This is a genomic window from Xenococcus sp. PCC 7305, from assembly GCF_000332055.1.
Lineage (GTDB): Bacteria > Cyanobacteriota > Cyanobacteriia > Cyanobacteriales > Xenococcaceae > Xenococcus.
Window position 1 is genome coordinate 57672 of sequence record NZ_ALVZ01000226.1, and the last position, 42455, is coordinate 100126.

Here is a 42455-nt window from a genome sequence, read left to right on the forward strand (position 1 = left end):
CCGCCCATAGAATGACCAATCATTCGCAGAGAAATCTTAGGGTAGTTCTTGATAGTTTCTAGGGTAATTTGTTCTAATTGCTTAATTAAGGGTTCGATACGCCAATAGGTTTTCAAGATCCCTAAACTCGGTGCAATTACCAATGCCTCTGTAGTTACCATTGCGCGGGCTAAGTTCCCAATATCATGACCGTCATCTGACCAACCATGTTGGGCTAATATAATACAATCTGGGTTGTTCATTCTTTATCTGACTAACAATTATGACTAAAATCTTTTTGGCGATCGCCGGATTCTTGGGAGCCTTATCAGTCGCATCAGGAGCTTTTGCCACCCATGCTCTCAAGGATAGTTTAACCGTCAAAGCTTTAGCAATTTGGGAAACAGCAACCAAATACCAGATGTATCATGTCCTAGCCCTGATGTTGGTCGCTTTATTATTAACCCGCACTGAAATTCCCGTTTCATCTTTAGTGATTGCGGGTTGGGCTTTTATTATCGGAATAGTGATATTTTCCGGCAGTCTCTATGCTCTTAGTCTCAGTAATATTAAATGGCTGGGTGCGATCACTCCCTTAGGTGGCTTAGCCTTTATTGTGGGCTGGCTCTCCATCGCGATCGCAGCCTGGGGTATTAAATAATTTGTATGTTATTTTCTATTGTGATTAGTCTAATCCGGAAACAAACATCCATAAGTTAGCATCTTAAAGATATAAGCCAACTGACTAAGTCCTGATTATCTCGCTTGGAATTATCCCACGAAGATGGAACAGGACGAATGAGGATAACTGATAACTGTTCACTGAATAACTGTTCACTGAAAAAATGCTGCTAAATGATCGCTATCGCATTCTAGACACCTTAGGGAGAGGAGGCTTTGGGGAGACTTATCTTGTAGAAGATAGACATTTGCCTTCGAAGAGAAAATGCGTTCTCAAACAACTTAATCCCATTGTCGAACAATCAGAAACTCCCTCTTGGATGAAAGAGAGATTTCAAAGGGAAGCAGCGATTCTCGAAGAGCTAGGTGACGAAAGTAAGCAAATTCCCCGTCTTTATGCCTACTTTGCCGAAGAAGGAAAGTTTTATTTAGTGCAAGAATGGATTGAAGGGGAAACCCTAGCCCAAAAACATCAAAGACAAGGCAATCTCAACTCTCAGCAAGTACAAGCAATTTTAGCTCAACTCTTGCCAGTTCTCGATTTTCTCCATCAGCGTCAGATTATCCATCGAGATCTTAAACCAGAAAACATCATCTTACGGCAGAGCGATCGCTTGCCTGTTTTGATTGATTTTGGTGCGGTCAAAGAGGCAATGTCAACCCAAGCTAATCACAGCAATAATAGCAGTCTATCGATTTCCATTGGCACCCCTGGTTATATGGCTTCAGAGCAGGCAGCAGGTCGTCCAGCCTATTCTAGTGATCTCTATAGTTTGGGATTGACCGCTATTTTTCTGCTCACAGGAAAATCACCTCAAGACTTAGAAACTGATCCAGAGACAGGAGAGATAATTTGGCAAGAATATGCAAAAAATCTTGATCCTAAATTGGTTTTAGTATTAGACAAAGCAATCCAGTTTCATCCTCGCGATCGCTTTAACTCCGCCGCCGCCATGTTATCTGCCCTCGACAACAGGCAGAAATCCCATCCCACAGTGCAGGTTGCCCCCGCAGTATCCCATCGTGAGCAGCATAGTTATGCTGGAACAGTTCACTATGAAAATCATACTGAGCAATCAAGAACAGGAAGTAATCGATTAGTCAAAATATTTCTCTTTTTACTAACATTAGCCGGATTAGGAATTGGAACTTTCGCCGTTGGCTTTACTCTCATTGCCAATCTGTTGCCCTCATTTCAAAAATCTTCACCTCAAGCTCAAGTAGAACCTGATGATTCTAGCCGTAGACCGATTCTATTTCCTTCGAGAAATGAGGAGAAAATAGAAATCAGTGAAGAGGAACCAGAAGTTCTAGAGGATAACGCTAAAACAGAATCGGAAATAAAAGAAAGGAAAATAGAAATAGAAAAAATTGCTAAAGCAAGAAAAGAAGAATCTATCGAGCAACCAAAAACTCCTGACGTTTTTGTGCAAACCCAACCCAACCCAGAATCGCCCTCTGCAACAGATAAGCCTATTTTAACCACAGGAGTCTCTGAAGCTCAATTAGTTAGCACTCTAGGAAAACCGACATCTCAAAGAACAGATTTTCGAGAAAACAGTAAAGTCCTGGAATATCGTGATTCTGAAACAGATAAACTTAATTCGCGCTATAAGGCTAATACATCAGGGAAGATTTATTACACAGAGGTCATTTTAGATTCCTCTAATAGTCTTGGTCAAATGCAGACAGCTTTAGACCAACTACTAGGAAACAATAATTCTGCATCTATCAAAGATAAACTCAGAGCAGTTTATAATCGCACATGGCAATCAAGTTTTTTTAAAGTGGGAAATCTAGAAGGGAAAATAGAACGAGATTCTAAAGATAGAATCAGCATCTCAGTTCAAGAATAAGGTTTTTTAACTCGATTGCTCCTGAAATAATTCAAAGACCTGACGGGAAAATAACTTTAATTTGTTTTCTATCTCGTCTTTGGGTTTATATTCCCCTAACAATTGCCAATTGTCTACGGTCGAGAACCGCCAGGCTTGGCCCACATGACTAAACCCCCCAGTTTCTAACCCAATTAATTTTTCTGTCTTGTCTAGCGGATCTGTATAGAAACGAATCTGTACCAAAATGCTATTGCATTGAATACGAGGACTCCAACCGGGAAAATGAAAGCCAATATCTATCGAATCAGGATCTACCAATTCTTGGGTGTCAGGGTCATTCTTCCAAGGCTTGAGGTCAACTTTGACATCAGGAAATTGGGTTTTAAAAAGATTGACCACCGAGGCAATTTTAGTTGTGACATCCAATCCTCTAGCTCTTTCTGATGCATTCAAGTTGACTACCCTCCCAATATAATATGAATATGTTTATATTATATTATGGTCAGTTAGATCAATAAAGTAGCTAAATATCCAAATGTTCTCAAAATTCCTCTTCTTTAAAAATGATTGAAGAGTCATTAAGATTGAGAGAAGAGCCATTCAGGAATTTTGTCTGCTGGTAAAGGCTTAGCAAATAAATATCCTTGCCCATATTCACAATCCAAATTTTCCAGAAGATATTGTTCTTCTTCTGTTTCAATGCCTTCGGCAATCACATCCATTCCCAGCTTATGAGCCAACAAAACAATCGTGCTGACAATTTCTAAATTTTTGGCACCTTTGCTCATATTGCTGACAAAAGAGCGGTCTACTTTTAAGGTGTCCATGGGAAATTGATGAAGATAACTAAAAGAAGAAAATCCTGTGCCAAAATCATCCATACTGAGACGCAGACCAAGAGCTTTGAGACGATTTAACATCACGATCGCATCTTGAACATTATCCATCACCATGCTTTCTGTGATTTCTAATTTAAGATTTTGATAATTTATATGGGTAATCTCCAGAATTTCCTCAATTTTTTCTACTAGATTAGGTTGATTGAACTGTCGTCCCGAAAGATTCACACTGATAAAGAGATTGGAATATTCAGGAAACTTTTGCTGCCAAGAATGCATTTGAGTGCAAGCCTCCTGGAAAATCCACTCTCCCAAAGGGATAATGGCTCCTGTCTCTTCGGCAATAGGAATAAATTCCCCAGGGGAAATAAAGCCTTTTGAGGGCGAAATCCAACGAACCAATGCTTCAAACCCAGCGACTTTATGGGTTTTTAGCGAGATAATTGGTTGATAGTACAATTGGAATTCCTTCTTGGCGATCGCACGATATAAATCGGTTTCCAATTCCAAGCGGATTAATGCTTGTTGATGCATTTTTTTCGCAAATATTTCATAGCGAATTTTTCCCGAAGCCTTCGCTTTATACATTGCTGTTCGAGCGGAACGGAGAATATTTTCAGCAACAAACTCTTGGCTAATATCATTAATGGCAATTCCAATTGTCACCGAATTAAGAATTTCTCGCTTCTGAAAACTAAAAGGAACAGTCAGGATTTCCTGCAATTTGCTGGCAAATTTAACCGCTATTGCCGGATCTTCATCAATTATCGTCGCGATCGCAAATTCATCGCCTCCCACTCTGGCTAATAACTCTTCTGAACTAAGATACTCCTGAAGATGTTGTGTCGTAGCTCGTAATAATTGATCTCCTGCTTGATATCCCAAACCATCATTGATTAGTTTAAAACGATCTAAATCTAAACAAAAAACCACAATCGACAGAGAAGAATTTGGTTGGAGATATTTGTGATTAAGTCTTTTTAATTGTTGAGTAAATAATGTTGAATTCGGTAAAGAAGTTAAGGAATCATACAATGTGTTGTAAAGCACCTTATAAGTCCAGATAAGACCCACTGTGAGAACCAAGCTCAACAGAGAAGGGACTAAGGGAATCCATCCCCCAACCAGAAAAATAGACATACAGGAGACATATAGTAAGCTACTGGTCACAATAGTTGTTAAACCAACAGATAATGGATGCCGCAACTTTATAGAGATTGCTAATCCCACCAAAGACCAAACCCAAATCCATAAAATTTCTACTCCTTCAGACCAAAACCAAATGGGGGTTGATTCCCCCAGGACTAAACTGATTAATTGACTGACCATCTGGGCATGGGCCAACACTCCAGGCATCGTAGCTTGCTCACCCTCATAAGGAGTATAAAAGAAATCTTTGATACTCGGAGCAGTAGTTCCAATAATTACGATCTTGTCTTTAACTAAATCAGAACTGAGTTTTCCTTCGAGTGCTTCTGTTAAGGTTACCCTTGGCGCAATTATTGGTGATTGATAATCAATGAGAATTTGCCATCCCAAAGCTTCCGTTGAATGCATTCGGTAGCCACCAGAATTAGAGTGCAAGCGAGGCAAAATAGTATTGCCAATAGATAAAGAATCAATAGATTCTGTAATTTCTAAATTCCCTGCCAACTCAGGTAAATCTTGAAGGTACTCTAAACTCAAACGGAAAGCAAAAGAATATAGTTGTTTTTCTCCCAAACGAGCATACATTAAATTTCTGCGTAAAATGGAATCTTGATCTAAAACTACATCGTTAAATCCCACTTTTGATGGAGGAACAACTGTCGGAGGAGGTACTTGATTTTCTTCATTTCCCAAATATTCAATTGCAATTAAATTGTCGGCTTGTAATTGCTGATGTAAGCTGGCTGTCCCTGGAGGATAGGTAATATCCCGATATAAATCAAATCCTATTACTTTAGGTTGGTATTTTTGAATTTCTGCCAATAATTTGGCAATCGTTTGATCGTCAATGGGCCAACGCCTTTGATTCTTAATATCGAGATCAGTAATTTCTACTAAAAGTAATCTCTTATCAAGTTGATCATTGCTCTTTATCCGAACCATTGCATCATAAGCAAATAATTCTAAACTCTGTAGCCCTCCCCATTGCTTAACTCCAATTATCATTGTTGTTACCAAGAAACTAGTTAAGAATATTGGTAGAGTATATTTTCGGGAAAGACCATTGTTTTTCGCTAAATCGTTATAGCTTTTATGGTAAAAAGATTTAGCTTTATTGATTATGTCAAATAACGCCATAATATACTCAATAATGATAGTAAGGTATGCTGTATAGATTTAGTGGCTGTAAAATTACGGATTAATTGATTTAAAAATAGTCAAGCTATTCAGTATTTTTTGGGGTAATGCATTTTATAACTGCAAAATATTTATTATATCTTCATCGCTAATTATTGGCTTATTAGTAGACATTTTTAAGCAAAAAACATAACATGAAGACATATAAATTAAACAACTAGTCATCAGAGACCATATCTTGAAAAAAATAAGGATTTTTTTGACTTCATGAACATGAAACATTATTAGTAATTTGAACTTGTAAACAATGTTAAACACAAAAAATAAAACTAGCAAAGTTATTGGGATATCTAGTTTTATAGCTATCTGGAGTTTGGTGAGTTTTACTGCGATCGCTCAAACCCCAGAGGTTACTAAATCTAATGAATCAAAAACTGCTGAAGTCCATGGCTTACCTAGTAATCGTGAAGCTGGAGGCAGTCGAGGTAATTGCGATATTACAGCCCAAAATAATCTTGATGACCCCATAGCTCTAATTCCAGACAGTTCGGTAAACATCACAGCATCCATTTCTCCCAAGCTATTTTTCTATGTCCCACAAACCAAAGAACAAAAGACTATAGAATTTGTGCTTCGAGATCAAAACGACCAACTAGTACATGAGGTATTCCTCCAAAAAACTAGTCAAGGAGGAATTATGAATGTGGAGATTCCTCAGGATGTCAGTGAGGGTTTGGGGCAATCTGATTCCAACTATCGCTGGTATTTATCTCTGATTTGCGACAATCAAAAACGTGCTCGCGATTTAGTCCTGGAAGGATGGATTAGCTATGTAGAACTAGATAATTCTGTTAAACAAAAACTAGAAGCCTCTACCTCAGCAGAACAAGCTGACTTTTATCAAAAAGAGGGGATTTGGTATGATGCCTTGTCAGCAGTCGCAGAGGATACAACTCAATTCGCGAATCCTGCTGCAACAGAAAAATGGTCACAAATGCTCGAATCTATTGGCTTGGAGAAATTGTCTGCACAACCTTTTATTGACGGCGAAATTATCAAGCAGTAACTAAGTAACTGGTCTGAAGTTGGTTCAACTTATTTACCTAATAGGGAAAGGAACAAAAACTTGGGTAACACCAACATTCTTTTCCAGCGCCAAGGTTCTTGATAAAGACGATAAGACCATTCCAAATTGTTATTTCTCAACCATAAAGGGGCGCGAGTCTTATTTCCCGCCCAAATATCAAAGCTACCACCAACACCAATCCAGATCGAATTGGGACATAAATGGCGATACTTCTGAATCCAAAGTTCTTGACGGGGAACGCCTAACCCAACAAATATCAATGGAGGTTGGGCTGCTTGTAGACTTTTGAGCCATTGTTGTTCTTGTTCTCCAGATAGATAACCATGTTGTTGCATGATTGAAAGTCTGGGGATTTTTTGTTGCCATGTTTCAGCAGCAAGCTCTGCTACTCCTGGTTTTCCACCGTAAAAACAAATCAACTCAGGGTTTGAATTCTTTTCCAATCGATTTAGAAGCGATTCTGCTAGTTCAATTCCTGGACAGCGATTTTGTTTAATCCCATGTAAACGCAGATACAAAACCACTCCTGCACCGTCGGGAACCACCAAATTAGCTTGGCGAATAATTGAGGCCAGATTAGAATCAGCTTCTGCCAGCATTGTCATTTCTGCATTAATCGTAACGACATGAGTGCCTATTTGCTGTTTTAATCTCTCTTCTAGCCAGTCTATATAGTCATCAAGCAAATGTACGGGCAAATTGAAAAGGGAAAATACTTGTGGTTCGGGGAGTTTATTGTTTAGTTGGAGCATTGTAACAAAAATTAATATATTATCCAGATATAAAGATTAACGGCTGGCAGAACTCTTGTTTGACAAGACAATAACAATTATTTTAGTTTCTCGGTTCTAATTGTACAGCTGTTCCTGTCGCTGTAATCAAAAAGAGAACTCCCTTTTCGTCCGGGTTAATAGTGCCAGTATCAACTTTGATGCCAATTACACCATTAGCTGCTAATTTTTGAGCCTGTTTCTCCAGCTTTTTGATAGCCTCTAATTGTCCTTTTTCAAAAACCTTTTCATAACTGCCTGTTCGCCCACCAATTACATCTCTAATTCCAGCAAATAAATCCCTAATAGCATTTGTGCCATAAACAACTTCAGCTGTCACAATACCTAAATATTCTTTGATCTCATAACCTTGAGCTGTGTCGGTAGTGGTAGTTAGCATTTAAAGTAAGATGTTACCTGATAACTTATCCTTTGATGAATATTATCATAGCCAACTAAATGTAAAAATTATGCGTTATTCCCTTCAAGAAAGATTCTTAGGAGCTTTTTTTGGCAGTGTTATTGGAGAACAATGGCAGCATCAAGATATTCAAGAAAAAATATCGACGGAGAAACTTAAGCCTGAGCAGACTCCTTGGCTCGCAGTTCATCAAAAACTTGTGGCTCAAATACCTTTATCTTGGGATCTCTCGTTATCTTGGGAAAATTGGGAACTTAATAGGGCAAAAAAACTCACAAGCTCAGAAATAGCTATAGCTCTTTTACCAATTATTCTCTACTATCATGACAATCTGACCCAATTAGAGTTTTTGCTACAGCAGGTCATTCAGGATTGGAAAATTCCCCTATCAAATATTCATGGCCTTTTATTGTGGAGTACGGGTATTTCTTTGGCCTTGAGGGAAAAGATAGCTCCAGAATATTTATGGAAACAGCTAAGTGTTAATAGCAAATTTTTTGCCAGTTCTGCTCCTTATAAGTTAGAAAACTTACAAACATTATTTGATAGGGGGTTAAGCATTACAGAAGTGACAGAAGAACTGTCTTTGGTTGTTTCTCAAGATATGTTACCTTTTCTATTGTCTTTATACTGCTTTTATCAGACTCCAGAAAATTTTCTTTTAGCAATCAAACAAGCATTCAGAGTTGATAATACGGTATCTGGTCTAATGGCTTTAACAGGTTGTCTGTCGGGAGCGCATAACAGCAGAATCGGCTTGCCTGTGAATTGGGAAAAATTGTGTCAACGGGAAAACGACTACCAAAAAATTTGGCAACTAGCTAGCCGGGTTTTTGCGACCTGGTCGGGAGTATATTTGCCAGGAAATAATGTTACGATCTCGGCTGTAGTGTCAACTCCCCAGACTTTCCAAACTCGTTCCAATTTGAAAATTATTTCCCAAAAAGAGTATGAATTACAATAGTTACAGTCTATTTCAGCTTTAAAGAGTATTCGCAAATGATTAAAAGCTGGCATTTATTAACTAAAAAAATCGACTTATGGCAACGCAAATGCAGACAGCGATTGAATTTTCTTTGGTTCACTAAAAATAATCGGCAAATTAGGAAAATCTCAGCAATTGTCAAGGATTTTAGTGGCTCCAATCTTCAATCTTCTAAACGGCAAAGTATTAAGTTGCATTATTCTCTGGCAATGCTAATCTTTGCCTTGGTGGCTTTGACTAGTGTGGTGGGTTATCGCTTCTACAATCAACCACAACTTACCGTCGGCAAAATCTCTCCCATCAAGATTGAAGCGCCTTGGGATGACGAATTTGAAGATACCAAAACGACTTTGGCAAGACGCAAAGAGGTGCAACGGGGGATTGTGCCAATACTTAGACAAGACAAAGAAATTACAGAACAGATTAGACTTCAACTTGCTAAGTATTTAGAGCGCATTGAACAGTTAAGAGTTCAGAACCAACCATTTCCTTTTTTTAATAGCAAGATTATTTCTTTGCCTAGTCAACAATATCTTCGCTCTTGTTCCTCGGCAGAATTCCAAGCTATTTTAAAGTCTCTTGAGCCTCGTCAAAATATTGCTTTTTCCCAGTTTCCCAACTTTTTAACGCTTAATGTTCAGCAGCAGCAGGCTCTAGAACAACTAAGAAGATATCAAAAAGCCGTTTCTAGACCGCAATTCAAGAAGTTAATTGCTCAAGTTGATGAGGTTCGTTCGCGTTATGTTCAAGGGCTTAAAAAGTTTCGAGCGAAACCAATCCCCAGCTTTGATGATCGCGACTTAGCGGCTTTTTTAACTCTCAGTAACCAAGAATGGGTGGTGACTAAAACTTCTATTGAGGGGGCGACAGAAAGAATTATTGCCCAAGGCATTGCTCCTGGTACTCCTCGATATTTGCTCTCCTCGGCAGTGGCACTACAGTTGGGAACCCAAATTCCTAAGTCGGTATCTCCGTTGGTTAACAGTTTATTATTGAATGTTTTACAACCAAATTTACAGGAAAATCGCGAAGCAACCCGGGAGTTGGCAGAAAAAGCAGCCCAGGAGATTGCTCCTGTTATGGTGGCTATTAAAAAAGGTCAAATAATTGTTGATGCTGGAGACAAGATTTCTCAAGCTGATTTTGTACTCCTTGATGGTTTTGGCTTAAGCCGTCGCGGGATTAATTGGTTGGGATTAAGGTTATCTGCAATCTTGGTGCTCTCGGTGATTGGGGTTTTTGTGCTAGTTCAAAGGCAAATTTATCCGGCGATTCGTCGTCGTGATTATTTGTTAGTCTGTTTGCTGAGCGTGAGCGCTCCCCTGCTCAGTATTTTTAATGTTGCTCATACTAATTTGGCGGCAATAGGTCTTTTCGTTAGTAGCTTTTATAATCCTTTGTTGGCAATTTGTCATGTTTCATTGTTGACGATTTTGGTTACCTGGAGCCAATCCGGTTGGGGTTGGGAATATTTGATTGCCGGTAGTGCGGGGGGTTTGTTGGCAGCGGCGATCGCAGGGACTGTGCGATCGCGAGAGGCGATGGCTCGTTTGGGCGTGGTTGTCGGTTTGACCCAAGGAGTTGTTTATTTACTAACAACTCTGATTCTCAGTGCTAGTGCGGCAACTATTTGGTTAGCAGTCTTACCTGGAGCAATTATTCATGGTTTATGGGGCGTTGCTTGGTGCATTGTTGCGATCGGCATCTCACCCTATCTAGAAAGATTTTTTGATCTCATTACCCCGATTCGTTTGGCAGAATTGTCCAATCCTAATTTACCTTTACTCAAGCGATTGGCAACAGAAGCTCCAGGGACTTTTCAACATACGATGTTTGTTTGCTGCCTAGCAGAATCCGCAGCAAGAAAGCTCAACTGTAATGTGGAGCTCGTCAGGGCCGGAACTTTGTACCATGATATTGGCAAGATGCATGATCCTTTAGGTTTTATCGAAAATCAGATGGGAGGCCCCAATAAACATGATGAAATCAATAATCCTTGGGTGAGCGCAGAAATTATCAAAAAACATGTCAGTGAAGGATTAGTTATGGCAAAAAAATATGGTTTGCCTCAAGCAATTCGGGATTTTATTCCTGAACATCAAGGTACTTTGTTGATTGCCTATTTTTATCATCATGCCAAACAAAATAATCAAATAGGAGACGAGCCAATTTTAGAAGCTGATTTTCGCTATGATGGCCCAATTCCTCAGTCTCGTGAAGCAGGGATTATGATGTTAGCCGATGGTTGTGAAGCTGCATTGCGATCGCTTAAGGATGCAACTCCTGAACAAGCTTTATCGACAATCAAGAAAATTTTTAAGGCTCGCTGGAAAGATGACCAACTAGTAGATAGTGGCTTGAGCTACGATGAATTGCGTATCATTGCTGATGTTTTTGTCCAAGTTTGGCAACAATTTAATCACAAGCGAATAGCTTACCCTAAAGGTGCGCTTAATAACTAACTTTGCTCAGGCTTCGCTCCTGAGGGCAGAAGAATATATTTCTACATGAAAATTAAAATCTTAAAACTAGATGAGTCTGCAACTATTCCCCACTATAGTCATCCAGGGGATGCCGGACTTGATTTGTTTGCGATCGCAGAACAAACCCTTGACCCTGGTGAAGCTAAACTCATTCCCACTGGCATCGCGATCGCATTACCTCCAGGGACCGAAGCTCAGATACGCCCCAGGAGTGGCCTGGCACTAAAACATTCGATTACTGTTTTGAATAGTCCAGGCACAATTGATGCTGGTTACCGGGGCGAAATCGGCATTATTTTAATTAATCACGGCAAAAATCCGTTTCATGTCCTGTCTGGAATGAAAATCGCCCAAATGGTAATTGCCCCAGTGCTCCAAGCAGAAATAGAAACAGTTGCGAACTTAACCACAACTTCGAGGGGAACAGGTGGTTTTGGCTCAACAGGATTTGCATAAGCTGATCTTTGGGATAAATGATTCCTTTAAAGACCAAAAATGCTTAAGATAAGAAAGTTAACATAATTAACACTTCTTGTATGGAGTAACGTTACAAAACGTAACTGCCGCTAAAAAAAATTTATAGAATGAATCAAATTGCAACTGTGACTAATCTTAAAACTGTTTCCGACACTAAAAGATCTTTTTATAATAACTACAATAAGCCTATTAACTCAGTTTATCGTCGCATAGTCGAAGAATTGTTGGTAGAAATGCATCTATTGTCAGTTAATGCCGATTTCAAAAGTGATCCAATTTTCTACTTGGGAGTAGTCAGTTGTTTTGAGCGTTTGATGCAAGGATATCAACCAGATCAGGATAAAGGTGCAATCTTTAATGCCCTTTGTCGAGCTGTGGATGGAGATCCCGAGTCCTATCGTGCTCAAGCAGGCAATCTCCTCGCGATCGCAAAAGAAAAATCGGGCGAGGAATTAATTGCTTGGTTGGGTGAGCCCACCGCGATCGCCGGGGCAGAAAATATTGCTGAGACTATAAAATCAATTGCAGCTAATGCTAATTTTAAATACAGCCGTCCTTTTGGTATTGGGTTATATACTCTCTTAGAAGAAGCTGATGCGAAATTGCTTGAAGATAGTGATAAGCGCAACGAGATCTTTGAGAACATTGCCAAAACTTTATCTTTGCCAGGCGACAAGATGAAAAAAGATCTTGAGCTATATCGTAGTAACCTTGAAAAAATGGAGCAGGTTCTCAAGGCAATTGAGGACGCTCTGCAAGCTAGCCGCAAACAGAGGGAAAAACGCGCTCAAGAAAAGAAGGACAAAGAAGAAGCTGCAAAAGCAGCCGCAGAGCAATCTGTTGTAGCCAAAGAATCAGAAGAATCAGTGAAAGCTGATGCAGGTAGTGAAGGAGCATCAGGAATCGAACTTGATAAATAAGTAAAAGGCAGAAGGCAGAAGGCAGAAGGCAGAAGGCAGAAATTCTCATGAATGAATCAAGCTTTGATTTTGTCTAGTCTTCTTCTTCTGCTGAGCGAATCAATCGCCGATAAACTCCTCCTTCCCGCCACAACTGATCATGAGTGCCGCGCTGGGCAATTTTGCCTTGTTCCAAAACAATAATCTCATCACAATCGCGAATTGTACTCAAGCGATGCGCTACCACAATACAACTACATTTTCGCGATCGCAAATTGGCCCCAATCACTTTTTCTGTTTGAGCATCTAAAGCAGAAGTTGCCTCGTCCATAACTAAAATTGTGGGATTTTTTACCAAGGCACGAGCAATTTCTAATCTTTGCCTTTGTCCTCCACTCAGATTAACTCCTCCTTCCAGCAATTCTGCTTCATATCCTCCTGGGATTTTAATCACAGTTTGATTAATCACCGCATCTCGACAGGCTGTTACAAGCTGCTCATCGGTTACAGAAGCATCCCATAGGGTGAGATTGTCTCGTACAGTTCCCCCAAATAGAAAAATATCCTGTTCAACGAGAGATAAAGAATTAGCCAGAATCTCTTGAGGAATCTCTCTTCGGGCAATGCCATCAAACAAAATCTCTCCAGCCCAAGGTTGATAAAGTCCAGAAATCAGTTTAGCCAAGGTCGATTTCCCCGACCCACTAGCACCGACTAAGGCTACTCTTTGTCCCGGTTGTAACGAAAGACTAAAGTTTTCAATTAAAGGTGGCTCGACATGAGAATAACCAAAAGTGATATTGTGTAACTCGACATAACCTTGCAACTGTGCCTTTTTTCCCCCATCTTCTGGTCTCCGTTTCTCGACTTCAGAATCAAGAGAATTACCCAAAACATCATCTAAACGATTTAAATCCCCTTCTAATTCCTGAAGAGTCGTCCCAAAATCTAGCAAGGTATTGACAGGTTGCTGAAAACTTAACATTAAACTTTGAAAGGCTACTAACATGCCTATACTGAGGTTGCCATCCATAACTCGCCAACCGCCAACTACTAGGATGAACATTGACGTCAAAGAAGTTAGCAATATAGGTGAAATTCCCAAGATCTGGTTTGTAACTTCTAACTCTTGTTGAGCAGTTACGGCCTTGGCATAATAACCAGACCAACGAGCGAAAAAATCTGATTCTAATGCCGATGCTTTTAGCGTTTCTATACTTTGAAGTGCGGCAATTCCAACCCCGTAAGTCTTTCCCCAATCTTGCACTAAGCGCATATTCGCATCTACTCGCTTGCGAGCTACCCACCGCAATGCCAGCCCATTGATTGCGGAAAAACAGATGCCAATTAAGGTCAACACCCCATCATAGGCAAACATAACTAAGGCATAAAATAAGATCATCACAGCATCAATGACCGTTGTGGCTAATTGCCCTGACAGTATCTGGGCAACTTTATTATTTAGACTGGCACGATTGCTGATTTCCCCAGCATATCTTTGAGCATAAAAACTGACAGGCAATCGCAGAATATGCCAGAGGAAGCGAGTAGACATGCCCACTGCTAGCTTAATTCTCAGCTTTCTTAAATAGCGCAGTCGCAATAATGTCAAAATGCTTTGGAAGATTGTAGTGATGATCATGCCTAAGATCAAAGGACGTAGCCATGCGGTGCGATTTTCTACCAGAATCTCGTCCACAAATATCTGGCTGAAAACTGGGATTGCTAAACCTGGCAACACAAGGAGAAATCCTGCCACAATACAGTATAAAATGGCCCCAGTCGAACCTCGCAAGCGTTCAATCAAAGCTAAGATGACATTCGGTTTGCGTCCTCCTCGTTTGAAATCATCTCCTGGTTTGATGAGCAGCACTACTCCAGTAAAGCTCGCATCAAATTCATCCCAGCTAACTTTCCGAGGGCCAGTAGCCGGATCATTGAGAAACACCCAATGTTTGCTAAATCCTTCCACTACGAGGAAGTGATTGAAGTTCCAAAAAACGATGAAGGGGCCAATTATTGCTTGGAGCTGTTCTAGACGTTCGGCCTTAAAGCCCTCTGCTATCATTCCATAGCGCCTGGCCGCCAAAATTATATTAGATGCTTTACTTCCATCACGGGATACCCCGCATTCAATACGCAGTTCAGCCAAGGGGACAATGCGATCGTAGTAGGCCATAATAATCGCTAAGGATGCAGCGCCACATTCAACTGCTTCCATTTGCAAGATTGTCGGGGTTTTGAAACGCATGAGCTGGGGGAGAGGTTTTGGGTTTTGGGTGTTAGTTAATTTGCGATCGCCTCTAATTGCGATCGCGATAATAGCTTTGTCGTCATAACTTGCCGACTACGCCACAAGAGTTTTTTCGAGAACAAGCAGTTTTACAAGATTGGCAATTTTCAGTTAACAGTAGTCAGGCAATCAACCTTATCAAATTATCGATTTCCAGAATAATTTAAAGGAGAAAAAAATGCTAACACCAACATGGATTAAATGGGAACCTATAGAAAATTTACCAAAGGAACTTTATCTTTATGAATTAAAGGATAATGCCAATGGTTTAACGATAAATTTAATAGAAGAACAAAACTATCCCACTCTTACAATTCATTTCAGTAACTACTATTCTTATAAAAATACTGATGAAGGATATTTGCTAATGGCAAATCATCAAATAGAAAAAGGAACTGGTAAGTGGAGTTTATATACTGTAGAGAATTCAATGTATTTGCAGTGGCTTCATCGTCAAAGTGTTGAATAGCCTCAACAAAAAAAACTTATGAACTACATTATTGGGACGCAAAATGAGGTTGTAGATATTTTAAGTTCGGAAATACCTCAAGTAAAAAGAAATTGATTGCTATATACTACCACAAATTCATTGGAGAAATAGAGTATAATGCCTGATCATAAATTAATCAAATGGGAACCTATAGAAGACCTCCCAGATAATTTTTATATTTATGAATTTACCGAAAAAAGTGATATTTTGACATTAATCTTTAAGAGCAAGGAAAAATCTTTTAACTTTAAAATTGTTTTTAATGGTTATTTTACTTATCGAAACACAAAATATAATAGTCTTTTAGAAAATAACCTTAATTTGCCAAGACAATGTGGTTTGTTTATTCTAGAAAATTCACCTTATTTGAAATGGTTCCATTATGTAAGTTTTGATACATGTAAAAACAACAAAATTAAGCACTATATAATTAAAGCAACTAATAATGTAGTAGAGATATTGGATTGCGATACTCCAACAATAGAATTAAAAGAAGATTAATATATTACATAAAAGTACTTGAAAAGTATGAAGAGCTACCATGCAATAAACAAATAATTAACAATAGCAATAATAATGAATAAAGGTAAATACACACTGCCATCGACTAATATTGATTTACTAAAATCTCTTATTGGCAAGAAAATTGTGAAAGTAAGACGACAAATCATCAAAAATGAAATGCGCCTAGAAAATTTTGAACAGGAAGCTGATGGGCCAGTTGAGTTGACTTTTGATGACGATAAAGTAATTAGTTTTATTGATTGGACTGAGCCTATTAGTGTTGGGGTTGCCGATGGAGAAATGACTATATATGGTGGTGGATATTTTCTAATGGAACTGACCAATAATTCCTTCTGGCAACAAAGAATTGGTCAGAAAATTGTACAAGTTACAATCCTTAAAATTTTAACTCCTTCTCCTAATTTTCCTGGTGAATTTGGCATTGAAATTGAATTTGAGAATAATAAGAAAGTAAGTATTGAATATATAGATGATTCAGAATGTCCAGATATAATTAAAGTACTTGAAAAGTATGACGAACTACCATGCAATAAACAAATACTTAACTAATGTAATAACAATAGAAAGAATAATGAATAAAGGTAAATACACACTGCCATCGACTAATATTGATTTACTAAAATCTCTTATTGGCAAGAAAATTGTGAAAGTAAGACGGCAAATTATCAAAAATGAAATGAACTTAGATAATTTTGAACAGGAAGCTGATGGGCCAGTTGAGTTAACTTTTGATGATCATAAAGTAATTAGCTTTATTGATTGGGCTGACCCGTCTAGTGTTGGTGTTGCTGATAGAGAAATGACTATATATGGTGGAGAATATTTGCTAATGGAACTGACTAATAATTCCTTCTGGCAACAAAGAATTGAACAAAAAATTGTGCAAGTGATAATTCTTAATGATCTAGGTACTTCTGTTGATTATCCTGGTGAGTTTGGCATTGAAATTGAATTCGAGAACAATAAGCAAGTATGCATTGAATATGCGGATGATGCAGTATATTCGGATGTTCTCAGAGTAAGTGAAAAATTTGAAAGAAGGCAATGCAAAAAACAAGTAATTCACAAATGAGCAAAATAACAACTAGAAATTATGAATCAAAAAATTATTTGTATTAATCTCAATAATTACTTACTAGGTCAGTTGTAAGAATTAGGAGGTAAGAAAAGATTATGAGCATGTCAATATCGATATCTTTACTCACCCAAGACAATAATTTTGTTAAAGCTTTTGCCTCTTTAATTCGGCGCCTAACCGCTAAATCTGATTATATAAAGATAAAACGTCTTCAAAAATATCAAATCACTGAGGGAGAAGAACTAGACTTAGAAACTTTGATATCAATTTTAGAATCACCTAATAGTGAATCTTTAATTTATTCTGAAGATGCCTTTCGTTTGAGCATTAGTTATACTCTCGCCTCAGGAGAAGGAGTTCCTTTAACTATTGAGTTCAATGGTAAAGGTTATGGGGATGGGCATAAAGCAAGAAATGACAGCAGTTTACGAGTAACCGCTCAAGATAGCAGTTTATGGCGATCATGAAAAAAAATTATTCGAGATATTCAAGTTAGTGATTTAGATATTCCCGAATATATTCGAGGTCTTCAAATTAGAGGTTTAGCTGTCCCCAAATATATCCGAACAGGATTAGCAGAGCAAGTTAATAGAGATTCGGAAATTCTCTTCCTCAAAGTTTGTGGATTGTGGGAAGAAGATCAGGAAAATTATATAGATCACGGGGCAATGTATTACGAAGCTGGTTGGCCTTGTCCATTAATGTCTCAAATGGTCTACCATAAAAACCCTCAAGAATTTGCCAGAGATTTTGAACGTATTTATGCTGACTATCACTGTGGAATCCCAATCCCGCTACTTCTACCTCCAGAAATGAATATTTGGCAACTATCTCTCCAAGAAATTGCCGAATTAAATGAGTATAAAGGATTTGCTAGGCGTTCAGGAAGAAAGTATCCAGCAGGCTATAAGTCTTTTTCCAAACCACAAGAATTTTTACCCAAACAAAAAGAAACAGATATCATGAATTTTCTCGAAGGATTGAACAAAGAAAAAGTACAAAAACTTTCAAAACTACCAGCTTCTAAAATTAAAGCAAAATTTGCTCAAATAGCAGAAAAAGAACTAGTAGAAGTTCGTTATCGTGACTATCAAGAAAGGGGAGCTGTTTTAATTACAGGCGCAAATTTAAGTGTATGGCGTGCTTATAGAGCTTTGAGTGAGTTAATCGCATAATTGTTTGGCTAATACTTTTATTTTCACTTTCCGCAGTTAATAAATCAAGCAAACTATATTTGATAACTGCAAACATGCCTTATTTCACATCAAAAAACTAACAAAATACTAACGAAAAAATCATGAACGAAACAATTTTTGGCACGAATCTCAACGACCAATTACGAGGTGACATACTCGATAATATCTCTGAATGGGTAGTATGGACACGATGGAGGTAGTGGTTTTGACTCATTTGCGATTACTCCAGGCAGTCGTTTTAGAGGTCTAGCCAGTACTAATCATTTATTCGTGATTCAAGACTTTAATCTCAATCAAGATACGATGCAATTTTCTGGAAGACAAGATAGATATTCTATAGTACGTGGTTCAACTAATTCAAATGGACAAATAAATAATCTTGTTTACTATGATCGTAATGATGATGGTCGATTCTTGTACTATGAAAATATTGGCATAATCAAGAGTTATGCAGCTTTAAATATCAACTCTGATTCCGTCGAGTTTACTGATTGAATATATTTTTGAGTTTGTTGCGATCAGCCGAAGGCTGGTACTGTGCGATCGCAATTAGAAGCGATCGCGATAATAGCTTTGTTGTCATAATTTACCGACTACGCCACAGGAATTTTTTCTATTTTAATTTATTATCTTTTGGTCAAATATTTGATAGTTTTAAGAGTGAATAAATTTTTGATTACTCCGAGCGATTACTCCGAGTTTTTTTTGATAATTATTTCTTTGGTCGATTGTTTTAATGCTATCAAACATTAGCTGATTAATCAGACAGTTAATAAATGTAACGGGAAAGATCTGTTAATAATCTTTTTTGTATAAAATTACACTACATTGTTTAAATTGACTTGAAAAGTACTTTATTAGCTATAAAGCGTTTCTGTAAGTGCTAGCAAATTCTAAAGCAATTATTAGTTAAAAAATGATTTTGTTTTTCAAAAGATAAAAGACAAAACTTAGAACTTTCTCTTAGGTTTGTTATGAAATATATTATTGGGTTATCAACTCTATTCCTAATTATATTAGGATTTCCCAGCATGGTTCGTTCTCAGTCCACAAATAAATTTGGTATTTATGGTTATTTGGAACGAGCAATGTTAGTAGAAGCAACCTTAGAAATGGCAGCTAAGCTTGATACTGGGGCAGATAATTCTTCTCTTAATGCGACAGAGCTAGAATTTTTTGAAAGGGAAGGAAAGTCCTGGGTTCGATTCCAGGTCGAAGGAGATGATGGCAGAGATGCCATCTTTGAAAGAGAAGTTGTCAGAACGGTTGTGATTAAAAACCGCACGGGAGCCAATGCCAGACGGCCTGTGGTGCTTCTGCGCATTTGTGTCGGTTCTCATTCAGAGACCGTCGAAGCTAATCTTGCTGACCGTAGTGAGCTTAGTTATCCTCTTCTGTTGGGTCGTTCGTTTCTAGAACAGGGTTTTTTAGTCAACTCGGCTGCTAAATTTACGACTCCTCTCAATTGCCAAACAGGAGACCAATCTTTATGAAAAATCGCCAACTAATTATTTTAGTAACATCTCTGATTGTTGTTGGAGTTTCTCTGTTCCTTTATAAATCTAGTGTATTGGACTTTCCTCTTGTGCCTGATGCCAATTCTGAGAGTTGGCGCGTTGAAGCAAAACTGTCTCTAGAAAGCACTGAAAACAATACGATTGCCCAATTATTTTTACCCCAGTCAGAAGGTAATTTTGGGGTCGTTGAAGAAAAATTCCACTCTGAAGATTTTGGTTTGACTCTGGCAACCGATAAAAGAGGAAGTAGGTTGGTCACTTGGTCAGCCAGTAATATAGGTGAAAATCGCTTTAATTTATACTACCAGGCGGATATCTTTCGTTTTAAACGAGCTGAATCTCCCATTGGCACAGCCCGTGATCCTTCCCAGTTTCTCGAATGGGAATTTTTAGTTGATTCTGTTTCTGATGCTCGCAGGGCAGCACTTAATAGTCTTCAAAAAAGAATAGAACGGCGCTCCGGTACAACTGATATTTATATTAAACAAGCGGTTTCCGAGCTCACTGATGAGGAGATATCTCCAGAAGAACAATTATTACTAGACGATCCGACTCGTCGACTTCCTGGGGCGAAAAGAGCTGATGGGATTGTGTTGCTGTTAAGAATGAAAGGAATTCCTGCTCGTTCTGTAAGAGGACTTGATTTAAGAAAATCCGGACGCAGAATAGATCCTGTTCATTGGGTAGAAATTTGGCAGGATGGGAATTGGCAACCCTATGAAATCGATACGGGAACATTGGGTATCCCCGATTATTATTTTGCTTGGTGGCGAGGCTTTCCTGCTCGCAAAGTTGCTACTGTTGATGGAGGCAAACTGAGAAATGTCATTTTTTCCGTTCGGCCAATTACTAATCCTCAATACATAACCTCGAAAGCGCTTTCAGAGATTAAGCAAGATCCCATTTACAATTTAACTTTGTTTGAACTTCCTGTTGATATTCAGCAAGTTTACCAAGTTTTACTGATGGTTCCCATTGGCGCATTGGTACTAATCATCCTCCGCCAATTTGTTGGCCTGCGAACTTTTGGGACATTTACCCCTGTATTGGTCGCCTTATCTTTTAGGGAAACTAATCTTTTGGGTGGCATCATTTTATTTAGTGTCATCGTGGCCGCTGGTCTGATGTTTCGCTCTTATTTTGAGAAACTCAAACTATTGTCAGTGCCCAGGCTTTCAGCAGTTTTGCTAGTCGTCATTATTTTGATGGTCTTTTCTAGTGTGCTTTTAGAAATGATTAATGTTGGTTCGGGGGTTCGGGTTGCACTATTACCAATGGTTATTTTGGCAATGGTCATTGAAAGAATGTCTGTTGTTTGGGAAGAATATGGCGCAAAAGATAGTATTAATCGGGGTTTTGCTAGTTTGCTTGCTGCGATTATTGCTTATTTTGTAATGAGTATTAACTATCTACAGTTTCTTATTTTCGCTTACCCTGAGCTGCTGTTAATTATCCTAGCTATAACTATTTTAATGGGCAGATATACTGGCTATCGACTATTGGAATTGTATCGTTTTCGCAGTTTAGTTGAGCAGGAGTAGCGCCAAATGTGGAAAATTGCGAAAGAATTGAAAAAGGCTGGGGTTGTGGGAATTAATGCTCGGAATGCTGGCTATATCATGCCCCTCAATCAGCGCAAATTTTATCCTTTGGTGGATGATAAGCGACAAACTAAAGAACTGGCAATCAAAGCTGGTCTAGAAATTCCCGAACTTTATGCGGTGATTGAGTACCAATGGCAAATTAAAAACTTTCAGAAATTGGTTGCAGGCCATGAAACCTTCGTCATCAAGCCGGCACGAGGTTCTCAAGGTGATGGAATCACGGTCATTGATCAACGGACCAAAAATGGTTGGCGCAAAGTTGGAGGATCTATTATCAGTGACAATGATGTTTCCTACTACTTGTCGAATATTTTGAGTGGCATGTATAGTTTGGCCAATCAGCCTGATGTGGCCTTGGTTGAGTATCGAGTCAATTTCGATCCTGTGTTTTCCAAGATTACCTATAAAGGAGTTCCTGATATTCGTGTGGTTGTTTATCGAGGAGTTCCCGCAATGGCAATGTTACGTTTGCCGACCAAAGAATCTGATGGCAAAGCTAATTTGCATAAAGGAGGAATTGGCGCGGGGGTTGATATTAAAACAGGCATCACAACTACGGCAGTTCAGCATGATAAGGTCGTGGAGTTGCATCCAGATACTAATTTGCCTGTTGCCAATTTACAAATTCCTAATTGGGAGAAGATCCTTTATATCTCTGCTCTTAGTGCTGAATTGAGTCATCTGGGATATTTGGGTGTTGATATTGTTCTTGATGAAAATCTGGGCCCTTTGATTTTGGAGTTGAATGCTCGACCTGGTCTAGCAATTCAAATTGCCAATCGGATGGGTTTTGCCGCCCGTTTCCATCAAATTGATCTGGCATTGCCTAATCTAGAAACTCTAGAAGAAAAATTAGCTTTTGTGGCTCAACTATAAGTTACTAAGTTAGTAATTGCTGTAAAAATTTTCTGGTGAGAATTGATTACTCACCAAAGAATTGATCAATTTGTTTTACATAAGCTAAATTCGCGATCGCAGTTAGGATGTCTCGCCAGTTAGGTTTATGGGTGTCACCAAGACAGAGATATTGCGTCTCGCTACAGCCAATTCTACCTTTACTATTGGAAAAGCTAATTGTCGGATCTATTGCTTTTATTTGAGCTAAGTACTGTTGATTTTGAGGAATACAAAATTCATAACTTAGAGAGCGCAGACTATTACCATTCCCAATCAAACCTTCTGGAGAAATGGAGAAAATATCAAAGGTTACTTTCTGCAATAGGTTATGGTCTATGTTTTCTTCTGGTGATTTTTCTGCGGGGGATTTAATCCTGTTTACTGAAGATAAGGATAATTCTGCAACTTGATTTTTTGCCTGAGTCAATTCAGATGGTATAAAGATTAAAAAAATTGCAAAAGCATATAAAGTGAGCTTGAAATTAGACATGGCATATTAATTGTAATTATTTTTCTCAAACTATTGATTTCTTCCAAAATAAAAACCGATCGCGCTGCCAATCAACACAACTTGCGATGTGATAAGGAGAGTGAGAATATCTTTGCTTTCTGCTGTGACCAGACCAAAACTAATAACCCCAAAGCAAAATAGAATGGTTGCGCCATAGATACTAATCAGAATGATCACAATAGCTGTCGCTCCATTGTTTCTCATCGATTCTGGAGACTCAGAAATTCTGTCTTGAGATAGCTTTTCCTCAACGGCTGTTTTTTGATCAGACTTTAATTTATTAGTTGGCAATTTATCTTGACCTACTGATTTTTCTTCTATTGTCATAGCTAGTCCAGAAGATCCTTACTCATTACTTATTACTTATTACTCATTACTTATTTCATGACTTTCACACAGCGATATCAGGACGCGTCATCAATTAGAATGAGCGCTGTACCATCTTAATAAGACTCTAGCTAATCGAGCTGGGTCATGGCGAACATAGCCAGTTTCAGGATCTTCTTCCATGATGTTAGCAATCACAACTCTTCTTCCCAAGGCAGAAATCTCTTCGCGATCAACATAGACAGGATGGGATTTATCATCTGCATAACGTCTCAAGGTTTTGGGAGACGGAGCCTTTCGATGTACCATAACCGCATCAAATAGCTTATTTTGAGAAATATGATCGATCGCGCGAATATGTTCGGCGACGGTATAGCCTTCGGTTTCCCCAGGTTGGGTCATGATATTACAAATATAAATTCGGGGCACTTTGGCTTTTTCGACTGCCTCACAAATTTCTGGAACCAAAAAATTGGGAATAATGCTGGTGTAGAGACTTCCTGGCCCAATGATAATATAGTCGGCCTCTTTGATTGCTGCGATCGCGGTTGGTAAAGCTGGAGGATCTGGGGGATTACAACCTACATAGCGAATTTTGCCCTGAGCTTTAGGAATATTCGATTCCCCTTTAATTATGCGACCATCATCCATTTGCGCCCACAAACTAACATCGCTTAAAGTGGCGGGCAACACAGTTCCTCGAACGGCTAATACTTGGGAACTAGCGGCCACAGCTTGCTCCAAATCTCCTGTAATTTCACTCATGGCCGTGAGGAATAAATTGCCAAAACTGTGTCCACTCAAGCCGTCCCCAGCTTCAAAGCGATATTGAAATAATTCGGTTAATAATTTTTCTTCATCTGCTAAGGCCGCAATACAGTTGCGAATATCACCAGGAGGCAAGACGCCAATTTCTCTTCTTAATCTGCCTGAAGACCCCCCATCATCTGCCACGGTAACGATCGCTGTAATATTGTGGCTATATTGCTTTAATCCTCTTAGAAGCGTCGAAAGACCTGTCCCTCCACCCAAAACAACAATTTTCGGGCCTTTATTTAAACGACGGTGAGCCAATAACATATCCACCAATTCTTCATCTCGATCTGGCAATAGGACATCGGTAATCGAACCCAAAGTTCGAGATTGACCCCACAAGACCAAAACTAGACCAAAGATAATGACTAAAGGGCCAGATATATAGTTGGGAATGACATCGGTAATAAAATCAAAAAATTGGGAAATGGCCGATAAAATACGATAAATCGGTGTTAGTTTAACCCAAATTGCTCCACCCAAAATAGTCAGCAGTAGACCACTAGTACTGATAAATAACCATCTTTTGACGGATAATCCTGGAGATAGCCATTTAAACAAACGATTGACTTTATAAGAACTTTTTTTCCTCATTGGGAATTTGGATGTTTGTTAGAGGTATTTTTGATTTTAAGCCTTAGCTGAGTTTCTCCCACACGTATAACATATAGAATTAAAGCTTCGCATCAGGAATTGCACCAGGGTAACTCAAGCATAAACGATTGAGCAGTCAATCTTTCTCGATATTTAGGATCTTTACTTAACCGAGAAAATGAGAGTTTGCCCCATCGTTATCCATAAAATTGCTATAGACTTATTACTTAGGGTAGAATCCTCTTATCCTCTGAAATAAACAAGAATAATTACTCAATTAGTTTAGCTCCTGATGTTCCTGGACTAGTTTCCTCAACTATTACCTATTAACTAAACAATGTCCTTTTTACCTAATTATCGTCCCAAAAAACTTTCCCTAGGCTTCTTGGAAAAAGAGATCCTAGAGATCGTTTGGGAATTAAAACAAGTCACTGTCAAAGATGTACACGATCGCATTCTTGCCGACCCGAATCGCGAACTAGCCTATACTTCGGTCACTACTGTATTACGTCGCCTCACAGAAAAAGGCTGGCTCAGATGTGAAAAACAACAGAAAAAAGGACGAGCCTTCTATTGGGAAGCGTTGGTTTCTCGTCAGCAAGCTCAAGCAATTCAAGCCTACGAAAGATTGAATAATTTTCTCGAAATTGGCAATGCCGATGTAGTTGCTTCTTTTGCCGATAGTTTAGATACGACTAGCATAGAAAAACTAGAAGCGATCGCGGACAAACTTAAAAAATTGCGTCAAGAAAGACAATAGGGGGCATCGGAATCATGCATTTGATGATGATTGCGATCGCCTTAGTCCTAGCCTGGTCAATCCGCTTAATTCCTCTCAACTTTCAGGGGACTTGGGGACAACGCTGGCAACGATCGCTATTTGGCTTTTTAGTTCCACCTCTAATTCTCGTGACTACGGCTTTAGCAATTGTCTTTATGGGCACAGAAGGTAGTATGCTGGGGTTCCCTGCTGCCAGTGGTTTGAGCTATGGATTGGCTATTACTTTTTTGCTGATTACCCTAATTTATGGCAACCGATTACGCGATCGCGCTTTAAAAACCTGTCGGAAAATTGGTAAATATCCCAATCAAATCATTGCTGGGAATTCGGTGAAGTTTTTGGCGATCGATTTGCCCTATGTTGCTCAAATCGGTTTTTGGGAGCCACAACTGGTGATCTCTCAGGGATTATTAGATATTTTAGACCCAGAACAATTGACCGCTGTCTTAGCCCATGAACAGGCTCATCTTCAATATCGGGACACCTTTTGGTTCTTTTTTCTCGGTTGGTTACGTGCTGTAGCCTCCTGGCTCCCTAATACAGAAGAGCTTTGGCAAGAATTGTTATTGCTCAGGGAAATCAGAGCCGATCTCAAAGCTGCTCAAACAGTAGATGCTTTAGTTTTAGCCGAATCTTTGCTCTTGGTTGCGCAAGCTCCTGGAAAATCCTCGTTTAACTTTGGTGCAACCTTATATTCTTCCCTGAACGGCGATCGTCTATCCCAAAGAATTGATGCCTTGATTGGCGCTGCTCAATTGCCTAATCACAATAATCTTTATTGCTGGAGCTGGCTTTTTCCAGTGTTTATTCCTTGGTTGGCGATTCCTTTTCACTCCTAATTGAAGAAAGCAGGTAAAAGTTTGCTTTCTTCATTTGGTAAATTACTTTAAACTTCAACTTTAAAAGCAATGCCTTCTTCGGCAAAATCGGGGAAATTAGCCAGAATATTCAGTCTTTCTTGACCAGCGGCAAAGATATAAGTACCGGGAACAGCTAGATTTTGAAAACGGTAAAAATCCTCTCCGACATCTGAGGCTCCACTATAGGTATAGAAAGCAATTCCTTCTTCAACAAAGTTGGGGAAGTTGGCACGAATCCCGATGCTTTCTTCTTCTCCTGCGTACAGATAAGTCCCAGGGACATTACTATTTTGGAACCGATTAAAGCGAACTAGATCATCCCTAGATTGAGTTGAGACAGTAAATGCCACGCCTTCTTCGTCAAAATTAGGGAAGTTGGCGCGCACTCCATTGCTTTCTTCTGGCCCTACAAATAAATAGGTTCCAGGGCGATCGCTATTTTGAAAACGTGTAATCGGAGTAGTAAAAAGATTTTCTTCTAGAGTCAGCTCTAAAAGATAGGAGCCAGAACTCTCTCCCACACCACTATTTGTCAAACTGGGGTCATAATCCAAATTCGCCGAGCCGCTGACTCCAATATAATAATCACCATCAGTCGGTGCTGTGAATTCTAAAAATGAGTCAAGCTCAGAAAAATCTCCAAAGGAGTTATCATCATTCTGGAGCAACAAAGCACCATTAGCATCAAATATAGTCAAAACTGAGTTGAGAGGAGAGCCAATCGATTGGGCATCAAGGTTGATCGTTAAAGTGTCTCCGTGAGCCAATGTAACTTCGAACAAATCGACATCATTGTTTGGCAATGGCAAAGCTGCGTTGTCGCCAATTTCGCCAGAAATAAAGACAGGTGCTGTCGGATTAAGTTCAACCGAGTCGGCTAAAAAGATATTATCGTTGGGTTCGCTATAAAAATTGTTGGCATTCGTTCCTTCCTCATAAGTTAGTATCAGCTCATAATCGCCAGAACTATCGCCAACGCCACTATCAGCAACATTGGGGTCATAGTTTAAATTTGCCGAACTACTTACTCCAACATAATAGGTGCCGTTTATCAGTGCCGTAAATTGCTGAAACGAGTCAGGTTCCGTGAAGTCTGGGCCAGAATTATTATCGTTTTGCACCAGGACATCGCCATTCCCATTAAATATAGTCACAACCGAGTCGAGAGCAGAACCAGCTATCGCGGCATTAATATCAGCGAATATGGTATCTCCAGCATTCAGTGTAACCGCAAATAGATCGACATCATTGTTGGCATCTACCGCTGGGTTATCCCCGATTTCGCCAGCAATCGCAACAGGAGTTGCACTATTAAGGTCGACCACCTCTGCCGAGACGATAGTGTCGCCAGGCTCTTGACGCTCTAGAGTCAGCGTTAGATCATATATCCCCGCACTGTTTCCGTTTCCGCTGCCTGCGACTGTCGGATCGTAGTTAAAGTTACGAGCACTACTAACTCCAATATAAAAAGTCCCATCTTGTACAGGAGTAAAGGTTAGCAATGAGTCGAGACTAGAAACACCATCCACAACGGTATTGTTGTTCACACCCCGTGGATTGCCATCAGAGTCAAATATCCTTAAGACAGAATTAAGGGTAGAACCAATTGTGCGGGCATCAATATCAGCGGATAGAATGTCTCCAGCAATTAGGTTAATCTCGTATAAATCTACTTCGTCGTTGGGTTCAACATTTGGATTATCACCAATCTCACCAGAAATTGTTACGGGCGATAAGGCATTAAGCTCAAGTAATTCTGCTAGCAGAATAGTATCGTTGGGTTCCATTGTTAAAATTCAAGTTATGTTAAAGAGATTAAATGCAGATAGTTTTAATGAAAATTAAAGACCATTCAACGACACAGTTATAACTTATAGTTCTTGACATTGAAAAACTGCAAAATAATCTAATAACCTCAGGGAATATACAGAAGCGAGCCCGATAAATACTTCAGAATCTTTAATATATAATCAATTTTGCTTAGATACTTAACACCCAATATCTAATGCGTAATACCTAATTTATTGCCAGTTTTCAGCAGAGTGCATAACCTTGAAAGCAAAGTTTATTTCCCAAATGATTCTTCTTCTATCCCTTTCCACCATTCCCCTAACTTCATTAAATCTTCATGAATTTCTTGTACTTTGGCCAGATATTCATGGCTAGGAAGACAATTTTTTTCTTCCTCTAATTTTTTTAGTCTTAGCTGTAGTAACAGCCAAGGTTTGGATATGCCATTGGTAGCTTCAATATATTTGGCTAATGCTTTACTATCCATCAGTTTATGAGCTAATACTCCGTTTTTCTTACATTTTGTCGATAATTGAAAATAGAATGTCCATTCCCGTTACTGCTTCCCAGCCGAAAAGTCCTAATAAAACAACATTAATGCTAATATGCGTCACGCGAGCTAAATTATTGCCTTTTTGCATATAGGGTACTAGTGCTGTAGCGATCGCGATCGCGCTCATCATGGCTAAGCCAACCACCAAATGTGCTGTCACAAATAACTTGCCATTATTAATGTAAGTCACTGCCATCCCCGCAACAGTACCAATGATCATCAAGGCTAAGATAACTGAGCCTATTTCGTGATGTTTAAAGCCAAATTTCTTCTTCACTAAGGTTTTCCGGACTTCTTTATCGGTGGTGGTGCGAGTACGACGACTCTGAATTCCTAGATACAAAGCATAAATAAATAAGCCAAATAATACCCACATGAATAGAGGATGGGCAAATTGTGACCAAACTTTCACGACCTCGGGTATTTCAAAAGCCATAACAAAACAATTTCCTAATTTTAGTTACAATACTTTATAAAAAGTAACATATTTTTTAAGGATGAGGAATAAGGGATGAAGGATGAGGACTAGTTTAAAATTCTTTTAGCGAGCAAGATATCGAGTTATGACACCGCCTAATAGCGCGATCGCGGCCAATCCCAGAATTACTGATTCCAAGCCAAAATAAGCTTCGGCCTCAGCTGCTAAGACCAACGGTAAAGATAGGGCAATATTCACCGCATTATTTTGTAAACCAAAGACTTTGCCTCGCATATCAGGGGGAGTTTCCGACTGGATAGTAGTTTGCATGGGTACTCCAATCAAAGAAGCAAAAGCCCCCATGAAAGAACTCATAATGAAGGCTAGCCAAAAACTGCCTGTTGCATAGGATAAACCTGCCAGAGAAGCAGCTATGCCAAGAGAGCCCCAAAAGCTGAGCTGGGCATTGGAAAATCGTTGTCCCAAATTGCCAATAATAGCAGCACTAACAGCCATGCCCAATCCTGTAGCAGCTAAGAGAATGCCAAATTCATCGGCTTCGATTTCGGGGATTTTATCGGCTAAGCTCACAGCTAAAACCACCAAAGCTGCAAAGATAGAAAAAAGAATAATTAACTGAATTAGAGCATTGCGAACCTTAAGATTCGTCTTTAAATATTGAATCCCTTCGCCAATGTCTTGTAGAGGATGGGCATTTTCGGAATTGGGATCTCCTTGATCTTGCTCTATTTTTAGTCCAATTAAAATTATTCCTGCGATCGCATAAGCCCCACCCACAAGGATTTCTTTGCCAATATCATCGGCAAATCCCCAGCTTCCCACAAGATGATCTGCTAACTCTAATAATGGTTCACCGACAGCAAAGCCCACAATGAGTAATGCCATGATGGTGGTTGTATAGATAGAATTGGCTGCGAGTAAATCTTGTTTCGGAACGAGCAACGGAATTGCCGCTTGTTCTGCGGGAGCAAAAAATTGCGTCAAGGTAGAAACAAACAGAGTTACAGTCAGTAAAAGTAAGAATCCGAGTGAGATATTATGGGTGAGAACTTTTCCTTGAGCAAACCATAATAAAACAGGCAATATCAGAACAAAGGCGCCGCGAAATAAATTGGAAAAAACTAAAATAGATTTTTTTGACCAGCGATCAACATAAACTCCTGCTAAAGAACCGAATAATATCGCGGGAATCGTGAAAGCAATGGTGATAGGTGATACCCAAAGACTAATCGGCTGACCAGCAATTTGAAAACTACTAGCCACAATGGCAATAGTTAACACCAGATAGATTTTATCTGCCAACTGAGAAAATATTTGACCTCCCCATAAAATCAGGAACTGAGTATTTTGTAATACAGGTAAGAATCCTTGACTAATCGGCTCTTCATCGGGAGGTTGTTCCGAATCCTTTAGAGAAGTAGTAGTGTCAAGGTCAGAATTCTCAGTGGTTTCGGACTTAGTAGTAGGATTGTTTTCTTCTCGCTCTAATCTAGTTTCAGACAAAGACATGTTTCTATAATTTGCGTAATTTAAAGAGATTACGTTTTAAAACTTTTATATATCAATTTTCTTTAAAGTAATGAAGAAGCCAGATCGAAGAAACAAAGAAAAACTTTCTGCCTTCATTATGCCCCTTGGGTATTATCCCATGAAGATGGGTTGAGATTGCCTTTTTCCATGATGGGTTACGGCTTGTTCTCAAGAACGAAGTTCTATTAAAATTCCACTAAGTATAAATTGTCCACTAAATCGGCAGAACGAATGGATTTTCCTAGGTGATGTTGGATATATTGCCGTAAAATTTGCTCAATTTTGACCCAAGCAGAATCGACAGAAAGCTTCACTAATTGAGGCGGAATAAGCTCAGAAATTAGCGGCAGAGATTCTGCGCTAAGAGACTGCATGATACCTAATTCCACAGCATTAATCTTGTAGTTGACCATAAATGAGGATTCATAGTTGTTATTCTCCTCTTGAGGATTAGTTTCTGGGGCTTGATTAGTCTTCTGTGACAAATCAACAACGCCGCCTCGTTCAAAACTTAGTCCTCCGCGCCAATTAGCATTAAGATGCTCTATTTCCAATGATTGCTGCGTTATACAACAGGCGTGAACTTGTGGGGCAATTCCCGCGATCGCCAAAATATGAAATACGGCTTGAGCTAAATAGGGATAAACATTTTCCTGTAATTTTAACTGTTCTATCCGACGAAGATGTTCGTTGAGCAATTCGTACAATGCCTGTTGAGGCTGCTCATCTACCGCTAAATAGAGAGCTAATTCGGCTAAGTATTGAGCTGCTGCTAATTTTCCCAAATCTTTGCTTAGTCCAGGGTAAGTATAAATAGTCTCAGCCTGAATGATTTTGTCGAGAGAGCGCCCTTTAATCATTAACAACTTGTTCACGACAAATAGTTCTGTTCTGCCCCGCAGGCGAGATTTATATTTTTTGGCTCCTGGCGCAGTGGCAGAGATTAAGCCATATTCCGGGGTCAAAATTTTTACAAGGCGATCGCTTTCCTTTAAAGTCGAACCTTTTAATATAATTCCTGTTGTCGTATATTTTTTAAGTTTGTCAGGCACAATGAAGAATAAAGGATGAGGGATGAAGGATGAGGCATGAGGGATGAGGGATGAGGAATGAAGAAATAAATATTGGTTTAACTTTATTCTTGGTTGCTAATTACCGTTTATTTTTCAGATAATTGTTCTAGTTCATTGAGAATTTTATTGATTTCTAATTTGTTACTCTCAATATTTTCTTCGATGGAAGCAGCCAGTTGAATTTTAGTTTCCAACTCTTCTTGTTGGGGTTGAATGACTGCCATCACTTTGGCCAGAGATTCATTTAGTTCATTAGCTAAAGCTTGCCACAGAGTGTCAGTATAATTTTGTTTTAATTCGAGAAAAGTTGCTGATAATTGCTCTTTCACTTTTTGATTTTGTCTGGGTAAAGCATTAAAGCTAAGCACCCCAAAAACCACGGAAAGGGCAAAAGCAGAGGCATCTAAAGACGCTGCGGTAAAAAGAATCTGACCACTAAAGCCTGAAACTACGGCGAACATTCCCAATTTTCCACAATTATTTAAGCCCGTATCTGCTGCGGTTTTAATATTCTCTGACATGGCCTTCACATCAACTGCTTCGCTTTCTAGTATGGGAATAGTGAGTTGAGCTTGATTAATTTCGATCGCAGTGGCAATGTCTTCTGTGGTTTCGCGAATAATGCGATCGCGATATTGAACAAAAGTAGTAGTTGCTTCTTTAAAAATATCCTGGAGATTTTTATCCAACTGAACTTCTTTAATCGCTGTGGTCAGTTTTTCTTCTAAGCCGTCATCCTCATTGGTGATTCTTTTTCTGGCGACAGAAACAAAATTAAGTTTATTATCGATAATTTTATAAACTGCATAGGTTAGATTCCGAAAAAGATCTTCGATATTGCCTTGAAAGATCCCAAACAGCATCTTATATTCTTCCAACCTTTCGGTGATTCTGCGAACACTACGATCAAAAATCGCTTTTTCTGCCTGTAGTTTTTCCTGGACAACTTGATTTTTACTAACTAATTGCTCTAGATAAACCAACAAAGAGTTTTGCGGCCCTTGAAGTTTTAATTTCATTCTTTCTTTTTCTGCCAGGAACGAAACCAAAAAACCTTTGAACTCTTCCATCCCAGCCCCAGAATGGGAGGAAATGGGAAATATGGGCGGAGCTTCGGTAAAAATATTGCTCAATCCTTCGGCAATATAGTTTGTTACTTGGTCGATTTCTTCGGGCGTGGCTAAATCAATTTTATTAACAGCCACAATAACCTTGCGCGCCCAGGTATTATCCACGATCGTCAAAAAATCTTGTTCTGATTTACTTAAGGGTCGTTCGATAGAAGTCAGAAATAAGATAATATCTGCTTGTTTAAGATAGTTTTCGGTCAATTCCTGATGTTGATCGATAATGGAGTTGGTGCCAGGACTATCGATGAAGACTAAGCCACCTAGCCCTTCTGGATTATAGGATTCGATCGCCTTGGTGGTGGGCAAAATTCCGACAGGGGCGATCGCGCTTTCGCCTAAATGATTGAGTAAACTAGATTTTCCGGCATTGAATTCGCCGCAGATAAAAATTGAGAAAGGACTCTTGAGTTGTTGCTTGATTCCTACGATATCAGGTTCAAAATCAGGAAATAAGCTCTGGGCCTCCACAAACAAACTTTCAACCTTCTCAATATTCTGTAAGCTACGGTCAAACAGTTCTTGTTGTGAGTTAGAAAGAGTGAGAGGCATAGCTTAATAATGGTTACAGGTTATACAGATTATAGGGTACAAGCAAAGTAACTTTCAGCGCGTAATTAATAAAGAACAATTAACATTTAGGATTGTGTAAATCTCGCGCAAAGGCGCAAAGGCGCAAAGAAAAAAAACGCTAAGTATTTTGGGTTACAGTTTGTTTACTAGACGAGTTCTCTCATTTCTAATCAGGTCTGTATTTGTTATAACTCGCGCAAAGGCGCAAAGGCGCAAAGAAAAAACGCTAAGTATTTTGGGTTACAGTTTGTCTACTAGACGAGTTATTCCATTTCTAATCAGGTCTGTATTGTGTAAATCTCGCGCAAAGGCGCAAAGGCGCAAAGAAAAAACGCTAAGTATTTTGGGTTACAGTTTGTTTACTAGACGAGTTATCCCATTTCTAATCAGGTCTGTATTGAAGTTAATCAGTAGTCCTAGATGTTTGTTCGTAAGACGAAGATAGGTAAGCAGTTGTTTTTTATGAACAGGAGCAACAGTTTCCACGGATTTTAACTCGATAATAACCAAATTTTCTACAATAAAATCTGCTCGAAAACCCTCTCCTAGATGTATCCCTTCATAAACTACAGGAATGGTCTTTTGTCTGTCAAAGTTGAACCCTCGCTTTTTCAACTCATAAGCCATAGCAGCCTCATAAACAGACTCTAACAAACCAGCACCCAATTTAGTATGAATCTTATAGGCAGCATCAACAATCTCCCTAGCAATTTCATTCTCTCTCACAAATCTCTCCTTGGCGCCTTAGCGTCTTTGCGCGATATTAACATAATATTATAAATTAATAGCCTCAATCGCTGCTTATGATGTAGCTGAGTTCCTCAAGCAATAGTTGATATGACTCGCGCAAAGGCGCAGAGACGCAAAGAAAAAAACGCCAAGTGTTTTTAAGTTAAAGGTTTTTGGCAAGAGGCGCAATTTCATTTTCTCTCACAAATCTCTCCTTGGCGCCTTAGCGTCTTTGCGCGATATTAACATAATATTAATTAATAGCTTCAATCGCTGCCTCAAGTGCGATCGCGACATGAGTCCAATGAGTTCCCCCCTGGCAAAATACTATATAGGGTTCTCGCAACGGGCCATCGGCGGAAAATTCGGAGGTGCTGCCATCAACAAATGTTCCCCCAGCCATTACTAGTTTGCTCTGGTAACCTGGCATTTCTCCAGGAACGGGTTCAACGTAGGAATCTACGGGTGAATGTTGTTGGATCGCTTTACAGAAGGCAATCAGTTTTTCGGGGCTACCGAGTTTGATGCCCTGGATAATATCTTGACGTTTCTCTAAGGGCAGCGGATTGACCTGATAGCCCAACTGATCAAAGACATGGGAAATTAGATGCGTTCCTTTGATGGCTTCACCGACCATTTGCGGAGCTAGAAATAAACCCTGGAACATTAAACGATTTTGCTCTAAAGTTGCTCCCCCACTGCTACCAATGCCTGGTGCTGTCAATCTGCAAGCTGCGGCTTCTACCAAATCAGCTTTGCCGGCAATATATCCTCCTGCCGTGACAATGGTTCCTCCAGGATTTTTAATCAGAGAACCTGCCATCAAATCGGCACCGATGGCTGTGGGCTCTAGAGCATCTGTGAATTCCCCATAGCAATTGTCTACAAAGCAAACTGTGTGCGGATTTTGCTCCTTGACAATAGTGACTATTTTTTGAATCTCTTCTACAGAGAGACTTTGACGCCAAGAATAACCACAGGAACGTTGAATAAGTACTAGACGAGTTTGTGGAGAAATCGACGTTTTCAGTGCATTCCAATCTATTTTTCCTGCGATCGTTAAGTCTAATTGACGGTATTGGATGTTAAACTCAGCAAGGGAGCCTTGAGAGTTCCCGCGAATACCGATAACTTCCTCTAGGGTGTCGTAAGGTGCCCCAGCAACTGCTAGCATCTCATCCCCAGGACGAAGTATTCCAAATAGAGCACAAGCGATCGCGTGAGTTCCAGAGACAAATTGCACTCTGACAATTGCAGCTTCTGCTCCCATGACATCAGCGAATACATGGTCTAAGGTTTCTCGACCCAGATCGTCGTGTCCGTAGCCACTAACACTGGCAAAATGTTGAACTCCTACCTTGCGATCGCGATAAGCCGTTAACACTTTTTTCAAATTGCTCTTGACCTGAGTGTCAATACCAGAAAAAATCGGTAACAGTGCTTTTTCTGCTTTTTCCAGCAGAATGTGACTATTTTTCATGCAGAGAAAATATTTATTTTTAGGTTAAATTAACATCGAAAACTGTTTCCAGATTCTATAACGAAACTGGAATCTCTATCGGTAGTTGATTCTATGAATAAATTGCTACTGCAAAAATTTCGGTTATTCGGCAACAAGTAAAAGGTAACAACCAATATATAGCCTTATTTTTTGCTTTTTGCTACTCCCAGTTTTTGCCTATACTATAGTCTGGCAAAACAATAATTCATACAATGTTGAGATTTCAGGTTATTAAATGACAATTGCTACATCAGAAAGACGACCCATAGCTTGGGGAATAGTATTATACATGGCATCGATCCACTTGATCGCATTGCTGGCATTTTTCCCAAGCAACTTTAGTTGGGGAGCAGTCGGGGTTGCTTTTGCCCTTTATTGCATTACCGAGTGGGGGATTACTGTAGGATTTCATCGTCTAGCTACTCATCGTAGTTTTGAAGCCCCCAAATTTGTAGAATACTTTTTTATATTTTTAGGTACCCTTGCTTGTCAAGGTGGTCCTTTCGAATGGATTGGACTGCACCGTGTTCATCATAAATTTTCTGATACCCAACCTGATCCTCATGATTCCAATCGTGGTTTTTGGTGGAGTCATATGGGATGGATGTTATTTGAAAATCCTGCCGATGAAGAAGCTAAACGTTATATAAAAGACATTGAGAACGACTCTTTTTATCAGTTTTGTCAAAAATTCATGGTTCCGATTCAAGTTGTATTGGGCTTAATCCTGTTCTTTTCGGGAGGTTGGTCTTTTGTGATTTGGGGAATTTTTGTTCGCTTGGTAGTTGTTTTCCACTGTACTTGGTTGGTCAACAGTGCAACCCATAAGTTTGGTTATCAAAGTCATGAGTCTAATGATAGTTCTCGTAATTGTTGGTGGGTGGCTGCTCTAACTTTCGGTGAAGGTTGGCACAACAATCACCATGCCTATCAATATTCTGCTCGCCATGGTTTGGCCTGGTGGGAGATTGATATTACTTGGATGATTATTAAAACTCTAGAGACTTTTGGTTTAGCAAAAAACATTAAGTTACCTCCGAAAGAAGCTCAACAAGCATAGAATTGAGAATTTAAGGAGTACGAAAAAAGTAGTAAAAGGTCGGAATTTTCAGTTAACGAATATCGTTAGTTTTCTGGCCGATTACAGCACTAAGATTAATAGGTGATGGATGAGTTGATTGTCCGTTGTCTATTTTTTTTTGAAGGCAGAGGGTTTTTTGAAGGCAGAAGGCAGATGGCAGAGGGCAGGGAATTTCCTAATAATCAAACCCTAGATTTGTCCAGGATAGTACAGGACAAAACACCGGACGAGATCGTGTGGTAGGGGCGAACGGCCGTTCGCCCCTACGGGGATAATATTGACCTAATTTAAAGAGCACTTAATATAGTATGCGTGATTTTGTGTCGAAGACAAAGTGCAAGAAGGCAAAAGGGCAAAGGGCTAGGGAGTCCTCGGCACCATACATACAACTCGAAACCCGATATCGTCGTAGTCGAGCTCGGGATTATAGTTGACGCGGGCAGCTGAGCGGCAATTAACAGGAACGTCGAGCCAGGAACCACTACGCACTACTTTCGTGTTACTTTTGCTTGATAACCAAGCACTTTCATCAGTGGGGGAATTCTTATAATTACTATGCCAATCGTCCTCACACCATTCCCAAACATTCCCATGTATGTCGCTCAGACCAAAACCGTTAGCAACTTTAAAATATCCGATAGGGGTTGTTTGTTCGCGGAAAATTCCTTTGGAACCTTGGTCATAATTTCCTGGATAAACTTTGCCGTTAATTTCCCAATCAGTTCCTCTGTAGTTGGCCAAATCGGTGCTGATCGTTTCTCCAAAGTGAAATGGGGTCTTTGTGCCAGCACGCGCTGCATATTCCCATTCTGCTTCTGTGGGTAGGCGGTATTGTTGATTTGTTCTCTTGCTCAAGCGAGCGCAAAATTCTTGAGCATCATACCAAGAAACCTGTTCTACTGGTCTAGTCCATCTCTCTATTCCTTCATAATCTTCTTTAAACTTAGATGGATCAGGATTTAGTTCTCTTGCTACCTGTTCCCAACCTGCAACCTCTCGCCATTGCGCTTGAGTGACCGGATAACGTCCCATCAAAAAACTAGCTACATTTACTTGATGCTGTGGTGCTTCATTTTTATACCAATCCGAATCATAGGTTTTACAAAGCCATTCTATTTCTTCATTTCTTGTTCCCATCCAGAAACTACCACTAGGAATAACAACCATTTCTAGAGTGACGCTATTGCTCAACTCCTCAACGTAATATTCTGTCCTTTTGGTTTTCCGTTGAATTTCTTGGCCTTGAGCATTAACCGTAACCACCTCGAAAGTAAAAAATGTCTTTTTGTGCTCTATTTCTGCCTCCTCCAAAATAGCCCTAGAAATTTCTGCTACTTCTGAGTCGAACAAATTCAAACTTGCTTGTAAGTCCTTCAATTGCTGCTCAATTTGCCGATTAAAAGGATAATAACCCTGTTCAATAGTTTGTCTCAAAACATTTTGATAATTGGTTTTTGCCTGTTCAATTTGCCCTAACTCTGCCTGCAAAATCTCATTCGCGACTGATTCTGAGATTCCCAACTCCTTGGCCAAAGTAGCAAGTTGAAACTTCTCAATAGGGGTTAGTTTGCGATCTGCTAAATACTGCTGGATTCTTTCTCGATATTTTTGCTGCGGATTGTGGTTAACAGCGACAGGATTATTTTTTATGGGCTGAGTTACCGTTTGTTGAGTGCTCATTGCTGCTTTTTTGAGCAAAATTGGCTTGAGATGTTCGGGTAAACTTTCTAGAGATTCCGCTTGAACCAAATCAACAGGGATCATTTGCCGGGTTTTGCCAGAATAATTAGCATATTCCCAAAGAATCGCATTGCTTCCTAGTTTAAAAGCTTCTTCAATATTTTTGCCGTAGCCCAGACTGTCATAAAACCCAATAGAAAATGCGATCGCAGCTTGATCAAAAACCGTATCTCTCATGCCAATGACATAATCCACATGTTTGACAATAGCCTTAGCTTGAAACTCGGCATAACAAGCATTGAGCAACACACATTTGATTGAAGGGAAATTGGCAAATAATCCGGCTAAAGCTTCACCTGTGACTGCTTTTTCCTTGCCAGCAGCATCAGAAATCACTAATCCCGCTTTGCCCTTGCCATGACCAGAAAAATGCACGATATTAGGATTGAACTTGAGTAGAGCTCTCCGAAAATCTCTGGGGCGAACTTCCCATTTTTGGATTAGCTCAAATTCTTGGGATAGCTTAGATATTTGTAAAGCTTCTTCAATTTCTCTAGCTTCTTTCTCTAAATTCAGACGCTCTGTTGACTGAGGATTCGCAGCAAGAAAAAGAATTTTCATGGGGTGAAGGTTATGAGGAAAAACTTTTGACTTCTCTTGGTGCGCGTTCCTTAGAAGAGGGAACTTCGTCAGGGTCGCACCGCTTTTGACTTTTGACTTCCGCGCAGCGGCACTAGTCTGCTTCTCGTAAGATTTTTATCTCAACTATCAATTTAGCATTTTGGGGAATCACTCCAGGGATGCCCCGTTCTCCATAACCAAGATGAGGACTAATGACGACTTTTCTATAACCTCCTACTCTCATCCCCTGAACAGCATAGAAAATCCCAGGAATTAAATTTTCGCGGTCAATTCGCACTCGATGCTCAAAAAAACCATCATCCTCAACCTGTAAATTTTGATCTACTGAATGAGATAAACATTTATTGGGGACTTTTATTACCTCACCTCTATTCAGAGTCAGCCGAATCGCCACCACATAACATCGTTGGCGTTGCACATCCTTTCCTGTGCCTTCGGTTTCTGCAACCAGTTTGACACCCTTTTTTAACTTCAGTTCGACGATTTTTTTTTGATTAAATTTCTCAAGTTGCACAACGAAATAATAGGCTTTTCCCCAAATCCCCAAATCCCCAAATCCTTATTCAGAACTAATAAATTTTACACTCATCGAACTCAGGTTTGTTCAGGTTCATCTTGTTTCGCGCAAATTAATTATTTGGAACCCTTAGATTGGCAAGAACTACTTTCCTTATGACCATCATCCATAATGGTTTCGCAAAAAATAGCCCCCCTAAGATCTACTCGGCTCAGATTGGCCTCATGCAAATTAGCTTCGCTCAAGTCTGCTCGGCTCAAGTTAGCTTCATTTAGGTTGGCGAGATAAAGATAAGCTTCACTAAGATTGGCTCGGCTCAGGTCAGCCTTATTCAGGTCAGCTCCCCGCAGATTTACGCCTTTCAGGTTAGCAGCTCTTAGATCAGCTCCACTAAGATCTACTTCACTTAGGTTAGCTCTAATCAGCTGTGCTTCTCTTAGATCAGCATCATTTAGATCGGCATCATTTAAATTGGCCCCATTGAGGTTAACTCGACTCAGATTAACTCGACTCAGATCAGCTTCACTCAGATCGGCTCCACTCAGGTCGGCTCCACTCAGATTGGCCCCACTCAAGTCAACCCCACTGAGGTTAACACCACTCAAGTTAGATTGAGAAAGATCGAATTCTTTAAGTGAAAGCAAAGATCTCTCCTCTGAGTTAGGAATAAGATTCTTGGGCTGAGCTGATTGGTTTTTGGAAACTTGAATATTGTCAGCTATAGATATTTGATGTTGACCAACTTCAGCTTGAGCAATATTTCCCTTCCTAGCGTTGCTTTGATTCTCGTATAAAAAAATCACGGAGGAAATTCCGATAACAGTGATCGCACTAATCACAGAACCCAATACCGATCTTCTATGAGCTTTTTGCTTGCAATAACTGTTTTTTTGACCAAGTGGAGCTATTAAACGCATAATCTTTAATTTATTCCAAAGACAGGAAAATTATACTTTTTTTAGCAGATTAATCATCTTGTTTTTATTAATACTATTGTTTATTGCTTATCGCCTGAAAACTTTTATAATTCCCTCAACTCAAGTAGGATTATTATATAAATCTATTGTATTGAAGCTCCATGTTTAATTGGTTTCGTCGTCGTCATAATAAAAAAGAATCATCAGAAAATTTACCAGAAACAAAAACAACCCCAGAAACTCCTGAAACCCCAACCGTAGAAGCAGAAGAAACCTCTCAGACGCAAACCCAAGAAGATTATCTTGCTTGGGCTAAAACTGCTTATCAAAATATTCAACAGAGAAAAGAAGAACAAGAGACCACTACAGAAACTGTCCCCGAAGCAACAGAAACTATAGCAGAAACCACAGAAGCTGTAGAACCTGAACCTACAGAAGAATTAGAATCATCAGCTACAGAAGAAATAGCCGAAACTATCCCAGTTGCCGAAGAAACAACTGAAGAGACAGCAGAAGAGACAGCGGTGCCCGAAGCGATAGTAGAAGTTGCTGAAGCCGAGCCCACGGAAATAATCGAAGAAACTGTTGAAGAAGCCCCAGAGGAAGTAGCAGCCGAGGCTCCAGAAGTAATAGAAGAGAAACCAGAGATCCAAGAGACCCCAGCAGTTGTAGTTGCAGAAGCACCAGAAGAAGCGGTCGAAGCCCCGGTAGAAGCCCCAGCAGAAGCGGAACCGCCACAAAATATTCCTGTTTGGATGCAAAAATCCGAGGGATTAGAAAAGCTCAAGGAAACTGCGATCGCGCCTACGGTAGAAGAGCCGGAAGTCACCGAACCAGAACTAGATGAAGATTTTGTCTGGTCGGCAAAAGTGCTTGCTCAACAGGGTAGAACTCCTGAGGATATCTCCCAAGAAGAGATTAATTGGCTAACAAAACTTCGCCAAGGACTGGGCAAAACCCGTCGTAGTCTGGTTGTTCAACTCAAATCTGTCGTCGGACAGGGGCCTCTCAACAAAGATGCGGTCATGGAAATCGAGGCTCTGTTATTACAAGCAGATGTGGGCATTGAAGCTACGGATTTTATTATTGAAACCTTGCAAGAAAAACTTAGAGAAGAAGCTTTGCCCCCCGAACAGGCGATCGCCTATCTCAAATCGATTTTGCAAACAATTTTGGATAAACCTCTCAAAGGCCAAGATAATCAGGACTTTGTCCCCGAAAAAGACACTCTCAATATTTGGTTGCTCACCGGAGTCAATGGTGCAGGCAAAACTACCACTATTGGGAAACTTGCTAATTTGGGCAAACAATCGGGTTATAGTTGCCTGATTGCTGCTGCCGATACCTTCCGTGCTGCTGCTGTCGAACAGGTAAAAGTTTGGGGAGCTAGAACTGATACCCCAGTGATTGCCAATCCTGGTCAAAATACTGATCCTGCTGCGGTAGTGTTTGATGCGATCGCCGCTGCCAATTCTCGCAATACGGAATTGCTTTTGGTTGATACCGCAGGTAGGTTACAGAACAAGAAGAATTTAATGGCGGAACTTGCTAAGATACGACGGATTATCGATAAAAAAGCCCCCAATGCTACTATCGAATCTTTGCTTGTGTTGGATGCAACTCTGGGGCAGAACGGGCTTCGTCAAGCTCAAGTCTTTAGTGAAGCGGCTCAACTAAGCGGAGTTGTCTTGACCAAACTAGATGGTACTGCCAAGGGTGGTGTTGCTCTGGCTGTGGCACAACAATTGGATCTCCCAATCCGTTTTGTTGGTGCAGGGGAAGGGATTGAAGATTTACGTCCTTTTTCTAGTTATGAGTTTGTCGAGGCTTTAATCAACGGTTAATTAAGTTAATTGCGAGTAAAAGGTTTTAGGTGTTGGGTGTTAGGTGTTAGGGAGATCCCGAAAAACGATGAATTCAGCAATGATAGGCATAAAAATTCTTTATATCTAAGATATTCTTCGATATAAGTCAAAATATGATTTTTTTGATTAAATTTCCCAAGTTAAACAACGAAGTAATAAGCTTTTCCCTAGATCCCCAAATCCCCAAATCCCCAAGTCCTTATTCA

40 protein-coding genes (1 of these 40 only partly in view) are annotated in these 42455 nt (G+C 39.7%); 20 read left to right on the top strand and 20 right to left on the bottom strand.

The genetic code is table 11. The features are described 5' to 3' along the window. A protein-coding gene (locus tag XEN7305_RS22480; protein ID WP_006511831.1) for an alpha/beta fold hydrolase crosses the window boundary here: on the bottom strand, window positions 1-242 show its beginning. It extends 643 nt beyond the left edge of the window; only the first 242 of its 885 coding nucleotides appear in the window; the start codon lies at window positions 240-242; its stop codon lies off the left edge, out of view. A 20-nt stretch (window positions 243-262) separates the two neighbouring features. Here XEN7305_RS22480 and XEN7305_RS22485 point away from each other — a divergent pair, with 20 nt between their 5' ends. Continuing rightward, window positions 263-640 carry a DUF423 domain-containing protein gene (locus tag XEN7305_RS22485; protein ID WP_006511832.1) on the top strand — a complete coding sequence of 126 codons (378 nt, stop codon included), beginning with the start codon at window positions 263-265 and terminating at the stop codon, window positions 638-640. A 184-nt stretch (window positions 641-824) separates the two neighbouring features. Further along, window positions 825-2516 carry a serine/threonine-protein kinase gene (locus tag XEN7305_RS22490; protein ID WP_006511833.1) on the top strand — a complete coding sequence of 564 codons (1692 nt, stop codon included), beginning with the start codon at window positions 825-827 and terminating at the stop codon, window positions 2514-2516. Between the two features lie 6 nt (window positions 2517-2522). Here the strand turns inward: XEN7305_RS22490 and XEN7305_RS22495 are convergent, their stop codons facing one another. After that, the gene (locus XEN7305_RS22495) at window positions 2523-2951 is read right to left on the bottom strand and encodes a hypothetical protein (RefSeq protein ID WP_006511834.1); all 429 of its coding nucleotides are present in this window, start codon (window positions 2949-2951) and stop codon (window positions 2523-2525) included. 125 nt (window positions 2952-3076) lie between these two features. Next, on the bottom strand, window positions 3077-5623 hold the full coding sequence (locus XEN7305_RS22500; RefSeq protein WP_006511835.1) for an EAL domain-containing protein: 2547 nt from the start codon (window positions 5621-5623) through the stop codon (window positions 3077-3079). Between the two features lie 307 nt (window positions 5624-5930). Between XEN7305_RS22500 and XEN7305_RS22505 the strand changes: the two genes are divergently transcribed. Further along, the gene (locus XEN7305_RS22505) at window positions 5931-6689 is read left to right on the top strand and encodes a DUF928 domain-containing protein (protein WP_006511836.1); all 759 of its coding nucleotides are present in this window, start codon (window positions 5931-5933) and stop codon (window positions 6687-6689) included. Between the two features lie 29 nt (window positions 6690-6718). On the opposite strand, the gene XEN7305_RS22510 is transcribed toward XEN7305_RS22505, so the two are convergent. After that, window positions 6719-7462, bottom strand: a complete 744-nt coding sequence (locus XEN7305_RS22510) for a WecB/TagA/CpsF family glycosyltransferase (RefSeq protein WP_006511837.1) — start codon at window positions 7460-7462, stop codon at window positions 6719-6721. Window positions 7463-7544: 82 nt separating this feature from the next. Continuing rightward, window positions 7545-7880, bottom strand: a complete 336-nt coding sequence (locus XEN7305_RS22515; RefSeq protein ID WP_006511838.1) for a YbjQ family protein — start codon at window positions 7878-7880, stop codon at window positions 7545-7547. 70 nt (window positions 7881-7950) lie between these two features. On the opposite strand from XEN7305_RS22515, the gene XEN7305_RS22520 reads away from it, so the two are divergent. From XEN7305_RS22520 to psb29, 4 genes are all read left to right on the top strand, one after another. Beyond that, window positions 7951-8865, top strand: coding sequence for a hypothetical protein (locus XEN7305_RS22520; RefSeq protein WP_144053349.1), 915 nt, complete (start codon window positions 7951-7953; stop codon window positions 8863-8865). Window positions 8866-8900: 35 nt separating this feature from the next. Continuing rightward, window positions 8901-11348 carry an HD family phosphohydrolase gene (locus tag XEN7305_RS22525; protein WP_006511840.1) on the top strand — a complete coding sequence of 816 codons (2448 nt, stop codon included), beginning with the start codon at window positions 8901-8903 and terminating at the stop codon, window positions 11346-11348. Window positions 11349-11393: 45 nt separating this feature from the next. Further along, complete coding sequence (gene dut / locus XEN7305_RS22530; RefSeq protein ID WP_006511841.1) at window positions 11394-11825, top strand: dUTP diphosphatase; 432 nt, start codon at window positions 11394-11396, stop codon at window positions 11823-11825. Window positions 11826-11953: 128 nt separating this feature from the next. After that, on the top strand, window positions 11954-12766 hold the full coding sequence (gene psb29 / locus XEN7305_RS22535) for a photosystem II biogenesis protein Psp29 (protein ID WP_006511842.1): 813 nt from the start codon (window positions 11954-11956) through the stop codon (window positions 12764-12766). 73 nt (window positions 12767-12839) lie between these two features. Here psb29 and XEN7305_RS22540 read toward each other — a convergent pair whose 3' ends face one another. After that, the gene (locus XEN7305_RS22540; protein WP_006511843.1) at window positions 12840-14996 is read right to left on the bottom strand and encodes an NHLP family bacteriocin export ABC transporter peptidase/permease/ATPase subunit; all 2157 of its coding nucleotides are present in this window, start codon (window positions 14994-14996) and stop codon (window positions 12840-12842) included. A gap of 220 nt (window positions 14997-15216) precedes the next feature. Here XEN7305_RS22540 and XEN7305_RS22545 point away from each other — a divergent pair, with 220 nt between their 5' ends. From XEN7305_RS22545 to XEN7305_RS22590, 9 genes are all read left to right on the top strand, one after another. Then, complete coding sequence (locus tag XEN7305_RS22545; protein WP_006511844.1) at window positions 15217-15507, top strand: hypothetical protein; 291 nt, start codon at window positions 15217-15219, stop codon at window positions 15505-15507. Window positions 15508-15645: 138 nt separating this feature from the next. Beyond that, window positions 15646-16029, top strand: a complete 384-nt coding sequence (locus tag XEN7305_RS22550; RefSeq protein ID WP_006511845.1) for a hypothetical protein — start codon at window positions 15646-15648, stop codon at window positions 16027-16029. A gap of 75 nt (window positions 16030-16104) precedes the next feature. Then, window positions 16105-16602, top strand: a complete 498-nt coding sequence (locus tag XEN7305_RS22555) for a hypothetical protein (protein WP_006511846.1) — start codon at window positions 16105-16107, stop codon at window positions 16600-16602. A 22-nt stretch (window positions 16603-16624) separates the two neighbouring features. Continuing rightward, window positions 16625-17125, top strand: coding sequence for a hypothetical protein (locus tag XEN7305_RS22560; RefSeq protein ID WP_006511847.1), 501 nt, complete (start codon window positions 16625-16627; stop codon window positions 17123-17125). 101 nt (window positions 17126-17226) lie between these two features. After that, a complete protein-coding gene (locus XEN7305_RS22565) occupies window positions 17227-17598 on the top strand; it encodes a hypothetical protein (protein WP_006511848.1) in 372 nt (123 codons plus the stop codon). A gap of 159 nt (window positions 17599-17757) precedes the next feature. After that, on the top strand, window positions 17758-18306 hold the full coding sequence (locus XEN7305_RS22570; protein ID WP_040899205.1) for a hypothetical protein: 549 nt from the start codon (window positions 17758-17760) through the stop codon (window positions 18304-18306). Between the two features lie 995 nt (window positions 18307-19301). Beyond that, complete coding sequence (locus tag XEN7305_RS22580; RefSeq protein WP_006511851.1) at window positions 19302-19820, top strand: RimK/LysX family protein; 519 nt, start codon at window positions 19302-19304, stop codon at window positions 19818-19820. Then, window positions 19817-21385, top strand: a complete 1569-nt coding sequence (locus XEN7305_RS22585; protein ID WP_006511852.1) for a UUP1 family membrane protein — start codon at window positions 19817-19819, stop codon at window positions 21383-21385. Before XEN7305_RS22580 ends, XEN7305_RS22585 begins: the two co-directional genes overlap by 4 nt. 6 nt (window positions 21386-21391) lie before the next feature. Then, window positions 21392-22324, top strand: a complete 933-nt coding sequence (locus XEN7305_RS22590) for an alpha-L-glutamate ligase-like protein (RefSeq protein ID WP_006511853.1) — start codon at window positions 21392-21394, stop codon at window positions 22322-22324. Window positions 22325-22370: 46 nt separating this feature from the next. On the opposite strand, the gene XEN7305_RS22595 is transcribed toward XEN7305_RS22590, so the two are convergent. From XEN7305_RS22595 to yvcK, 3 genes are all read right to left on the bottom strand, one after another. Further along, window positions 22371-22835: a hypothetical protein gene (locus tag XEN7305_RS22595; protein WP_006511854.1), complete on the bottom strand. Its 465-nt coding sequence runs from the start codon at window positions 22833-22835 to the stop codon at window positions 22371-22373. Between the two features lie 30 nt (window positions 22836-22865). Next, window positions 22866-23183 carry a hypothetical protein gene (locus XEN7305_RS22600; RefSeq protein WP_006511855.1) on the bottom strand — a complete coding sequence of 106 codons (318 nt, stop codon included), beginning with the start codon at window positions 23181-23183 and terminating at the stop codon, window positions 22866-22868. A gap of 90 nt (window positions 23184-23273) precedes the next feature. Further along, window positions 23274-24590: a gluconeogenesis factor YvcK family protein gene (gene yvcK / locus XEN7305_RS22605; protein ID WP_006511856.1), complete on the bottom strand. Its 1317-nt coding sequence runs from the start codon at window positions 24588-24590 to the stop codon at window positions 23274-23276. A 337-nt stretch (window positions 24591-24927) separates the two neighbouring features. Here yvcK and XEN7305_RS22610 point away from each other — a divergent pair, with 337 nt between their 5' ends. Together XEN7305_RS22610 and XEN7305_RS22615 are read left to right on the top strand one after the other, a co-directional pair. Beyond that, on the top strand, window positions 24928-25350 hold the full coding sequence (locus XEN7305_RS22610) for a BlaI/MecI/CopY family transcriptional regulator (RefSeq protein WP_006511857.1): 423 nt from the start codon (window positions 24928-24930) through the stop codon (window positions 25348-25350). Window positions 25351-25364: 14 nt separating this feature from the next. After that, window positions 25365-26210 carry a M56 family metallopeptidase gene (locus tag XEN7305_RS22615; protein ID WP_006511858.1) on the top strand — a complete coding sequence of 282 codons (846 nt, stop codon included), beginning with the start codon at window positions 25365-25367 and terminating at the stop codon, window positions 26208-26210. A gap of 47 nt (window positions 26211-26257) precedes the next feature. Here the strand turns inward: XEN7305_RS22615 and XEN7305_RS27050 are convergent, their stop codons facing one another. From XEN7305_RS27050 to XEN7305_RS22655, 8 genes are all read right to left on the bottom strand, one after another. Continuing rightward, the gene (locus tag XEN7305_RS27050) at window positions 26258-28018 is read right to left on the bottom strand and encodes a DVUA0089 family protein (protein ID WP_006511859.1); all 1761 of its coding nucleotides are present in this window, start codon (window positions 28016-28018) and stop codon (window positions 26258-26260) included. 278 nt (window positions 28019-28296) lie between these two features. Then, on the bottom strand, window positions 28297-28509 hold the full coding sequence (locus XEN7305_RS22625) for a hypothetical protein (RefSeq protein ID WP_006511860.1): 213 nt from the start codon (window positions 28507-28509) through the stop codon (window positions 28297-28299). Window positions 28510-28537: 28 nt separating this feature from the next. Continuing rightward, window positions 28538-29011, bottom strand: a complete 474-nt coding sequence (locus tag XEN7305_RS22630) for a DUF4079 domain-containing protein (RefSeq protein WP_006511861.1) — start codon at window positions 29009-29011, stop codon at window positions 28538-28540. A 105-nt stretch (window positions 29012-29116) separates the two neighbouring features. Then, on the bottom strand, window positions 29117-30523 hold the full coding sequence (locus tag XEN7305_RS22635; protein WP_006511862.1) for an MFS transporter: 1407 nt from the start codon (window positions 30521-30523) through the stop codon (window positions 29117-29119). Between the two features lie 206 nt (window positions 30524-30729). Next, on the bottom strand, window positions 30730-31596 hold the full coding sequence (recO, locus tag XEN7305_RS22640; protein ID WP_006511863.1) for a DNA repair protein RecO: 867 nt from the start codon (window positions 31594-31596) through the stop codon (window positions 30730-30732). Between the two features lie 107 nt (window positions 31597-31703). Further along, complete coding sequence (locus XEN7305_RS22645) at window positions 31704-33296, bottom strand: dynamin family protein (protein ID WP_006511864.1); 1593 nt, start codon at window positions 33294-33296, stop codon at window positions 31704-31706. A gap of 369 nt (window positions 33297-33665) precedes the next feature. Next, complete coding sequence (locus tag XEN7305_RS22650; RefSeq protein ID WP_006511865.1) at window positions 33666-34043, bottom strand: GxxExxY protein; 378 nt, start codon at window positions 34041-34043, stop codon at window positions 33666-33668. A 256-nt stretch (window positions 34044-34299) separates the two neighbouring features. Next, window positions 34300-35526 (bottom strand): methionine gamma-lyase family protein, encoded by a 1227-nt coding sequence (locus tag XEN7305_RS22655; protein ID WP_006511866.1) that lies wholly within the window; start codon window positions 35524-35526, stop codon window positions 34300-34302. A gap of 256 nt (window positions 35527-35782) precedes the next feature. Here XEN7305_RS22655 and XEN7305_RS22660 point away from each other — a divergent pair, with 256 nt between their 5' ends. Further along, window positions 35783-36607, top strand: coding sequence for an acyl-CoA desaturase (locus XEN7305_RS22660; protein ID WP_006511867.1), 825 nt, complete (start codon window positions 35783-35785; stop codon window positions 36605-36607). Window positions 36608-36988: 381 nt separating this feature from the next. Here the strand turns inward: XEN7305_RS22660 and XEN7305_RS27915 are convergent, their stop codons facing one another. From XEN7305_RS27915 to XEN7305_RS22680, 3 genes are all read right to left on the bottom strand, one after another. Beyond that, window positions 36989-38929 (bottom strand): SUMF1/EgtB/PvdO family nonheme iron enzyme, encoded by a 1941-nt coding sequence (locus XEN7305_RS27915; protein ID WP_006511868.1) that lies wholly within the window; start codon window positions 38927-38929, stop codon window positions 36989-36991. 112 nt (window positions 38930-39041) lie between these two features. After that, complete coding sequence (locus tag XEN7305_RS29870) at window positions 39042-39464, bottom strand: FKBP-type peptidyl-prolyl cis-trans isomerase (RefSeq protein ID WP_238569025.1); 423 nt, start codon at window positions 39462-39464, stop codon at window positions 39042-39044. A 119-nt stretch (window positions 39465-39583) separates the two neighbouring features. Beyond that, window positions 39584-40384, bottom strand: coding sequence for a pentapeptide repeat-containing protein (locus XEN7305_RS22680; protein ID WP_006511870.1), 801 nt, complete (start codon window positions 40382-40384; stop codon window positions 39584-39586). Between the two features lie 161 nt (window positions 40385-40545). Between XEN7305_RS22680 and ftsY the strand changes: the two genes are divergently transcribed. Then, window positions 40546-42228: a signal recognition particle-docking protein FtsY gene (gene ftsY / locus XEN7305_RS22685; protein WP_006511871.1), complete on the top strand. Its 1683-nt coding sequence runs from the start codon at window positions 40546-40548 to the stop codon at window positions 42226-42228. The last annotated feature ends 227 nt before the right edge of the window (window positions 42229-42455 follow it).

Excerpts from the sequence above, each read along its gene's own strand:
- XEN7305_RS22565 (WP_006511848.1), top strand. The coding sequence starts at position 17,227 with ATGAGCATGTCAATATCGATATCTTTACTCACCCAAGACAATAATTTT.
- XEN7305_RS22595 (WP_006511854.1), bottom strand. The coding sequence starts at position 22,835 with ATGTCTAATTTCAAGCTCACTTTATATGCTTTTGCAATTTTTTTAATC.
- XEN7305_RS22630 (WP_006511861.1), bottom strand. The coding sequence starts at position 29,011 with ATGGCTTTTGAAATACCCGAGGTCGTGAAAGTTTGGTCACAATTTGCC.
- XEN7305_RS22555 (WP_006511846.1), top strand. The coding sequence starts at position 16,105 with ATGAATAAAGGTAAATACACACTGCCATCGACTAATATTGATTTACTA.
- XEN7305_RS22550 (WP_006511845.1), top strand. The coding sequence starts at position 15,646 with ATGCCTGATCATAAATTAATCAAATGGGAACCTATAGAAGACCTCCCA.
- XEN7305_RS22490 (WP_006511833.1), top strand. The coding sequence starts at position 825 with ATGCTGCTAAATGATCGCTATCGCATTCTAGACACCTTAGGGAGAGGA.
- XEN7305_RS27915 (WP_006511868.1), bottom strand. The coding sequence starts at position 38,929 with ATGAAAATTCTTTTTCTTGCTGCGAATCCTCAGTCAACAGAGCGTCTG.
- XEN7305_RS22635 (WP_006511862.1), bottom strand. The coding sequence starts at position 30,523 with ATGTCTTTGTCTGAAACTAGATTAGAGCGAGAAGAAAACAATCCTACT.
- XEN7305_RS22485 (WP_006511832.1), top strand. The coding sequence starts at position 263 with ATGACTAAAATCTTTTTGGCGATCGCCGGATTCTTGGGAGCCTTATCA.
- XEN7305_RS22625 (WP_006511860.1), bottom strand. The coding sequence starts at position 28,509 with ATGGATAGTAAAGCATTAGCCAAATATATTGAAGCTACCAATGGCATA.
- XEN7305_RS22615 (WP_006511858.1), top strand. The coding sequence starts at position 25,365 with ATGCATTTGATGATGATTGCGATCGCCTTAGTCCTAGCCTGGTCAATC.
- dut (WP_006511841.1), top strand. The coding sequence starts at position 11,394 with ATGAAAATTAAAATCTTAAAACTAGATGAGTCTGCAACTATTCCCCAC.
- XEN7305_RS22580 (WP_006511851.1), top strand. The coding sequence starts at position 19,302 with ATGAAATATATTATTGGGTTATCAACTCTATTCCTAATTATATTAGGA.
- yvcK (WP_006511856.1), bottom strand. The coding sequence starts at position 24,590 with ATGAGGAAAAAAAGTTCTTATAAAGTCAATCGTTTGTTTAAATGGCTA.
- XEN7305_RS22610 (WP_006511857.1), top strand. The coding sequence starts at position 24,928 with ATGTCCTTTTTACCTAATTATCGTCCCAAAAAACTTTCCCTAGGCTTC.
- XEN7305_RS22525 (WP_006511840.1), top strand. The coding sequence starts at position 8,901 with ATGATTAAAAGCTGGCATTTATTAACTAAAAAAATCGACTTATGGCAA.
- XEN7305_RS22540 (WP_006511843.1), bottom strand. The coding sequence starts at position 14,996 with ATGCGTTTCAAAACCCCGACAATCTTGCAAATGGAAGCAGTTGAATGT.
- XEN7305_RS22560 (WP_006511847.1), top strand. The coding sequence starts at position 16,625 with ATGAATAAAGGTAAATACACACTGCCATCGACTAATATTGATTTACTA.
- XEN7305_RS22505 (WP_006511836.1), top strand. The coding sequence starts at position 5,931 with ATGTTAAACACAAAAAATAAAACTAGCAAAGTTATTGGGATATCTAGT.
- XEN7305_RS22585 (WP_006511852.1), top strand. The coding sequence starts at position 19,817 with ATGAAAAATCGCCAACTAATTATTTTAGTAACATCTCTGATTGTTGTT.
- XEN7305_RS22590 (WP_006511853.1), top strand. The coding sequence starts at position 21,392 with ATGTGGAAAATTGCGAAAGAATTGAAAAAGGCTGGGGTTGTGGGAATT.
- psb29 (WP_006511842.1), top strand. The coding sequence starts at position 11,954 with ATGAATCAAATTGCAACTGTGACTAATCTTAAAACTGTTTCCGACACT.
- XEN7305_RS22510 (WP_006511837.1), bottom strand. The coding sequence starts at position 7,462 with ATGCTCCAACTAAACAATAAACTCCCCGAACCACAAGTATTTTCCCTT.
- XEN7305_RS27050 (WP_006511859.1), bottom strand. The coding sequence starts at position 28,018 with ATGGAACCCAACGATACTATTCTGCTAGCAGAATTACTTGAGCTTAAT.
- ftsY (WP_006511871.1), top strand. The coding sequence starts at position 40,546 with ATGTTTAATTGGTTTCGTCGTCGTCATAATAAAAAAGAATCATCAGAA.
- XEN7305_RS22500 (WP_006511835.1), bottom strand. The coding sequence starts at position 5,623 with ATGGCGTTATTTGACATAATCAATAAAGCTAAATCTTTTTACCATAAA.
- XEN7305_RS22660 (WP_006511867.1), top strand. The coding sequence starts at position 35,783 with ATGACAATTGCTACATCAGAAAGACGACCCATAGCTTGGGGAATAGTA.
- XEN7305_RS22600 (WP_006511855.1), bottom strand. The coding sequence starts at position 23,183 with ATGACAATAGAAGAAAAATCAGTAGGTCAAGATAAATTGCCAACTAAT.
- XEN7305_RS22645 (WP_006511864.1), bottom strand. The coding sequence starts at position 33,296 with ATGCCTCTCACTCTTTCTAACTCACAACAAGAACTGTTTGACCGTAGC.
- XEN7305_RS22680 (WP_006511870.1), bottom strand. The coding sequence starts at position 40,384 with ATGCGTTTAATAGCTCCACTTGGTCAAAAAAACAGTTATTGCAAGCAA.
- XEN7305_RS22545 (WP_006511844.1), top strand. The coding sequence starts at position 15,217 with ATGCTAACACCAACATGGATTAAATGGGAACCTATAGAAAATTTACCA.
- XEN7305_RS22515 (WP_006511838.1), bottom strand. The coding sequence starts at position 7,880 with ATGCTAACTACCACTACCGACACAGCTCAAGGTTATGAGATCAAAGAA.
- XEN7305_RS22655 (WP_006511866.1), bottom strand. The coding sequence starts at position 35,526 with ATGAAAAATAGTCACATTCTGCTGGAAAAAGCAGAAAAAGCACTGTTA.
- XEN7305_RS22520 (WP_144053349.1), top strand. The coding sequence starts at position 7,951 with ATGCGTTATTCCCTTCAAGAAAGATTCTTAGGAGCTTTTTTTGGCAGT.